At 44.4% G+C, this 57,671-nt stretch carries 51 protein-coding genes and 2 tRNA genes (1 of these 53 running past the window's edge); 37 read left to right on the forward strand and 16 right to left on the reverse strand.

The annotated features are described in order from the left end of the window. Positions 1-807, forward strand: partial view of a carboxylesterase gene (locus BK026_RS01265; protein ID WP_071814165.1) — the 3' portion only. 450 nt of this gene lie to the left of the window's left edge; the window shows 807 of its 1,257 coding nt (coding positions 451-1,257); its start codon lies off the left edge, out of view; the stop codon is at positions 805-807. A gap of 231 nt (positions 808-1,038) precedes the next feature. Here BK026_RS01265 and BK026_RS01270 read toward each other — a convergent pair whose 3' ends face one another. From BK026_RS01270 to BK026_RS01280, 3 genes are all read right to left on the reverse strand, one after another. Further along, positions 1,039-4,155 carry an efflux RND transporter permease subunit gene (locus BK026_RS01270; protein WP_071814166.1) on the reverse strand — a complete coding sequence of 1,039 codons (3,117 nt, stop codon included), beginning with the start codon at positions 4,153-4,155 and terminating at the stop codon, positions 1,039-1,041. Further along, the gene (locus BK026_RS01275) at positions 4,148-5,203 is read right to left on the reverse strand and encodes an efflux RND transporter periplasmic adaptor subunit (RefSeq protein WP_071814167.1); all 1,056 of its coding nucleotides are present in this window, start codon (positions 5,201-5,203) and stop codon (positions 4,148-4,150) included. The genes BK026_RS01270 and BK026_RS01275 overlap by 8 nt, the downstream gene beginning before the upstream one ends. A 262-nt stretch (positions 5,204-5,465) precedes the next feature. Then, the gene (locus BK026_RS01280; RefSeq protein ID WP_071817426.1) at positions 5,466-7,247 is read right to left on the reverse strand and encodes an ABC transporter transmembrane domain-containing protein; all 1,782 of its coding nucleotides are present in this window, start codon (positions 7,245-7,247) and stop codon (positions 5,466-5,468) included. Between the two features lie 382 nt (positions 7,248-7,629). Between BK026_RS01280 and rpsP the strand changes: the two genes are divergently transcribed. From rpsP to rplS, 4 genes are read left to right on the forward strand one after another with little or no spacing between them, the layout of a single operon-like run. Further along, positions 7,630-7,881 carry a 30S ribosomal protein S16 gene (gene rpsP, locus BK026_RS01285; protein WP_014948832.1) on the forward strand — a complete coding sequence of 84 codons (252 nt, stop codon included), beginning with the start codon at positions 7,630-7,632 and terminating at the stop codon, positions 7,879-7,881. A gap of 23 nt (positions 7,882-7,904) precedes the next feature. After that, positions 7,905-8,426, forward strand: coding sequence for a ribosome maturation factor RimM (rimM, locus tag BK026_RS01290; protein WP_039233395.1), 522 nt, complete (start codon positions 7,905-7,907; stop codon positions 8,424-8,426). Continuing rightward, a complete protein-coding gene (trmD, locus tag BK026_RS01295; RefSeq protein ID WP_014948834.1) occupies positions 8,427-9,188 on the forward strand; it encodes a tRNA (guanosine(37)-N1)-methyltransferase TrmD in 762 nt (253 codons plus the stop codon). Positions 9,189-9,206: 18 nt separating this feature from the next. Further along, the gene (gene rplS, locus BK026_RS01300) at positions 9,207-9,566 is read left to right on the forward strand and encodes a 50S ribosomal protein L19 (RefSeq protein WP_024015986.1); all 360 of its coding nucleotides are present in this window, start codon (positions 9,207-9,209) and stop codon (positions 9,564-9,566) included. 75 nt (positions 9,567-9,641) lie between these two features. Here rplS and BK026_RS01305 read toward each other — a convergent pair whose 3' ends face one another. Next, positions 9,642-11,702 carry a S8 family serine peptidase gene (locus tag BK026_RS01305; protein ID WP_071814168.1) on the reverse strand — a complete coding sequence of 687 codons (2,061 nt, stop codon included), beginning with the start codon at positions 11,700-11,702 and terminating at the stop codon, positions 9,642-9,644. 179 nt (positions 11,703-11,881) lie between these two features. Between BK026_RS01305 and BK026_RS01310 the strand changes: the two genes are divergently transcribed. Next, complete coding sequence (locus tag BK026_RS01310; RefSeq protein WP_071814169.1) at positions 11,882-12,532, forward strand: trimeric intracellular cation channel family protein; 651 nt, start codon at positions 11,882-11,884, stop codon at positions 12,530-12,532. A gap of 122 nt (positions 12,533-12,654) precedes the next feature. Here BK026_RS01310 and BK026_RS01315 read toward each other — a convergent pair whose 3' ends face one another. Further along, entirely contained in the window at positions 12,655-13,371 is a 717-nt protein-coding gene (locus BK026_RS01315) for an enoyl-CoA hydratase/isomerase family protein (protein ID WP_071817427.1), read from the reverse strand. Between the two features lie 415 nt (positions 13,372-13,786). Between BK026_RS01315 and BK026_RS01320 the strand changes: the two genes are divergently transcribed. Continuing rightward, the gene (locus BK026_RS01320) at positions 13,787-14,875 is read left to right on the forward strand and encodes a 3-deoxy-7-phosphoheptulonate synthase (RefSeq protein WP_071814170.1); all 1,089 of its coding nucleotides are present in this window, start codon (positions 13,787-13,789) and stop codon (positions 14,873-14,875) included. 39 nt (positions 14,876-14,914) lie between these two features. Then, a complete protein-coding gene (tyrA, locus tag BK026_RS01325) occupies positions 14,915-16,060 on the forward strand; it encodes a bifunctional chorismate mutase/prephenate dehydrogenase (protein WP_071814171.1) in 1,146 nt (381 codons plus the stop codon). Positions 16,061-16,096: 36 nt separating this feature from the next. Here the strand turns inward: tyrA and pheA are convergent, their stop codons facing one another. The 3 genes from pheA to yciH form a co-directional block, all read right to left on the reverse strand. After that, positions 16,097-17,278 carry a prephenate dehydratase gene (gene pheA / locus BK026_RS01330; protein WP_071814172.1) on the reverse strand — a complete coding sequence of 394 codons (1,182 nt, stop codon included), beginning with the start codon at positions 17,276-17,278 and terminating at the stop codon, positions 16,097-16,099. Between the two features lie 284 nt (positions 17,279-17,562). Beyond that, positions 17,563-18,363 (reverse strand): response regulator, encoded by an 801-nt coding sequence (locus BK026_RS01335; RefSeq protein ID WP_071814173.1) that lies wholly within the window; start codon positions 18,361-18,363, stop codon positions 17,563-17,565. A gap of 46 nt (positions 18,364-18,409) precedes the next feature. Next, on the reverse strand, positions 18,410-18,742 hold the full coding sequence (yciH, locus tag BK026_RS01340) for a stress response translation initiation inhibitor YciH (RefSeq protein ID WP_071814174.1): 333 nt from the start codon (positions 18,740-18,742) through the stop codon (positions 18,410-18,412). A gap of 233 nt (positions 18,743-18,975) precedes the next feature. Here yciH and BK026_RS01345 point away from each other — a divergent pair, with 233 nt between their 5' ends. The 8 genes from BK026_RS01345 to BK026_RS01380 all read left to right on the forward strand — a co-directional run bounded on the left by BK026_RS01345 (position 18,976) and on the right by BK026_RS01380 (position 27,720). After that, positions 18,976-19,281: an STAS domain-containing protein gene (locus BK026_RS01345; RefSeq protein ID WP_083574957.1), complete on the forward strand. Its 306-nt coding sequence runs from the start codon at positions 18,976-18,978 to the stop codon at positions 19,279-19,281. 12 nt (positions 19,282-19,293) lie between these two features. Further along, positions 19,294-20,958 carry a fused response regulator/phosphatase gene (locus tag BK026_RS01350; protein WP_071814176.1) on the forward strand — a complete coding sequence of 555 codons (1,665 nt, stop codon included), beginning with the start codon at positions 19,294-19,296 and terminating at the stop codon, positions 20,956-20,958. Between the two features lie 114 nt (positions 20,959-21,072). Beyond that, positions 21,073-21,528, forward strand: a complete 456-nt coding sequence (locus BK026_RS01355) for a TerB family tellurite resistance protein (RefSeq protein ID WP_071814177.1) — start codon at positions 21,073-21,075, stop codon at positions 21,526-21,528. Between the two features lie 114 nt (positions 21,529-21,642). Then, positions 21,643-23,700 carry a bifunctional diguanylate cyclase/phosphodiesterase gene (locus tag BK026_RS01360; protein WP_071814178.1) on the forward strand — a complete coding sequence of 686 codons (2,058 nt, stop codon included), beginning with the start codon at positions 21,643-21,645 and terminating at the stop codon, positions 23,698-23,700. A 355-nt stretch (positions 23,701-24,055) separates the two neighbouring features. Then, a complete protein-coding gene (locus BK026_RS01365; protein ID WP_256253589.1) occupies positions 24,056-24,346 on the forward strand; it encodes a calcium-binding protein in 291 nt (96 codons plus the stop codon). Between the two features lie 52 nt (positions 24,347-24,398). After that, a complete protein-coding gene (locus BK026_RS01370) occupies positions 24,399-25,787 on the forward strand; it encodes a sensor histidine kinase KdpD (RefSeq protein ID WP_083574959.1) in 1,389 nt (462 codons plus the stop codon). Between the two features lie 11 nt (positions 25,788-25,798). Continuing rightward, positions 25,799-26,383, forward strand: coding sequence for a hypothetical protein (locus BK026_RS01375; RefSeq protein ID WP_071814180.1), 585 nt, complete (start codon positions 25,799-25,801; stop codon positions 26,381-26,383). Beyond that, positions 26,380-27,720, forward strand: a complete 1,341-nt coding sequence (locus BK026_RS01380) for a sigma 54-interacting transcriptional regulator (protein ID WP_071814181.1) — start codon at positions 26,380-26,382, stop codon at positions 27,718-27,720. The genes BK026_RS01375 and BK026_RS01380 overlap by 4 nt, the downstream gene beginning before the upstream one ends. 86 nt (positions 27,721-27,806) lie before the next feature. On the opposite strand, the gene BK026_RS01385 is transcribed toward BK026_RS01380, so the two are convergent. Together BK026_RS01385 and BK026_RS01390 are read right to left on the reverse strand one after the other, a co-directional pair. Further along, the gene (locus BK026_RS01385; protein ID WP_071814182.1) at positions 27,807-28,292 is read right to left on the reverse strand and encodes a GAF domain-containing protein; all 486 of its coding nucleotides are present in this window, start codon (positions 28,290-28,292) and stop codon (positions 27,807-27,809) included. 143 nt (positions 28,293-28,435) lie between these two features. Then, complete coding sequence (locus tag BK026_RS01390) at positions 28,436-29,287, reverse strand: DUF72 domain-containing protein (protein ID WP_071817429.1); 852 nt, start codon at positions 29,285-29,287, stop codon at positions 28,436-28,438. 247 nt (positions 29,288-29,534) lie between these two features. Between BK026_RS01390 and aspS the strand changes: the two genes are divergently transcribed. The 17 genes from aspS (at position 29,535) to BK026_RS01470 (ending at position 43,205) form a co-directional block, all read left to right on the forward strand. After that, positions 29,535-31,295, forward strand: a complete 1,761-nt coding sequence (gene aspS / locus BK026_RS01395) for an aspartate--tRNA ligase (RefSeq protein ID WP_071814183.1) — start codon at positions 29,535-29,537, stop codon at positions 31,293-31,295. A gap of 3 nt (positions 31,296-31,298) precedes the next feature. Further along, entirely contained in the window at positions 31,299-31,739 is a 441-nt protein-coding gene (gene nudB / locus BK026_RS01400; protein WP_071814184.1) for a dihydroneopterin triphosphate diphosphatase, read from the forward strand. Beyond that, a complete protein-coding gene (ruvC, locus tag BK026_RS01405; RefSeq protein ID WP_061485246.1) occupies positions 31,739-32,257 on the forward strand; it encodes a crossover junction endodeoxyribonuclease RuvC in 519 nt (172 codons plus the stop codon). Before nudB ends, ruvC begins: the two co-directional genes overlap by 1 nt. Before the next feature lie 36 nt (positions 32,258-32,293). Continuing rightward, positions 32,294-32,914 (forward strand): Holliday junction branch migration protein RuvA, encoded by a 621-nt coding sequence (gene ruvA, locus BK026_RS01410; protein WP_071814185.1) that lies wholly within the window; start codon positions 32,294-32,296, stop codon positions 32,912-32,914. Positions 32,915-32,982: 68 nt separating this feature from the next. Continuing rightward, positions 32,983-33,987 carry a Holliday junction branch migration DNA helicase RuvB gene (gene ruvB, locus BK026_RS01415; RefSeq protein ID WP_071814186.1) on the forward strand — a complete coding sequence of 335 codons (1,005 nt, stop codon included), beginning with the start codon at positions 32,983-32,985 and terminating at the stop codon, positions 33,985-33,987. A gap of 558 nt (positions 33,988-34,545) precedes the next feature. Next, positions 34,546-34,944 carry a tol-pal system-associated acyl-CoA thioesterase gene (gene ybgC, locus BK026_RS01420; protein ID WP_071814187.1) on the forward strand — a complete coding sequence of 133 codons (399 nt, stop codon included), beginning with the start codon at positions 34,546-34,548 and terminating at the stop codon, positions 34,942-34,944. Beyond that, positions 34,934-35,623 carry a protein TolQ gene (gene tolQ, locus BK026_RS01425; RefSeq protein ID WP_025254600.1) on the forward strand — a complete coding sequence of 230 codons (690 nt, stop codon included), beginning with the start codon at positions 34,934-34,936 and terminating at the stop codon, positions 35,621-35,623. Before ybgC ends, tolQ begins: the two co-directional genes overlap by 11 nt. A gap of 29 nt (positions 35,624-35,652) precedes the next feature. Beyond that, positions 35,653-36,072, forward strand: a complete 420-nt coding sequence (tolR, locus tag BK026_RS01430; protein ID WP_071814188.1) for a protein TolR — start codon at positions 35,653-35,655, stop codon at positions 36,070-36,072. Positions 36,073-36,079: 7 nt separating this feature from the next. Beyond that, positions 36,080-36,973, forward strand: a complete 894-nt coding sequence (gene tolA, locus BK026_RS01435) for a cell envelope integrity protein TolA (protein ID WP_083574961.1) — start codon at positions 36,080-36,082, stop codon at positions 36,971-36,973. Between the two features lie 4 nt (positions 36,974-36,977). Then, on the forward strand, positions 36,978-38,333 hold the full coding sequence (tolB, locus tag BK026_RS01440; RefSeq protein ID WP_071814189.1) for a Tol-Pal system beta propeller repeat protein TolB: 1,356 nt from the start codon (positions 36,978-36,980) through the stop codon (positions 38,331-38,333). A 40-nt stretch (positions 38,334-38,373) separates the two neighbouring features. Beyond that, complete coding sequence (pal, locus tag BK026_RS01445; protein WP_071814190.1) at positions 38,374-38,940, forward strand: peptidoglycan-associated lipoprotein Pal; 567 nt, start codon at positions 38,374-38,376, stop codon at positions 38,938-38,940. Further along, entirely contained in the window at positions 38,940-39,734 is a 795-nt protein-coding gene (gene ybgF, locus BK026_RS01450; protein WP_071814191.1) for a tol-pal system protein YbgF, read from the forward strand. The genes pal and ybgF overlap by 1 nt, the downstream gene beginning before the upstream one ends. A 357-nt stretch (positions 39,735-40,091) precedes the next feature. After that, a tRNA-Lys gene (locus BK026_RS01455) sits at positions 40,092-40,167 on the forward strand. A 214-nt stretch (positions 40,168-40,381) separates the two neighbouring features. Continuing rightward, positions 40,382-41,437 (forward strand): quinolinate synthase NadA, encoded by a 1,056-nt coding sequence (gene nadA / locus BK026_RS01460; RefSeq protein WP_071814192.1) that lies wholly within the window; start codon positions 40,382-40,384, stop codon positions 41,435-41,437. 107 nt (positions 41,438-41,544) lie between these two features. Further along, positions 41,545-41,635, forward strand: a tRNA-Ser gene (locus BK026_RS01465). Between the two features lie 94 nt (positions 41,636-41,729). Continuing rightward, a complete protein-coding gene (locus BK026_RS19590; RefSeq protein WP_177247867.1) occupies positions 41,730-41,873 on the forward strand; it encodes a DUF6538 domain-containing protein in 144 nt (47 codons plus the stop codon). Positions 41,874-41,918: 45 nt separating this feature from the next. Next, positions 41,919-43,205, forward strand: a complete 1,287-nt coding sequence (locus tag BK026_RS01470; protein ID WP_143142068.1) for an integrase — start codon at positions 41,919-41,921, stop codon at positions 43,203-43,205. A gap of 292 nt (positions 43,206-43,497) precedes the next feature. Here BK026_RS01470 and BK026_RS01475 read toward each other — a convergent pair whose 3' ends face one another. Beyond that, positions 43,498-44,418, reverse strand: coding sequence for a BRCT domain-containing protein (locus BK026_RS01475; RefSeq protein WP_256253590.1), 921 nt, complete (start codon positions 44,416-44,418; stop codon positions 43,498-43,500). Positions 44,419-44,585: 167 nt separating this feature from the next. Between BK026_RS01475 and BK026_RS01480 the strand changes: the two genes are divergently transcribed. Then, positions 44,586-45,458, forward strand: a complete 873-nt coding sequence (locus BK026_RS01480) for a hypothetical protein (RefSeq protein ID WP_071814193.1) — start codon at positions 44,586-44,588, stop codon at positions 45,456-45,458. Positions 45,459-45,746: 288 nt separating this feature from the next. Here BK026_RS01480 and BK026_RS01485 read toward each other — a convergent pair whose 3' ends face one another. After that, a complete protein-coding gene (locus BK026_RS01485; RefSeq protein WP_071814194.1) occupies positions 45,747-46,181 on the reverse strand; it encodes a hypothetical protein in 435 nt (144 codons plus the stop codon). Between the two features lie 410 nt (positions 46,182-46,591). Between BK026_RS01485 and BK026_RS01490 the strand changes: the two genes are divergently transcribed. After that, on the forward strand, positions 46,592-49,105 hold the full coding sequence (locus BK026_RS01490; protein WP_071814195.1) for a TonB-dependent receptor: 2,514 nt from the start codon (positions 46,592-46,594) through the stop codon (positions 49,103-49,105). 58 nt (positions 49,106-49,163) lie between these two features. Here the strand turns inward: BK026_RS01490 and BK026_RS01495 are convergent, their stop codons facing one another. Together BK026_RS01495 and BK026_RS01500 are read right to left on the reverse strand one after the other, a co-directional pair. Further along, entirely contained in the window at positions 49,164-50,729 is a 1,566-nt protein-coding gene (locus tag BK026_RS01495) for a hypothetical protein (protein WP_071814196.1), read from the reverse strand. A 343-nt stretch (positions 50,730-51,072) separates the two neighbouring features. Next, positions 51,073-52,128: a patatin family protein gene (locus BK026_RS01500; protein ID WP_083574963.1), complete on the reverse strand. Its 1,056-nt coding sequence runs from the start codon at positions 52,126-52,128 to the stop codon at positions 51,073-51,075. A gap of 198 nt (positions 52,129-52,326) precedes the next feature. Between BK026_RS01500 and BK026_RS01505 the strand changes: the two genes are divergently transcribed. Then, positions 52,327-53,334: a 2-dehydropantoate 2-reductase gene (locus BK026_RS01505; protein WP_071817432.1), complete on the forward strand. Its 1,008-nt coding sequence runs from the start codon at positions 52,327-52,329 to the stop codon at positions 53,332-53,334. A gap of 14 nt (positions 53,335-53,348) precedes the next feature. Here BK026_RS01505 and BK026_RS01510 read toward each other — a convergent pair whose 3' ends face one another. Beyond that, complete coding sequence (locus BK026_RS01510) at positions 53,349-55,880, reverse strand: response regulator (RefSeq protein ID WP_256253591.1); 2,532 nt, start codon at positions 55,878-55,880, stop codon at positions 53,349-53,351. A gap of 122 nt (positions 55,881-56,002) precedes the next feature. Here BK026_RS01510 and BK026_RS01515 point away from each other — a divergent pair, with 122 nt between their 5' ends. Beyond that, positions 56,003-56,362, forward strand: coding sequence for a VOC family protein (locus tag BK026_RS01515; protein ID WP_071817434.1), 360 nt, complete (start codon positions 56,003-56,005; stop codon positions 56,360-56,362). Between the two features lie 124 nt (positions 56,363-56,486). Here the strand turns inward: BK026_RS01515 and asd are convergent, their stop codons facing one another. Beyond that, positions 56,487-57,611: an aspartate-semialdehyde dehydrogenase gene (gene asd, locus BK026_RS01520; RefSeq protein WP_071814197.1), complete on the reverse strand. Its 1,125-nt coding sequence runs from the start codon at positions 57,609-57,611 to the stop codon at positions 56,487-56,489. Between the last annotated feature and the right edge of the window lie 60 nt (positions 57,612-57,671).

Genomic DNA, 57,671 nt, shown 5'->3' on the forward strand with positions numbered 1-57,671 from the left:
TCCAAAGAAGTAGACAATCTCTACATTGGTGGCTTTTCTACGGGCGCTAATTTGACCACAATAGCAAGCTTTTCAATGACTGAAGAACTCGATATTAAAGGGCTCATGCATTTTTCACCAGCCTTTAAATCACGCTTCTTTGTGTCCCGTTTAGCGCCCTATATCGATTCATTATTTCCTTGGCCTAATGTCGAAGAAGAAGATAACCCAAGCCGCTATAACTCCACCGCAATGCCTGGCTTCGCTGCTTATCAGGAAAGCGTAAATGTGCTTCAAGATTTGTTTACGCGCTCTGATAAAGAAGAGCGAACGTTGAATCTACCTGTACTCATGGTGGTGGCAGAAAAAGACAGCGTGGTAGATACCGCCATAATCGCTGAGCAATTTAGAGACAATTTTACTCATCCACACAAGTGTTTATTATGGCAGGGTGAGAAAGCCCCTGAGGTGCCTGAGAATACGCTCATCATGCAAACCATGAATGTCCCCGAACAGCGAATTAGTGCTGCGTCACACATGAGTACACTTTTTTCTGACGAGAACCCACTATATGGCATAGAGAGTGACTTTCGCATATGTGATAACGGCCAGGGTAGTGACGCTGAAGCGCGCTGCAAAGCGGGCGAGGAAGTGTGGTACGGGCCGTGGGGATTTAAGCCCGACAACGCTGATGAAGCGTTAGCAAGTAATAAGCAAGACCGAGTGTATGCTAGGCTAACCTACAACCCATACTTTGATAGGATGGTCGATCAACTTCTCGCTTTTACCGGCAAGGCGAAAGTCAAAGCGTTCTGTAAAACCTATTAGGGCAATTATCTATGCGGATTGATATTATAATGTAGTCCATTTAGAAGCGCTAACCACAGCCGTATTCTAATAAAAACGCCCAAGCTTTAACGCGAGACGTAACACCTATTGTTGTTACAATACACCTAGCTTGGGCGTCTCAAAGATTTCTCTCACTGAATTAAGCAGCATCATAAAAAAACGATTAGATGCCGCTTAAAAAGGCATGGCACCTACCGAAGAGGGACTGCCTTACAATTGCTGTGCATTGGCTTCTTCCATTTCCCTTTCAAGCTTAGTGCTTTCATCGGCACGAGGCTTGGTAAAGCGAGCAAGTGCGAGATACAACACTGGAGTCAGGTAAAGGGTGAATACAACAGCGATACCTAAACCACCAAAAACAACCCAACCAATAGCATTGCGAGCTTCGGCACCAGCGCCTGTGGAAAGGATTAATGGTAGACCGCCCAGTATTGTTGAAACCAGCGTCATCATAATAGGGCGTAAACGCACTTTACCAGCTTCAACAATGGCGTCATAAATCTCGTAGCCTTTATCGCGAAGTTGATCGGCAAATTCAATGAGTAATATGGCATTCTTAGCAAGAAGACCAATTAACATGACAAGTCCAATTTGCGAGTAAACATTAATGCTCGTGCCGGTTAAAAAGAGTGCATACACAGCAGCAGCAATACCAAACGGAACGGTAAGCATAACCACAACCGCACTATTCACACTTTCAAATTGTGCAGCTAATACCAGTAGGACGATAACAAACGCTAAGATGTAGGTGAGAGCAACTTGCTTTGACGTTTCTTCAAAAGTCTGAGCTTCACCTAAGAATACCAACCCAATGCCATCAGGCAGAGTCTCGAGTGCTAAAGTCCGAATTTCTTCCACCACATCGCTAAGCGCCACATCTTCAGGCAATTCCATTTCTACCTTAATGGCACGCCGCTGCGCTTGGCGCTCTAGTTCGGCAGCAACGCCTTCCTCACTAATAAAGGCTACACTTGATAGAGGCACTAGGTTTCCATCGGTGCTTTTTACGAAAAGACTGGTAAGGTCAGACGGGTCTAAAGTGCTACGATTATTGGTTTGTAGCATAATTGGAATCGCTTGATCGCCCACGTTTAAGTCGGCGATATCATCACCATTAACCGCAGCGCGAAGCGTGCTGGCAATATCAGTTAGCGGTACGCCTAATTCTTCAGCACGGCGACGGTCAATGTTTACACGCATTTGTGGTTGAGTTGGATCGTAGCTAATTCTCGGTCTACCGAGTTCGGGTAAGTTTTCCTCTAGTTGGCGAGAAAAATTCTGTGCTGCTAGAAAGATATTCTCATAGGTGTCGCCAGTGAGAGCAATTTCTAAGCCGCCACCTTGGCCTCGCAAGTTAAGACTGTTGCCGCCAAAAGCATTGCCGGGCGCGCCAGGTATTTGCTGTAATTTAGGGCGGATTTCGTTTACTACATCTTGCAGTGACTTATCTCGTTCATCCCAGTGTTTTAGTGGGGCAGTGATAAATACGATATTTGGGTCCCACGAGCCTACGACGGTATAAATCGAATCAATCGTGCCGTTCTCTACATAAGGAAGCAGTAGCTCTTCCATTTTTTCTGCTTGCCTATCCATAAAATTAAGACCAGCGCCGTCAGGGCCGCGGGCGAAGATGCGTATTGTGCCTCTGTCTTCACTTGGCAAAAGCTCATTATCGATATTTTGCGACAAAATATAAGCGCCACCGCCTGCTGCTAAACTTAACACTCCCACTATCCAGCCGTGTTTTAGTGCCTTTAATAATGACGCTTGATACACCCGTAAGCAGGCGTTACCAAATCGGCCAAAGGTCTTGCTAAACAATCCATTTTCTTTTGTCTTTTTTACTTTAAGACGAGCGGTGAGCGCGGGAACTAGCGAAAGCGCAACAAAAGAAGAGATAACCACTGCGCCAGCTAATACGCCGCCGAACTCCCTAAATAAACGACCAGCGGTCGACGGGAGGAAAGCGATAGGAATAAATACAGATGCGAGCACTGCTGTTGTTGCTACGACAGCAAAAAAAACTTCCCGAGTGCCGATTACAGCAGCGGCGCGAGCACCTAAACCCATGCTTCTGCGACGTTGGATGTTTTCAGAAACAACGATTGCGTCGTCGACGATCATACCCGTAGCCAACACGAGAGCAAGCAGGGTAAGAATGTTGATTGAAAACCCCATACCCCAAATAATCGCTAGCGCGCCGGCGAGTGAAACGGGAATGGAAAGTGCAGGGACGATGGTAGCGCGCCACGAACCAATAAATACTAATAACGTGACGACAACCAGAGCAATAGTTAGGCTTAGCGATATGACAACTTCTTTCACTGAATCACGAATGAACTCTGCATCGTCTGCAGTCACGACAATATTCATGTCAGTGAACCGTTTATCAAGGTCGCTAACCATTTCCAACACTTCATCAGAAATTTCAATGGTGTTAGAACTCGCTTGACGGATTACGCCGACTCCGATTACTGGCGTTCCGTCTAGGCGCACAACGCTTGACGTATCGGCAGGTCCAAAATAAACACTTGCCACGTCGTTTATTCTGATATCTCCGGTCACAACAATACTGCCGACATCTTCAGCTGAGACCGAAGTTGCGTCAGCGCGTACGATCAACGCTTGGTCTGCTGATTGAATACTACCGGCAGGAACATCGAAAGGGGCGAGTGCCAATGCATTAGCCACGTCACTCATTGACAAACCAAAGCTAGTGAGACGAAGCGGATCAACAGAAACACGTAAAACGCGCGCTCTGTCGCCGTTAAGTGTAACGTCTGCAACCCCAGGAATACTTAAAAAGAGAGGCGCTACGTCAGTATCGACCCTTTCAGTCAGCGTTTCCATATCGAGGGTGTCACTGGATATAGCAAGACTTACTACTGCTTGAGCATCGCTGTCGGCACGTATAATAGCGACTTGCTCAACGTCTTCTGGAAGTTGACGCTGCACGCGGCTTACTGATTCCCTTACTTCATTAGCGGCGTCTTCTAAATTTACGCCAGGTCGAAATTCGACGCGCACTCTTGCTGAGTTTTCCTCACTTTGCGCGTAAATATTCTTAACACCGCTTACTCGCGCTACCGCACCTTCTAAACGTCCAGTCACTTCCGCATCAACAGTTTCAGGTGAAGCACCGGGAAATTGCGCAGTAACGGTAACACGTGGAGTATCGACATCGGGAAGTTCGCGTACTTCTAAGCCACTTAACGCTGCAAAGCCCGCAATCGCAATAAGAAGGTTAAGTACCACGATTAAAACAGGACGTCTTATCGCGACAGAGGGTAAGTCATTGGTCGGTGTTGAAAGCTGTTGTTCACTCACCCGCTGGTCCTCCAGCCAATTCAGTTGTTATAGCTTGTCCATTGCGTAGGCGTTGTACACCCTCTGCAATTAGCGAGTCGCCTTCGTTTAGATCACCTGAAACAAGAATTATGCCTCTTAACCGCTGGTGAACGCTAACATCAACCTTTTTCGCTTTTCCATTCTCGGCAAGCCAAATATAAGCTCCTGTTGCTCCCCACAACAGCGCCGCTTCAGGAATAGCTGCGTAGCGGTCACCTTCAATGCTCAACGCAACTCGAAAACTCATGCCGGGTCGAAATTTATCTGCGGAGTTGTCTAAAAGAGCGCGAGCGCGTAATGTACGATCCGTCTCATTAATGCGAGAATCGATTTGCGCTATTTCGGCACTCACAGATGTACCTTTGTCACTCCATGGCTCCAAAGTTACGCTGGGCGCGTTTAGCAGTACCGGGAGTGCTGATTCAGGAGCCTTAAAGTTGACAAAAAGCTTATTTCGCTTGTCGAGTGTTGTGATGATGGTTTGCTCATTTATTCGATCGCCTACCTCTACGTCCGTAATTCCTACAACGCCGTCAAAGGGGGCGACAATATGTCTGTCTTCGTAGTCTGCCTGCGCTTCTTCTAACGCTACCTCAGCAAGATCTCTTTGTGTTTTTGCAAGGTCCAGCTCGCTGACGGGGACTGCGCCTTGTTGATAGCTTGACGTTAGACGTTCTACGGTGCGTTGTGCATCTTCTAGTGTCAGCTTAGCTCTTTTCAGTGCAGTTTTTTGACGTCTGTCGTCTAAACGTAGCAACACTTTACCTTTTTCAACGTATTGACCAGGCGTGAAATTTATTTCAACTACTTCATCTGCAACCGGAGAGAATAAAACAATTGAGCGAAGTGCTTCTGCACTGCCAACCGCCTCGACTTTTCGCGTTTCATTTATGAATTCAATAGGCTTGGTAACCACAAGCTTTGCTTGCCTGTCGCCCATAAATTGCGCATTGACATGTGTGGTGACCAATAAAAATACGAACAGCCATGTTCGTGAAACCGGTACACTAAAAAAAGACTTTTTCATTTTTAACCCGCAGCGTAATTAGGCTTTTGACCGATGTTGTCCAATTCCTTTATCGCTTAGCATTAACAGCGAACGCTTTTTATACAGCGAAAAACGGTAAGCGACGTCTATAAAAAACAGTATTTGAAGAGACAAATCGCTATACGGATTGAAAATTGTACAAACAGTGTCTAGGGAGCCTTTAATTTTTGTTTTACCAAAGCGTTCATAAAACGCTCAATTGGTTGACCTTTATTTTGTACCGTATAGCAACACAGGCAGTTCAGCTAAGCAATTGCAGTTCAGCGTATTCCCTGTACAAGGTATCGCTTTTCATCAAAGATGCATGATCGCCAACAGCGACAACCCGACCTTTATCCATTACCAGTATTCGATCTGCATGTTGAACTGTCGCAAGTCGATGGGCGATCACGATACTTGTTTTACCAATCATCAGTCGGTCTATGGCTTGTTGAACCATTCGCTCACTCATAGCATCGAGTGCACTAGTGGCTTCATCAAGGAGCAAGATAGGGCGGTCAGCAAGAATGGCGCGAGCGATGGCAATGCGCTGCCGTTGTCCCCCGGATAATTTTACGCCGCGTTCCCCCAATTGCGTTTTATAGCGATCATCTAAGCTGTCTATAAACTCATGAGCAAACGCTTGTTTTGCAGCTAAAATAACATCGTCATCTGAAGCAGATGGATTTCCATAGCGAATGTTTTCGAGTACGGTGTCTGCAAACACAACAGGCTCTTGTGTGACAACCGCAATCTGTCTGCGGAGGTCTTTAACGGGCAATTCATGTATTGGTTGACCGTTAACTGCGATATAACCCGAATCAGGATCGTAAAAACGCATTAATAGCTGAAAAAGTGTCGTTTTACCGGCACCACTTGCTCCAACTAATGCAAGTCGTTCACCCGGGCTAACTTGAATGGTCAATTCGTTAAATAATTGCTTTGAGCCCGGGTAAGCAAAGTTTACATTGTGAACGAGGATAGAGGGAGCAGAAGTCACGCTGACATTTTGATGATTGGTGCGACCAGTGCTGAGATCACTGCTACCCGAAGACACAATTGCTGGGATAGTTTGATAGAGCTCGTAGAGGCGCTCACTTGCGCCAACGCCTCGCTGTACTTCACCAATCACTTCACTGATGGTAGCAATGCTGCCGCCTGCCATTACCGCATAAAACAAAAATGCAGAGAGCTCGCCAACAGAAATTGCCCCATCTAACACCTGGCGGGCGCCTACCCACGCGATAAAAATAATGGCAGTCATACTGATGCACATAATGCAACCAATTAGCAATGAACGATAGTGAATACGCTTTTTAGCGGTATCCATAGCGAGCTCGACCTTCTTTGCAAAGTGCTGTCGTTCAGTATGCTCAGCAGTGTACGCTTGTACAGTCATGATTTCATGAAGGCTTTCGTCTATTCGTGCTCCTAAGTCTGCTACTTTGTCCTGACTTTCTTTTGCGTATCGACGTACTTGAGGCGCCAATACTTTTATTGGCACCAGTACAGCGGGGACTGCAACGATCACGCAAAAAGTGAGGAGAGGACTGGAAATGGCCATTAGTACAAGCGCCCCAGAGAAGGTGACAAGCGAACGTAGTGTCATCGAAAGGCTCATGCCTACAACCGTTTGAATAATAGTGGTATCACTTGTAAAACGGGAAATCACCTCTCCAGTTCTTAGCTCTGCAAAAAAAGAAGGGGGAAGTGAAAGTAAGTGCGAATATACTTGGTTTCTTATGTCGGCACTCACGCGCTCACCTAACCATGTCATCAAGTAAAAGCGAGCGTACGTTGCTATACATGCCACAATCGTAATGGCTAATACGATTACTGTTGCTTTATTTAATGTATCAGAGGCATTTTCTACAAAACCATTATCAATCGCATATTTAATACCTTGCCCAAGTAATAGCCATGCAATTGCTGCTGTGAATAGGGCAATAACTGCACCAATTACCTGTGCTTTATACTTAATTAGGTGTGAACCGACCCAACTCAACACTTGTTTGGTTGATACTTTTGCTAGCGGTGTTGTCAAGTTTACCTCTTTTCGTGCGTTCTCGTTTAATGTGTTGGTATTGACCGGTATGGCAAAAGAGATACGTTTGCCGCAACGTTTACGATTATAACAACGGTATTTAACACTGAGATAAGGCAAATTCACAAGCCCATTTATCGCTGCTAATGCGTTGATGCCCGACTCCCACACGAGCCCGTAGAGTGTTTATTGATTATCTTAAATATCAAGCGGAGGACTTAGTTCGTTTTAACACGCCTTGATTTATGTTTATTCCTAGACTTTTACTTGCATTGAGCAGTGAGATCCGTATAATTCGGCGGCCTTCTAATTGGCGTCTAATTTTTAGTCGTTGAATGAAGGCTTAAGTTAACGGTAACGCTACAACGAGTTTGAGGCATTTATGGTTACTATTCGTTTACAGCGTGGTGGCGCGAAAAAGCGTCCATTTTATCAACTAGTGGTGGCTGATAGCCGTCGTGCAAGAAACGGTCGTTTCATTGAAAACATCGGTTTCTTCAACCCAACTGCACAAGGTCAAGCGGAACGTCTTCGCGTAGATCTAGAGCGTGTTGAATACTGGGTTGGCGTAGGCGCGAGCTTATCAGATCGCGTTTCTAGTTTGGTAAAAGAAGCGAAAAAATCTGCAGCGTAAGCTGTTATTAACTGGTGGTATAGATGAGTCTAGCGTCTGACAAAGTGATTGTTGGCAAAATTGGCGCACCGTACGGTGTTAAAGGTTGGGTCAAAATCAACAGCTATACAGAAACGCCAGAAGGTATTTTTGAGTACGCGCCATGGTTTCTTGGCGATGAAAAAGAATACCAAATTGACCAGTGGCGACCGCACGGTAAAAGCCTCGTTGCAAAAATTGTGGGCGTTGATAGTCGAGATGATGCCGAGCGCATCAAAAACTTGGATATCAACATAAATGCTTCACAGCTGCCTGATTTAGGCGACGAAGGGGTTTATTGGCGTGAGCTCACCGGCATGAAAGTAGTAACAACGCAAGGTTACGACTTGGGTGTGGTGAAAGAAGTGTTTAATACAGGTGCTAACGACGTGATTCACGTTAAAGCGAATGTAGGCGATGCTTTTGGTCAAAAAGAAAGACTATTACCTTTTGTATTTGACGAAGTCGTACAAGAGGTGGATAAGGAAGCGAAGGTCATTAAAGTTGACTGGGACCCGGGGTTTTAAGTGACACCGGAAAAGTGGTTCGGCGTTGTTAGCCTGTTTCCAGATATGTTCGCCCCTTTTACCCAACAGGGTGTTATAGGTCGAGCAGTTAAGTCTGGAACGTTATCGGTTGACACCTTCAACCCCCGTGACTTTACACATGATCGCCATCGTACAGTAGACGATCGCCCCTACGGAGGCGGACCCGGTATGCTGATGATGGTAAAACCGCTAACCGACGCAATACAAGCTGCCAAGAAAGTGGGTGGCGAAAAAAGTAAGGTGATCTACTTATCACCACAAGGGAAACCCCTTGACCAAGCAGGCGTTCAGCGCCTTGCTAACATTGACCGCACAATTTTAATTTGCGGCCGATATGAAGGCATCGACGAGCGAGTGATCGAAAGCCATGTAGATGAAGAAGTCTCTATTGGTGATTACGTGTTAAGCGGCGGTGAACTACCAGCAATGGTCCTTATGGACGCGGTTGCTCGATTAGTTCCTGGCGTGTTGGGGCATAAAGCCTCAGCAGTTGAAGATTCCTTCACTGACGGTCTTTTGGATTGTCCGCACTATACGCGGCCCGAAATACTCGATGGTCAAAAGGTACCTGATGTGTTGTTAAGTGGGGACCATGAAAAAATTAGGCAGTGGCGATTGATGCAATCATTAGGTAGAACCTGGCAGCGTCGCCCTGAATTGTTAAATCACCTAGCTCTGACTGAGGAGCAGCAGCGTTTGCTTGAATTATTCCAAGCGCAACTGCAGCAAGATGACAGTTAACTAGGACGAGAGGATATGATGAGCAAAGTCAGTCAAGATATCATCAAAAAAATCGAAGAAGCACAGCTAAAGACTGATGTTCCTGCGTTTGGTCCAGGTGACACAGTAGTTGTTAAAGTTCGCGTTACCGAAGGTGACAAAGAGCGTCTTCAGGCTTATGAAGGTGTTGTTATCGCTAAACGTAACCGTGGTCTGCACTCGTCTTTTACCGTGCGTAAAATTTCTAGCGGCGAAGGCGTTGAGCGTGTGTTCCAAACACACAGCCCGGCAGTTTCTTCAATTGAAGTGAAACGTCGCGGTGCGGTTCGTCGTGCTAAGCTTTACTATCTACGTGAGCGTTCAGGTAAATCTGCACGTATCAAAGAGAAGCTTAACTAAGATTACTAATCCTTGCGTTATTGTTAACTTCGAAAAAGCCCGCGTTAAGCGGGCTTTTTTGTTTCTCATCAGCAGTTAATTCGACGCGCTTGTAATATCGGTTTTGATATTGTACGCCGTTGCAAGACTTATAAACCCTGTCACTCTAAGAAAGTAAGTGCCTGCTTCTTTGGGTGAAAAAGTGATTACTTCTGGGTTGTCAAGAGATGCACTAAAGGCAATTTCGCTGCCATCTGGAGCAACTAAATAGAAGTCCAAATCAGCAATACCGTCCCAAGAAAGGGAAGAGACAACTTCAATGTCATTGGCTGATATTTCTAAAGGTATATTTTGAACCGTTAGGTTTTCAACAGAGGGCCCCATCAAACCGGTGTCATTCTGCGTTCTACTTGAAAAGGTAGCGTCGCTATTTAATACAGTGCCGTCTACGTCAATATGGTCAAGTGCGAGAAACCCTTTGTCTAATTTCAGCTCAATTTTATGCGTACCATCACCAAAATCATCGAAGGCGATACTGACAAGTTTAGGATCATTAGATGACGCATTTTTATCGTAAACAGTCGCAGTTTCAAAATATTCGCCGTCTACATAAAGTTCTACGGCTGCTGCTTGTGCGCGACTTGTTGCAATAGAGAAGCGTACTCGATCACCATTAATGGTTGCGCTGACTGATTTTGATACCGTGTCCATTTGCGTGTTACCGAACGACATTTTTTGCCAATCGCCTGAATAGGATAAACGCGGGTCATTGCTATCTACACGCGTCCAATTACCCTGGCTTGACCATAGCGTATCGCCGGTAAGAAATGTACCCATTTTGCCTTCAACCTGTCCTGCCAGTTCTACGGCTTTTTTTACATCCACATAACCTGTGCCAACTTGGTGGGGTTTAAAGCCTGGCATTGGTTCTGCAGTTTCTTTAATGATAGCTTCTACTTGGTCTGGCGATAGCGATGGGTTCTTCTCAAGCAATAATGCTGCAACCCCTGCTATGAAAGGCGTCGCCATAGATGTGCCGCTGATAGTGTGATAGTGGAGCGCGTAAGTAGGGTTGCTTAAATCTAATACTGGCCCCATTGCGCCAATTGCGGTATTTGGTGCCCTAGTAGACGTAATACCTTGTCCCGGTGCAGTTATATCTGGAAGTTTAAGTTCGTCCCCCTCCACACCTCGGCTAGAAAAATCTGCGAGAAGTTTATCACTCGTTCCTGCTGCAACGTTTATCACCCAAGGGGCAATTGCATATTGGTTCAATGTGTTGTCATCAGGACCGGAGTTTGATGCGGCAAAGCTGACTACCATCCCTTTGCGGTAAGCTTCGAAGGATGCAACGTTAATCGGGTTGTTCGGATCGAATGCGCCACCATCGCCACCACCCCAGCTGTTGGTGATAATGTCAATGTCGAGGCGTTCTTGATTCGCGATAGCATAATCAAAGCCTAGTAAGCCATAAAGAATAGAGATCCCTTCTCCTGCACCTAAACCAACGATTTTCGCGTCAGGCGCGATGCCGTCGTGGTAGTAAGGGCGGCGAGGATCGCCTGCTGAGGCTTGCCCTGTACCTGCAACTGTTCCTGCAACATGGGTGCCGTGTCCTGAACTTGTATCGGAATTCGGTACACCTTCAATAAACGTATTTATACCGCCTGCCAGATCCAAGTCTCCGACTATTTTTACATTTTCACTTGTTTTGTCGCGCAAAGGTAAGTCCGGGTGTGTGGCATCAACACCTGAATCGAGTACCGCAACGGTAACGCCGCGGCCCGTTACGTTAAGAAAGTCCTGTACGAAATGGCCGCCCGTGATTTCGCCTGACGTGTAGTTGCTATATTCAAGAGGCAAGTTTTGATAGAGGCTTTTTACATTAGGGTTTTTTTCTAGCGCCTCTATTTGTGTTTTTGTAAGCGATGCTGCAACCATTGGCAGGGTTTTCAGAGATAAGTAGGGTATGGCTAACGCTTGTATTGATGAATTTAGCGTTTCGCTCTCTGTTCCTGTAATGATTACTTCATAGGGCCCTGCTTGGTTTGAAAGTGCGGTAGCTAGATTAGGGCCGATTAAAGCATCTGCGTTAACTGCGTTTGAAGCTAGTATACTTGTCGTTAGTAATGATAGTGAAAGGATTGGATGTTTCATCCGTATACTCCAGTATTGTTATTTTTTGTGCATCATTTGCCACTATTAACTTGCCAAAGCTTGCAAGAGTTACCTATGAGGATTTACCCCTAGCTAAGCTGGTGAAGCACGTATAGACAACTGGTCAGCGCTTTCGACTCAAAGAAGCACGCCGTAAAAAGGAGGAGAGATAACAGAAAATGACTTCAAACTATTTTATGTTTTTGAATATTATTGGCGTCGCGTTTTTTGCTGTTTCTGGTGCATTAATGGGGCACAAGAAGCAAATTAATGGGTTTGGTATTGTTGTTGTCGGCGTAATGACAGCCCTTGGCGGGGGAACAATTCGAGATCTCTTATTAGGTAAACCTATTTTTTGGGTGACAGTGTCTGACTATCTTTTTGTCACGTACTTAGCTATTTTGTGTACTGTTTTGTTTGTAAGATATATGCCATCGCCTTCAAACTTTTTCTTCATATTAATGGATGCAATCGGTTTAGCCATTTTTAATATTGTCGGCATAGAAAAAGCGCTCATAGAAGGTACGGGAATGACCGTTGCCCTGACAATGGGAATGACGACAGGCATTTTCGGTGGATTAATGCGTGATGTCGTTTGCAGAGAGATTCCTCTTGTTATGAGAGGAGACCTGTATGCTAGCGCTTGTCTCGCTGGAGGCCTTGCTTACGCACTGCTTTTCTCATTAGATGTAGCTTATGTATGGTGCATTGTGGGTGCGCTACATGTTACGGTATTGCTGCGTATTGGCTCTGTTTACTGGAATTGGCGGGTTGACCTCTTTCACAAACGCACACACAAGGATCGTGGATTCAAAATACGCAAGCAGTGATTTGATAAGGTTGCTTTATTTACCATGACGTTGGAACAACCACATATTGCACCTCGCTTGTTGACTTTAATCCGCTAAAGCCAAATAAAATGTGTACTGAAATGGTCAACACGCTTTGCTAATTACACCATAAGTGAAAGCGACGCTATCAAGGGCTTATTCTGTGTATCAATAGTCTCAATGATATGTTTGTGCAAACGCTTTTTATGCTCGCCAAATATTGCCCTTTTTTTGTCAAACGTTTGCGCGTAATTTAGTGCCCCTTCCATTAGCAGTTCTTTTGAATCGTACGCTTTTTCAATGACATTATCGTTTTCTAGCTCCCTACCAGATACTCGTCTACCAGACAGCTTCATTTCGTTAAATCTATGATACGGAATAGCTTTTTTAACAAATTCGATCATGCCCGGTAAAAAAGGAATAGAAAGATCTACTTCAGGGAAACAGAAAAAGCCTTTATCAGCCAGCATAAAGCGAAAATCGCATGCACAAGTAAGAATGGCACCGTTTCCAAAGGCATGACCGTTGATAGCTGCAATTACGGGCATAGGGAAAAGAAGAAGCCTTTTAAACACGTCATCCATATTTCGCATAAAGCCTTTAATTTCGTCAAACTTTTGCGTTTTCATGGCGGGCATCAGCCAGTCAGTGTCTATTCCTAAGCTAAAAGATTTTTCGTCATCTGAAGTGATGATGAGGGCTTTGCTTTCACTGTTTAGCTCAACTTTCTTTAAGGCTTCTAGCATTGCTTTCGCGAATGCGGGGTTGTGCCGATTTTCACCATTTTTCATGGTAATAATTGCGACGCTTCCCTGGTAGGTTGTTTCCACTGGATTCATAAATTTCTCATTTAAAAATTGTACAGTCGTCGGTCTTTGATTGAAATTGTGCACTATTGAAGTTACGAATAGAAATAGAACATATTTATTGTTGATAATCGGCATTGTCATAGCGCTGGCGCTCGCGACATATTTTTCAATCGCCGACCTTTTACTGGTGGCCAAAATATAACCTATGGAAGTCGGGTGAAAAGTTTTGTTGACAATTTTTTTTACTATGGCAGCTAAAAACAATATCATATTGAAGTATTCGATGTAATAACTTGCGTTGTTATTCTTGGCTTGTTAAAAAGTCAATGGCAATTTAAAAAATGTATAATTTCTATATGTAAACCTTTGTTTACGCTTTGAGCTCTGCTCTTTTAGCGTTTGAGTTTACCTTTATAATTTGTAGTTAAGAGAGTAATGAAGCCCCATGATTAAGGACACTGTTAATAATGTTCACGTAAGCACTGAAGATGTGCTTATAACCCCTGATGACTTAAGTGCAGAGCTTCCTGTGTCAGATAAAGCGCTGGAAGCAATATCAGAATCGAGGAAAATCGTTTCAGATATTATCCACCGCCGAGATCACAGATTGCTTGTTGTATGTGGGCCATGCTCTATCCACGACATTGACGCAGCGAAAGAGTACGCGTTAAAGCTAAAAGAGCTGCATGAGTCGTGTAAAGATACATTGTTCATCGTCATGCGTGTTTACTTTGAGAAGCCGCGCACAACAACAGGGTGGAAAGGACTGATTAACGACCCGCATATCGACGGTACATTTGATATCGAAACAGGCCTTCGCAAAGCACGAGAATTGTTAATTTGGTTGGCAGAACTAGAATTACCCGTGGCCACGGAAGCGTTAGACCCGATCAGTCCCCAGTATTTGGCTGAGTTATTCAGTTGGGCTGCAATTGGAGCGAGAACCTCAGAATCACAAACGCATCGTGAAATGGCAAGCGGTTTGTCGATGCCAGTAGGTTTTAAAAACGGTACTGACGGAAGTCTCGATATTGCAATCAATGCATTGAAATCAGCGGCGTCTGGACATCGTTTTATGGGGATCAATAAGCAAGGCCAAGTAAGTATAATTGGCACAAGTGGTAACCCAGACGGCCATATAATCCTTCGTGGAGGCAAGCAACCGAATTATGACTCGGTATGCGTGTCTGAATGCGAAGTAGAATTAGAGGGAGCCGGGCTTACGGCAGGTCTAGTTGTTGATTGCAGCCATGCGAACTCGGCAAAAGACTACCGTCGACAGCCATTGGTTGCGCAAAATGTTGTGAATCAAATTCTAGAAGGTAACCAGTCAATCATTGGTGTAATGTTAGAAAGTCACCTTAAACCTGGTAACCAAAAGGCGGAAGGTAAAAAGCCAGAAGAGTTAGAGTATGGCGTGTCTATTACTGACGGATGTATTGACTGGGAAAGTACGGAAAACTTAATTGCTCAAACCAGAGATAAATTGATAACTGTGTTACCCTTACGCCAAAACAAGCGCACGGTGGCATAAATCTTAGCACCGTGCCTTTTGCCCAAAGGATAAGACGATATGGCCGATTTTTCGCAGCAGCTTGAAGAGCTGCGCGAAGGTATAGACGAGTTGGATACTCAGCTCGTCGAACTACTAGCAAAGCGCAACCACATTACGACCCAAGTTGGCAAGCTGAAAGCTGAGGCAGGCATGCCCGTTTATGTCCCTGCTCGTGAAAAGGCGCTTATCGCTTCACGACGCGCTCAGGCTGAACTGTTAGGGGTGTCACCAGATTTGACGGAAGATCTCCTACGTCGAGTCATGCGCGAGTCATATCATACGCAAAACAACCAATACCGATGTGTAAACGAAAGTGTTGGAAACGTCGTTGTTATTGGCGGCGAGGGTGCCTTAGGGCGGGTGTTCGTTAGCTTGTTTGAGCGCAGTCGGTACAAGGTTTCCGTTGTTGAAAAAGACGACTGGCAGAGCGGCCGTGCAGCCGACGTGCTAAGCCAAGCTGCGCTTGTCGTGGTTGCAGTGCCAATAAATGTAACTGAAAAAACCATTGCTAAACTTACGATGCTGCCTAAAAGTTGTGTTTTGGCAGATATTACCAGTATCAAAGTAAAGCCTCTCGAAGCAATGCTTAAAGTGCACGATGGGCCTGTTGTTGGTCTACATCCTATGTTTGGTCCCGATGCGCCAGGGATGATAAAACAGGTAGTTGTTGTGTGTGAAGGCAGAGAAAGTAGCAAGTACGATTGGCTTATCGAGCAAATGCGTATTTGGGGGGCCACTATCCACGCAAGCAGTGCGCACGAACATGACCAGGCAATGGCGTATATTCAGGTTATGCGGCACTTCAATACCTTTGTTTATGGACAGCATTTAAAAGGCGAAGATCCTAATCTTGAATCTTTGACAATGTTCAGTTCACCTATTTATCGTTTAGAGCTTGCAATGGTTGGTCGTTTATTTGCTCAGTCACCACAGCTATATGCGGATATTATATTCAACAACCCCGATAACTTCGCGTTGTTGCGCCGTTTTTATGAGCGCTTCGGCTTAGCTCTCTCGCTATTGGAAAATGGGAATAAAAACGAATTTATAGCGCAGTTTGCGAGCGTGGGTGATTGGTTTGGCGACTATGCTAAAAAGTGTTTGGCAGACAGTAAACAAATGCTTTTAAAGGCCGATGACGGACAGCTATTAAGAGATAAGTAGAGTGCAGCTTGTTAGCTGCACTCTTTTCCGATGACGTTATTGGGCCAGTGCACTGGCCGCGGCAACCTTTGTCGGGCTTATTTCTTCGCTTGGGTAGCAGCCAAGCACTTTAATATATCGTGTTATGCCTCTTAGCGCGTCTAATGCAGTTTGAACAGGACCGTCCTCGACATTACCTTCCACGTCGATGTAGAACATTTCCTCCCAAGGGTTTCCTGGAATTGGTCGAGATTCAAGTTTTGTCATATTGATGTTGTTTTCTCTTAAAACGAGCAATGCCTCAACAAGCGCGCCGGGCTTTTGAACGGTAGACATTACTAGCGTTGTTTTAGCTGGCACTTGAAGGGGAACGACAACTGGGTTTCGCGCTACAACAATAAAGCGACTGTGGTTTTCTTTCTGATTTGCCAAATTACTCTTTATGGCGATGAGGCCATACAGGTTACCACCAGCTTCACTGCCAATTGCGGCAACATCGTCTCGTTGTAATTCACTTACCGTGAGCATTGCTGAGGAAGTGCTGTCCATGGTCTTTACCTCAACGTTACCTAGTTCCGCTAGAAAGTGGCTACACTGGGTAAACACTTGAGGATGTGCATAGAGAGTTTTTATCTTGTCTACGGTTGTGTTTTGGCTCACCAGAAGCGTATGGCGAATAGGGTGAGTAAGCTCGCCGATAATGCTAAGTTGTGTATGCTGCAACTGGTCATAAACTTCATTTATACTGCCAGACGTTGTATTTTCAATGGGTAAAACGGCATAGTCTGCTTCGGCGTTTTCTACCTTGTGAATAATTTCTGCAAAACTTTGACAGCCCATTTCTAGAAGCTCGCCGGGGCGCCTAGAAAAATATTTTTGTGTGGCCAAGTATGAGTACGAACCTTTATCACCAAGAAACGCGACTCTGTTGAGCGGTAGCGCGCTTCCAGGGTTTGCGCGTTCAGCCAACATAGCTTGCTGATTTAGAACCGAGTCTTCGATAACAACGTGAAATACTTGCGTTACGTAATGTGGATCCAGCCCTATACTTTGCCCTTCTTTGATAAGGCGCACGAGTAGTTGTTCTTCGCGTTTATGATCTCTTACTGGAATATGGTGTTTTATTTTTGTTTCGGCTACTTCGTTAGTGAGTTTCCGGCGTTCGGCTAGCAAGCTAAGTAATTCACTGTCCAGCGCAGTAATACGCTGTCTAACAGTATCTAGTGCATTGTTTGGCATAGTTGTTCCGTATATTGGTTTCGCAAAAATTTCAAAATCTTAAGCTAAAAAAAAACCTCCCACATGGGAGGTTTTTAGCATGCAGATGCGCCTCCCTAATGAAAGGTTATAAACGCAAAGAAAGGGCAAACTGCATGTTGTGTAATCTTTTTCATAATTTTGAATGTATGACTAATGCGCAATGGTGTCAATGAATTTTTACAATCGCCGATGCTTTTTTTTGTTATATGTCTTGTAAATTTTCTCTAGATAAAGCAGGCGTCAGTGCATCGGCTAGCCTACACTCAATTGCCTAGTAGTGCTGACAACATCTGTCTTACTTCGTTCGGCTCAAAAGGTTTATCACACAATGCATTTACACCGGTCTGCTGAATGTTCGCCATGTGTGCGCTATCCGCTGATTCAGACGTCACCATAATGATAGGAATATGCGCAGTTTCAGGGTTAAAGCGGATAAATTCTGATAATTCTCGTCCATCCATTTCTGGCATATTATAGTCAGTAACGACAAGGTCGAATGATTCATCTTTTATAAACGTCAGTGCCATTGCGCCATTTTCAGCTTCTTTGATACGCTGAAGACCCATTCCTTCAAGAACGCGCCTTATATGATTACGTGCAAGTTTACTGTCATCAACCAATAATACGCGCACGTCGTGTACATCAAAAAGCTCTAAATCTAACTCATCGTGATTGATCAAATCTAAACTTGCATTTAATGCTCGCGATAAATGCAGCGGCTCAAAGGGCTTAGGGAGAATAGCCGCAACGCCCGCTTGTTTGAATTCTTCGAGTTTTGTCATTCTGTTTTCGCTCGATACAAGCATGAAAGGAATAGACTTAAATTGGTCATCTTCTTTTATAAATTTGAGCAGTTCTAGGGCTGTACCGTCTTCGAAGTACATGGCACTAACGACGAGATCTGCCCCATGGGCTTTTATCGCTGAGCGCGCTTCAGAAAGTGTGCTGACGGGGTCAATCTCCCTCACGTTTTCTTTTAGCAGTAAGGTCGTAATAATCTTCCTCTGTGTATCAGAAGGTTCAACCAGAATTATGTGTAAATCAGAAATTGACAGCTTTTCCATTTCAGACTCTTTTTGTTATAGGTTTATGAAAAAGTAGAGGCGAAAATTAGCCCCCTGCAAGCTTTACTTTAAAGCCTTTTTCGGTTAGCAGCATACGAAGTTTATCTCTGTCGTCAGTTTGCACTTCGATTATCCCTTCTTTCACTGCGCCACCACACCCGCACTTTTTTTTCAAATCTGAGCCGAGTTTCTTTAAATCGGACGCGGGCAGATCTAATCCCTTTATCAATGAGACTCCTTTGCCTTTTCTTCCTTTCGTTTCTCTATGTATTCTCACGATACCGTCGGAAGATATGGAGCGAAGCTCGTCTTTTGGCTCAGACTTTATTCTGCCCCCATCGGTACTGTAAACCAAAAGGGCGTCTTTCCAGTCTTGCATACTTACCTCTACAATAATTGCTCTTGCGCTAAGTGTGTATCGAATACAGCGCTAAAGTAAATACTCTTTACTATCTATTATTGCGTAATTTGAATTCTCATACCAAAGTTTAGGTCGCGCTAATGGCAATGTAAGAAAGTTAGACTACGCTAACAATAGCATAAGCCAGTGATTTATGCGGGTCAGTGGCTCAATAATTTATCTGATTATTGTTACAATGACACGGAGAGATGATGGAAATAAAAACGAGCTATATAAATGGACAAAGCACGCTTCTTATCGACGTGGGTGAAAAGTTCGACTTCAGTAAAGTAGAGGGTTTCAGGCAAGCTTATTTAGGGGTAAAGACGGGAGTTCGACATATAACGGTAGATTTGTCGAGAACAGAGTACATGGACAGCTCAGCCCTAGGCATGCTGCTTAATATGCAAAAAGCACTCGCAGATAGAGGGTTTTCATACAGCATAGAAAATGCCAAGCCTCAAGTGGCTAAAATCTTAAAAATATCTCGCTTTGATAAGAAGTTTGAAATCAGATAATAAGGGTATCTTGTGAAAATCCTCATTGTCGATGATGAATTTATAAACAGAGCACTGCTGGCCAATATTCTTTTTAATGCAGGGTATAAAGACTGTATTGAAGCAAAAAATGGTAGGGAAGCCATCGCGTTGTTCAATGAAGAGCGCCCCGATCTCGTTTTATTAGATGTGGTGATGCCAAATATGTCTGGTTATGACGTTGCAGCTAAAATACGTCACATCACCGATGACGGATATCTTCCTATCTTGTTCATTACCGCGTTAGAGGATAACGAGAGCTTAGTCAGGTGTATTGAGGTTGGCGGAAACGACTTTGCCACAAAGCCATTCGACAAACATATTCTCATTGCAAAAATAAGGGCGCATTTAAAGATTCGTTCTCTCAGCCAGCATGTTGAAAGTCAAAACCAAAGATTGAGTATTTTCAACCAGCGCGTTGCAAGAGAGCATGCCATTGTTGAGCATATATTTAGCCACGCCATTGTTAATGATTCAAACGTACTGGCATATTTTGACACGCTTTTGCAGCCTGCAGAGACGTTTAACGGCGATTTATTTTTGTGTTCAGCGAGTCCTTCGGGGGGGATCTATTTTATCGTTGGTGATTTTACCGGGCATGGCTTAGCGTCTGCAATTGGCGCTCTGCCGGTTACGCGCGCGTTTCAAGAACTCAGTCGCTTGGGAGTGTCGATACCAGAAATTGTATCTGAATTAAATACTATCTTAATCGATTTCCTGCCTAGTGACATGTTTATGGCTGCGGTTATCGGTGAAATTAATGCAGCTGGCACTAGCATTAATCTGTGGCAAGGCGGTATGCCCGCAGTTATTGTGCCTGCGAATACCGATAGAAACCTGAGAATGTATACATCTCAACATATGGCACTTGGTATTTTAGAAGAGCATGAACTAAATACCGATTGCAACACTGTACGATTGATGCCGAATGAGCAGCTTCTGATTTGCAGTGATGGATTGATTGAAGGACAAAATGACTCGGGCGAAATCTTATTAGAAGAAGGGTTGGCACAAATCGTTAGGATGCAAATGCAACAAGATGGCGCAGTATCAGCAAACGCGCTATACAATCGAGTCGCTCAATATTCCGATAACACTAAATTCACCGACGACGTTACTATCGTGGTCTTTACCTCGCGTCCCATTGCGTTGCAAAGTGCTATTCAAACTGAATTGGGATTGTTTGCTGTGCATGAAGTAACGCTAAACGCTGAACACCTTAAACAGCCAGGCATCTTGCAACGCGTACTAAATCTTATAGGTCAGGGAGAAAGCGTGCAAAGCGTTAGGTCAATCTTTTACACAGTGCTTTCAGAATTGTTCAACAACGCATTGGAACACGGCATTCTCAACCTGAACTCAACGTTAAAGGCAACTGAAAGTGGATTTAGTCAATATTACCAAGAAAGAGAAGAAAAACTTGCGTCCTTACACAAGGGGCAAATTAGTATTCGCATAGAGGCTTTACCGACCCAAAACCAAGTTAAGCTGACAGTAGAAGACAGTGGAGAGGGGTTTCAGTGGAATCCGGCCGCTTCATCTCGGCCAGATCTGAGCTATGGTAGAGGTTTATCTCTAATCAACGCTCTGTGTGACAAAATATGGTTTGAGCATGGAGGTAGCAAAATAACCTGTTTGTTAAGCACGAAAGCACATTAGTGAAAAAGTGTTATATTGTTTGTTTCATCTTTTGAGCTGTTCTATTTACCTTATCAATATGGCAATAAATCGCGCAATCGCTCATGCTGAAGTTTTTACAGATTGTGAATTGCTATGTTGAAATCTTTATTGGCATTATTTGAGGACAGTCGGACGCAACAAAAGCCTGCGTACACACTAGAACTTGCTACTGCTGCTTTGTTTTGCGAAGTGATTAATGCAGATTATGAAGTAACTCAGACAGAACGTGCTGAGTATGAAAAGCAACTTCGTAAACACGTGAGCATTGATGAGGAAACGCTAAAAACCTTGCTAAAGCAAGGAGAGGAAAAAGCGGAGTCTGCTGTTGACCTGGTTCAATTTACCCAAGTTATTGTCAGGCAATGTAGCGCCGAGGAGCGTATACAAATCATCAAAAGTTTGTGGGCTATTGCGTACGCAGATCGATCACTCGCCCCATTAGAAGAAAGTACCGTCCGACAGATTGCTGAACTCCTATACGTCCCTCACAGTCAATTTATCAAAACTAAGCTTGAAGTCCTCGATAATACTGTGTCAGAAGAAAAATAAATTTTTGTTTTTTTTCACGCTACTTTATCATTCCGATAAGTTGTCCCCAGCGAGGTGACGTTCCCATCGTATGTGATTAAAAATGAACGTGCGATATTCGGTTAAGGTGAGTGAGTGTTTAGAACGTTAAGGTTTCCAATAGGACTGTGTATTGCCATCTTAATGGCTGTCTTAGCTATAGCGGTTGTTGCAGTGACGAGGATAAACCACAACCAAGCAGTGACTGAAATTGCCAAGCAAAATACATTAACTGAAAGTAACATGCTTGCATCGCTTCTTGCTAACGCTATGTTGCGCAATCCGAATGACACCAGTCTTTTTTCTGAAATTTTTCAAGTGGTGCGAGAAAATAGGCATATCGGGTTTGCGGCACTGTACAATACCAATGACCAGATAATTGCCCAGTACAAGAGAGAAGGTTGGCTTTCGAAGGAGAACCGCCTATTTTTGCCGTCATCACCACAGGAAACGCCGTTCGGTGTTAGCCAATACCAAACGATAATCGTATCGCACAAAACAATCGGTAATAGTCTCGACCCCTCGGGCCATCTTATTCTGTATGTTGATGCCGCAGAGACAGGTTATGTCAGTTTATCGCGCTACTTACTGGAACAAGTTTCTGTCATTCTGTTAATTTGGTTAGCGTGTACAACCCTTTGTTTCTTTGTTTTGAACCGCTTCATCACTTCACTAGCTTCTTTGAGGCAATTCACTCAAGATGTCTTTGAGTCTAAGGATTATGCATTGAGGAGTTCGCTCAGTGCAGAAAATGAAATTGGGCAACTCGCTCAGAACATCAACAACCTTTTAGAAACAATCGAAGTAGAGCTTCTTATCAACTTCGAACAGAATCAAACGTTGATTGATCAGCAAGAAACTATGTCTCGGTTGGCCAACTTTGACAGCTTGACAGGTCTTCCTAACCGACAGTTTGTACTAGATAACCTTCGATTGGAGCTTGCGAGAGCGAAAAGAAATGAAGAAGACTTGCTGTTGTTATTTTTCGATTTAGATGGCTTCAAGGGTATTAATGATTCGCTTGGACATGAAACCGGAGATTTAATTCTCATAGAGGTGGCAGATAGAACACAGAAACTGCTGAGAGATGGGGATTTGTTTGCTCGACTCGGCGGTGATGAGTTTTTAGTTTTGCCGGATAGAGATGTGACGCCTGAATCAGCGCAACGGTTAGCAAATAGACTCATAAATGCTTTTGAGGAACCATTTGAACTAAGAGGTTTGTCGTTAACTGTTGGATTGAGTGTTGGAATAGCCAAAGCGTCTGATGCGCGATACGATTTGTCAGAGCTCATGAGTAATGCAGACCTTGCGATGTATCGCTCAAAAGCAAAAGGGCGAGGTAGTTTTACTTTATTTACGCCTGATATGGTCGAATCTCACAAGCGAAAGTTACACCTTGCTAATGGCATTGAGAAAGGGATAACTGAAAATGAATTTGTTGTTTATTATCAAGTAAAGGTCAACAGTAGTGGCGTCGTCATCGGCGTAGAGGCATTAATCCGATGGCAACACCCTGAGTTAGGGTTAGTAATGCCTAATGAATTTATTCCAATAGCGGAAAAAGGCGGCAAGATAACGGCAATTACGCGTTGGATGATAAAGCGTGTTTGTATTGACATGCCTGCGCTCAAGCAATGGGGGGGACGTCATTTAAGAGCTTCTGTGAATCTGTCTGGGCATGACTTGCGAAATGCGGCGCTTTTTGATTACATTTATTCTACCTTTCAAGCCTTTGACACCAACCCAGAAAATGTCGAGTTCGAAGTGACAGAAAGTGCATATTTGGAGAACTTCGCCCTTTCAAATAAGTTCTTTAAAAGGGTGGGTAATATGGGCTGCGCAATTGCACTTGATGACTTTGGAACCGGCTATTCTTCGCTTAGTTACTTGACGCAAATTAATATCGACACACTCAAAATAGACAGGCAATTCGTCATGGAAATACAGACATCCGAGCGCAGCCGCTTGGTAACTGGCGCTATCATCGACTTGGCCAAACGGTTGTCTTTGTTGGTATGTGCAGAAGGAATAGAAAACAAAGAACAATGGCACTATCTCATGGAACACGGTTGCGACCACGTTCAAGGGTTCTTCTTCAGTAAGCCGGTACCGTTGGAGGACCTTCTAACAACGCCGACGACCATCTCATAGCAGCAAACCAGTATCAAAAAAAGTGCGATGGCAATGTCTTCGTTATTGCTTCACAGCTGCTCGTCGATTGTGTGCTTTTTACAAGTCCTCCGTTACAAAAGAGTGTGTCTTTTTTGCAACACATTTAGGAGGTTTCCGAACTTCTGTAGGCTGAAATCTTGTTTAACTATTGATAATTAAATGTTTTTATTAAGTGGCCTGATTCTAGCATCGCGATGTAAACATATAGCGCTTTTGAAGGCATCACGGGCTTTTTAACCTAGAGTGCGAAGGTACTGAGGGGGTAGCAATTGTTCGTATGGCTTCGAGCTTGTGGGTAGTAATAAGGATTTTTACAGCACATAGCGGAGGACCTATGATGAAACGTCTCGAAAAAATATTTTTGATTCTTTGCACGATTGCAGCCGTTCAGGCGGTATCCGTTGCAGATGCACATGCTGACGCAGCGAAAACTTTGATGGGACAATTAGATACCAACAATGATGGTGTTATTTCCCTCAAAGAAGCAGTAAGGCACACAGCATTACTCAGAAACTTTGGTTTAATAGACGACAATGAAGATGGGCAGTTATCGGAGGACGAGTTAGCAAAGAGTGACCTCACGCCAGGTAACGAAAAGCTGACTGCCAATAAATCATTGCGGTAAAAAATAAAACGAGGAAACAACTCTGATAAACAAAGCTTCATTCAGTGAACGGCTGCTGCAGTTAGGTTCATTAAGGCAATTGACGCTGGGTAGTTTTTTACTTGCCCTTATTCCTCTCATTGCGCTGCTGTGGCAAAGCCAAAGTGATTTGGCTAAAGTTGGTCAGATGACGATGCTAGAAACCCGATTCGTCGTTGATGTTGTGGGCGATATGCAGCGTCTTGACAACGCGGTGGTCGATGTTGAGCGAAGTATTAGACAGTACACTGTGTTGCGCAATGAGAAGGTCGCGCTTTTGTCAGATAGCGCGATAGAACAGTTTGCCGTTGCAGCTGAAAATCTTTGCCAGGCATTATCGGTACCTGCGGTATGTGCAAAGCTTTCCGAGCAGCTGTCACAACTTTCAGAATACCGCACAATAGAAGACCAACTTTTACTAAATGCATATCTTGCTTCTGTTAACGACAGCGTGGAGCTTCTTAGAGAAGACGTCGAGCAAGCCATTGTGAACCGCGTAAAAGTACAACAGAATGATCTCAGCGCAATGCAAGCTAAGCAAGCATGGTCAACGGCGATGCTTGTTAGCGTTTCTCTCTTACTTATCTTGCTCGGTAGCCAATTAATCGTTAATCCGGTAAACAATCTCAAAAAAATAATTAGAATAATGGCTCGTGAGGATGGCGAACTGCCGCCGTTGTCTCGCCAAGCGCCAAAAGAATTAATAGACGTAGAGAAAGACCTTCATTGGCTATACGAACGCCTGCAACAGCTTGAACACATACGCACCGCCCTTCTTAGACACGCGGCGCACGAGCTCAAAACGCCTCTGGCAAGTATTAAAGAAGGGTGCAGCTTATTGTCTGAGAATGTTGTAGGCGATTTAAACAAGGCGCAGCGCGAAGTGTTATCTCTTTTGTCCGCTAGTACGCAACGATTAAATACATTGGTAGAGAAACTTTTAGATTACAATCTGCTACTCCAACAAGCTAAACCTAAGTTTCAGGAATGTGATCCCAAACGGCTTGTTGCAGCTTGCCTTGAAGACTATGCATTAGCCATTCAAGATAGAGAAGTCGCGGTGAATATCAATGTTGAAACCGTGAGAGTTGATGAAGAGCTTTTTAGACGCATACTCGATAACTTGGTGTCAAACGCTGTCGCACATGGCGCCATTGGCAGGCCGATAAACATAAGCCTCTATAGCGAATCAAGTCGCATTGTTCTTGACGTTGCCAATAGGGGAAAGCGCATAGCGCCAGAGTCGGTGAAGACACTTTTTGAACCTTTTATTAGGGGCACTGAGCCGAGAAACGATAACGTAATAGGTACGGGGCTTGGGCTATCCATCGTTGCTGATTGTGCACGTTTGATGCACGGCGATGTTCAAGTAGTGGATATAGACTACGCAGACGTTTGTTTTAGAGTAACGATCCCTCAATAGGAAAAATAAAAATGAGAAGTAGTTTTTTAGTTGCAGCCTTGTTCTTTCTTGCAGGATGCCAGAATTGGAACGTAGATAGCAACACCGCAAAGAGGCTTGATAACCAGGCCAATAAACTGGTGAGTAATAAAGATATTTGTCTTTTTAATGAGCCTCCAGCAGACTTTACCCATAACTGCGATAGCGCTTATTGGCTAAACCAATGGATTGCTGCATCGGAAAAGACGTGGCAGGAGCGTAAAAGCACCATTCAATCATTCGATGAGTCGCCTTTTCATATCCTGCTTACTTACATTTACACGTTGCCAAATGACACACCTTATCAAGATAGACTGAGAGCCCAGCTGGCACTTGATAAACTCGCTGCTAGCTTTACACCAATTGCTGCCAAAGTCATAGCGACTGTCGCGGGTACTCAGAACACCCATATGATGGAACTAGAGTCAGCATTAGTTGTATTGGAAAAAGAAAATACAGCCCGTGGTGAAAAGATTAATGTTCTTGAAAAAGAGGCGGTAACGCTTCGAACAAAAATAGAAGAACTGTTGCGGATTGAAGCAACGTTGATGGATAAAAGTAGGAGTACACAACAGTGAGCGATAAGCCGAGCAGTAGCCCTAACTTATTGTTGGTTGATGACGACAAAAGTCTTTTGAGATTATTAACGATTCGTCTTGAGGGCGAGGGGTATGAAGTTACCGCCGTAGAAGACGGTCAATCAGCGCTTAAGAAGCTGCAAAATGAAAGCTATGACGTTGTGTTAAGTGACCTTCGCATGCCCGGTCTCGATGGTCTTAGTTTATTCGAAGAGATTATGGGAATTCGAAAAGACATTCCCGTTATATTGATGACAGCTCACGGTACTATTGCAGATGCAATCGCTGCTACGCAGCGCGGGGTATTTGGCTTTTTACCAAAGCCTGTCGATCACGATGAACTACGCACATTGCTTCAAAAAGCATTAAGCCAGTCCCAAGCAGCACAGCCCGGAGAGTGGGCAAAAGATATCATCACACGTTCACCTCAAATGCTAAATGTGCTAGACCAAGCGTTTAGAATTGCCAAGCGTGAAGTGTCTGTTCTCATAAGTGGTGCAAGTGGAACAGGTAAAGAACTGCTCGCCAATGCCATTCACAAAGCAAGTAACCGCAGCGGTAAGCCATTTGTAGCCATTAACTGTGGTGCGTTGCCTGAAAACTTACTTGAGTCGGAGTTGTTTGGTCATGCTAAAGGTGCGTTCACTGGTGCCGTAGCAGCACACCCAGGCTTGTTCAGAGAAGCTGACGGCGGAACGTTATTTCTAGACGAGATTGGCGATATGCCAATGACGCTGCAGGTAAAGCTATTGCGCGCGCTGCAAGAGAGACAAATTCGTCCAGTAGGTAGCAGCAAGCACGTCGACATCGATGTGCGTATCATTTCTGCAACGCACAAAGATCTGCATAAAGAAATGGAAGAGGGCACCTTCCGTGAAGACTTGTATTATCGACTAAATGTAGTCAATCTCAAGCTTCCTTCACTGAAATCGCGTAGCGAGGACATCCCTTTACTTGCGCGATCATTGCTGCAGCAAAGCGCGCAACGCCACGGTGTCAACGCAAGCCAATTTTCCGATGACGCTATGCAACAGCTCGTCACTTCATCATGGCCCGGTAACGTACGTCAGCTTGTGAACGTGGTTGAGCAGTGCGTGGCACTAACGCAAACGCCGGTTATTCCTCTTCACTTAGTAGAGCAAGCCTTGTCTGCCACTAAACAAAGCTGGCCAACACTTACAGAAGCGCGCGATGCCTTTGAACAGCAATACTTGCACAAGCTTCTTAAAATGACCGATGGCAATGTAACGCGTGCGGCGGAACTTGCCGGTAGAAACCGCACTGACATGCACAAGCTCATGAAAAAGCACGAGTTAGATGCGGCTGATTTTAGATAGAATTAAACGGGTTGAGAGCGTTATCGAGCGCATCACTTTTTAGTGATGCGTTTTTGTTTTGCGATGTGAAAAGTCTAGCGCTGGGGTTACGCTGGAAGATGTTCTGAAAAAATAATGGCTTCCGCAGTGCGCGCGTGGCTTGTTAAGCTCTGAATCTCTGCTTCCGAGAAATCTCTCGGCTCATCAAACAGAAGGCATAACGTACCCAACTCATAACCGTCTTTATTACGCAAAATGGCACCTGCATACGCTCTAATGAAGGGGTTGCCAGTAACTAGCGGGTTATTGGCAAATAGCTTATCGGCTTTAGCGTCGGGAACAATTAGATATTCTTCTTCGGCTATCGCGTAGGTGCAAAATGAGATATTACGCGGTGTTTCGGTAGCATCCATACACTGGCGAGACTTGAACCATTGACGATCTTCTGCAACAAGGCTCACCAAGCAGGTTTTAGCATTAAATTCTTGTTGTACGGTTTTGGTAAGTTCATCAAGCTGTTCGCTTGGCGAAGTATCTAAAATATCTAACGACTCCAGCGCAGCAATTCGCGCTTTTTCATATTCGTGGTTCATTGAGGTTATTTCACGTTAATAATGGTGTAGTACCAAAATAGATAAGGGCAGTAGTTTACCGTTGAATTAGAAAAACGCTATCTATAAAAAAGCGAAATATTAGGTCAACAGGCCTTAAACTGCGCAACGCCAGTGGCTTGTCATTAAAACAGTGCATTCTGTTCGGCCTGGCTTTTAATAGACAGGTTATTTAGCACGAGTGATGGATCATCATTGTTATATAAATCGATAAATTGCTGAGCTAACCAAGGGGCGTCTTTGTTGTCGGGGCGGTGACAAAAAAAATACACGTCTTTTCCTTCACTTTGCCACTGTTTTACTTTTCTTACCCAAGGCAATAAACAGCGTTGGTTATCGTCATCCACATCGTTACCGACAAAACGGACAATGGGAGTATTGCCTGTAGCGATAACGTTTACTGGTACACGTGGCTTTTTCTCTCGTACTTCCTCTAGCATCGCACGCTTATCTGCCCCGCCTGCATCTAAAGACCCACTAAATAAAGCTCGGGTGTCCATAATGATTCTATTCACACCGTGGCGGATCAAAAGTTGGTTAAGCGCCTTTTCCTCATTACCTTTAGCGAAAAACGCCAGGTGGCGTACTTCAACCGCAATGTTTAACTCTTGAGGTAACGCCGCTAAAAAAGTATCCAAAACGGATAGCTTTTCTGGCCCGAAAGAAGCGGGCAGTTGCAGCATCATTACTCCTAGTTTTTCTTTTAGCGGGCTTAATAAAGCAAGCTGTTGGGCAACCTCTTCATCACAATGCTGTAATTGATGTACATGCGTGATGTTTTGGTGAAACTTGAAAGTAAATCTGAAGTGGTCGGGTGTTGAATCGCACCATCTCGCTACAGCGTCTTGGTGGGGAAGAGAGTAAAATGTGGTATTCCCTTCAACCGTATTACACTCCCTAGCATACAGCGACAGTCCATTATCAGACTTGGGATAATTGGCAAACCACGTGCTTGGCCAATGGCTGTGTTGCCACATTGGCAATCCAATATAGAGATTTCCTTGGGATATGGCTGATTTGTGCATATTTGTCATTGGGCTTTATCAAGCATTTGTTTATACTATGCGGCCTTTAAATCATTACATTATGCATGTTGTGGGCGGGCCAGTTAATTGGCCAGCAAGTTTACGCGATTTTTGGCAAACTCTTAAGCCCAAAAGTAAGCGGTTTTGAACGCCAATTCACAGCCTGCGAAGCAAGAAAAAACATCAGGGGTCAAGGACCATGCGCACAGATTACTGTGGGAATATCGATTCATCATACATTGGACAAGAAGTTACCCTTTGCGGGTGGGTTAATAAGCGTCGCGATTTAGGCGGTGTAATTTTCATCGACTTACGCGACCGCGAAGGTATCGTACAAGTGGTGTTCGACCCAGATTTACCAGACGTGCTATCGGTAGCTAACACGTTGCGTAGCGAATTCTGTGTAAAGCTAACGGGTAAAGTACGTGCGCGCCCTGAAGGTCAAGTTAACAAAGACATGCGCACAGGTGAGATCGAGATCCTAGGCACAGGCCTTGAAGTGATCAACAAGTCTGACGTGCTTCCACTAGACTGGAACCAAGAAAACTCAGAAGAACAGCGCCTTCGTTACCGTTACCTAGACCTTCGCCGTCCTGTAATGAGCCAGCGCTTACAGTTCCGTGCAAAAGTAACCGGTGCTGTACGTCGTTTCCTAGAAGAAGAAGGTTTCTTAGATATTGAAACACCTATTCTTACTAAGGCAACGCCAGAAGGTGCACGTGACTACCTAGTGCCAAGCCGAACACACAAAGGCGAGTTCTTTGCACTTCCGCAGTCACCACAGCTTTTCAAACAGCTTCTGATGATGTCGGGCATGGACCGTTACTATCAAATCGTTAAGTGCTTCCGCGACGAAGACTTACGTGCCGATCGCCAGCCAGAATTTACCCAAATCGATATTGAGACCACGTTCTTAGATGCCGATGGCGTAATGTCTATTACCGAGCGTATGATCCGCGACTTGTTCAACAAAATGCTAAACGTTGACCTTGGTGACTTCCCGCGCATGACGTATAAAGAAGCTATGACGCGCTTTGGTAGCGACAAGCCAGACTTACGTAACCCGCTAGAGTTAACAGACGTTGCAGACCTGCTTGCTAACGTTGACTTTAAAGTATTCAGCGGCCCGGCGAACGACCCTAAAGGTCGCGTAGCAGCTATTCGCGTGCCGGGTGGGGCGTCGCTTTCGCGCAAGCAAATTGACGAATACACTAAATTTGTAGGTATTTACGGCGCGAAAGGCCTAGCTTGGATCAAAGTTAACGATGCAGGTGCTGGTCTTGAAGGTCTACAGTCGCCAATCCTTAAATTCCTAACTGAAGACATCACTAACGCTATGCTAGAGCGCACTGGCGCACAAAATGGCGATATTCTATTGTTCGGTGCAGACAGCTACACTGTGGTTACCGAAGCGATGGGCGCACTTCGTCTTAAGCTTGGTGAAGATTTTGAACTTCTTGAAGGCGAGTGGAAGCCACTTTGGGTTGTTGACTTCCCAATGTTTGAAGAATTTGACGGTCAGCTTCACGCTATTCACCACCCGTTTACCGCGCCACGTGGTTTAACGCCAGAAGAACTTAAAGCTAACCCAGCTGAAGCCTTATCTGACGCTTACGACATGGTATTGAACGGTGTTGAATTAGGCGGTGGTTCTGTACGTATTCACAATGAAGACATGCAGTCTACGGTATTCAACATTCTTGGCATTGACGATGAAGAAGCGAAGAACAAGTTTGGCTTCTTGCTTGACGCGCTGCGCTTTGGTGCGCCGCCGCATGCAGGTCTTGCGTTTGGTCTAGACCGTCTGGTAATGCTTATGACTGGCGCGACGTCCATTCGTGATGTGATGGCATTCCCTAAAACAACCACAGCGGCATGTCCATTAACATCGGCGCCTAGCCCTGCAAATCCACAGCAGCTTGAAGAGCTCGCTATTGCAACGGTGAAAAAGCAATCGTAATTTATGGCGTATAAGAAGCCTGAATCTGCACTGGTAGTGTTGTACGACCAACACTACCGAGTGCTGCTTTTGCAACGACAAGACGATCCCACCTTTTGGCAGTCGGTAACCGGCGCGTTAGAAGAAGGGGAGTTACCCTTAGAAACGGCATATCGTGAAGTGTGTGAAGAAATTGGCATCGATGCCAAAGCGCACGGCTTTGTGGTTAACGACCACGGTAAGCAAAACCAATATGAAATTCGTAGCCGTTGGCTACATCGCTATCCACCTGGTACTGTGCACAACACAGAACACGTATTTTCCCTTCAAATAAACAGCGATTTACCTATTGTCTTAACAGAGCACTTGCAGTACGAATGGGTGTCGAAAGATGAAGCGCTCGCGCGTTTATGGTCTCCCTCTAATAAAGAAGCGGTATCTTTGTTTGTACCGAGTGTGCCTTAATGGTTATACTGGGTATAGATCCAGGTTCTCGGATCACAGGCTACGGTTTAATTGCACGCAAGCAAGGTAAACTGGTGTATGTAGCAAGCGGATGCATTCGCGTTGGAACGGCCGATTTGCCTTCTCGTCTTGCTAATATTTTTACCGGGGTTGGTGATATTATTCGTCAATATAAACCCGACCAGTTTGCTATTGAGCAAGTATTTATGGCGAAAAACCCTGATTCAGCGTTAAAGCTTGGTCAGGCCAGAGGTGCCGCCATTGTGGCAGCCACCCAAGCACAACTTCCTGTTGCTGAATACAGCGCAAGGCAAATTAAGCAGTCGGTAGTTGGAAAAGGTGGCGCAGATAAAACGCAAGTTCAGCACATGGTAAAACACCTGCTTAGCTTAAGCGGCACGCCACAGGCCGATGCTGCCGATGCATTAGCCGTTGCCTTGTGTCACGCACACACCGAACAGAGCCTGATAAACATGGCAGGGCAAGCCCGAAAAACCGTTCGTGGTCGTTTGCGCTAGTACTGCTTAAAGCTCACGCTTTTACAGAGATAATTCATGATTGGACGAATTCGCGGTACGTTGGCTGAGAAACAGCCACCAGAAATTCTTGTAGATGTAGCCGGCGTTGGCTACGAAATTCACATGCCTATGACCAGTTTCTACCAGCTTCCCGCGGTGGGTGAAGAAGTGGTGGTGTACACACACTTTGTGGTTCGTGAAGACGCCCAGTTGCTGTTTGGTTTTGCTGATAAAATGGAAAGAGGGCTTTTTAGAGAATTGATCAAAGCCAATGGTGTAGGTCCAAAGTTAGGCCTTGCTATTTTATCTGGTATGTCGGCAAGCCAGTTTTTGGCAAGCGTACAAAATGAAGACGTTTCTGCGCTCGTGAGCTTACCGGGTATCGGTAAGAAAACCGCAGAGCGTTTAGTGGTAGAGCTTAAAGACCGCTTAGCAAAATTTGGCAAGGCGCAGAGTATTGCTGTACCGCCCCCAAGTGGCGACTTGTTATCCACCAACACTATTGTTGCTGTGAACGACGCCCGGGAAGAAGCGCAAAGCGCGCTTATTGCACTAGGCTATAAACCTGCTCAAGCGAGCAAGCTAGTCGACACGGTATATAAAGAGGGCATGGAAAGTGAAGCCCTTATTCGCGAATCATTAAAAGCGGCCATATAATGGCGCTCAACGAAGACAGCGGTTCTTAGTCTGCCTGTCTTCACATTACCGTTTAAAGTAGAACTATCATGATTGAAGCCGACAGACTGATTACGCCTGAAGCAAGTACCGAAGACGAGGTCATCGACCGCGCCATTCGCCCTAAAATGCTCGAAGACTATACGGGGCAGCCTCACGTATGTGAGCAAATGGAAATTTTTATTCAAGCTGCGCGTAATCGCGACGACGCGCTAGACCATCTACTTATTTTCGGTCCGCCAGGACTGGGTAAAACCACGCTTGCGAACATTGTGGCAAATGAAATGGGCGTGAACATTAAAACCACGTCAGGCCCTGTGCTTGAGAAAGCGGGCGACTTGGCTGCACTGCTTACCAACCTTGAGCGCAACGATGTATTGTTCATCGACGAAATACATCGCTTAAGCCCAGTGGTAGAAGAAATTCTTTATCCTGCCATGGAAGACTATCAGCTTGATATCATGATAGGCGAGGGACCTGCCGCCCGTTCAATTAAGCTAGACCTTCCTCCTTTTACGCTGGTAGGCGCTACCACCCGCGCAGGCTCGCTAACGTCGCCATTACGCGACCGTTTCGGTATTGTTCAACGCCTTGAGTTTTACAACGTAAAAGATCTCACCAGTATTGTAGCAAGAAGCGCCAGTTACCTTAATTTAGACATGAACGAAGAAGGTGCGAAAGAAGTGGCACGTCGCTCGCGGGGCACGCCGCGTATTGCCAATCGTTTGTTACGCCGTGTTCGGGATTATGCTGAAATTAAATCTGACGGTACTGTGGGCGCCGACGTTGCGGCCAAAGCTTTAGATATGCTCGATGTAGACAAAGAAGGCTTTGACTACATGGACCGCAAATTGCTTACTGCTATTATCGAAAAGTTTGATGGTGGGCCAGTAGGCTTAGACAATTTGGCAGCAGCTATTGGTGAAGAGAAAGAAACCATAGAAGACGTGATTGAACCGTTTCTTATTCAACAGGGCTTTTTACAGCGCACGCCTAGAGGCCGTATTGTGTCTCAGAGAGCCTATCTTCACTTTGGCTTCACCCCGTCTGAATAATTTGCCGTCCCTTTCTAAGAAGATTTAAATTCGTTTTAAAGGCCTAGCAGGATTGCTGGGCTTTTTAAATTTTACCAGTAAGTGCATAGATAATAGCGTTGTGAGTTCTTTGCCCCTTTAACAGCAATGTCGAGTTATATCGCTACGCTAGACGAGAAAGAATGACGGATATTTTGTGCTTTGCATAGGTGCTAAATTTTAGGTAAAAAAAAGCCCGCTCATTGAGCGGGCTAAAACAACAAGTGTTGAAGGAAATAAATCCAGGGAACTCATGTCTAACAGGAGAAAAACTCTTGCATGACCGTGCTTGGCACCATCACGCTCTGTACGACTGATGCTGAGCATTATAGGGAGAGCAGAAAAAACTACAATTGAGTAAAATTGTTGTTTTAGATTAGAAAAACTAATGTGTTAACAGAGTGTTTAATATTGGTTTTAAATTGATTAAAATGCAGCAGTGTCAGCTGTTTCGAGCGATTTTGGTTCTGTATTTGGTCGCAATAATTAGGCGGTTTGACGTTGCTTTGGATTATAATATTTTTGGGTTAAGGAATAGTTATGCATTTACATCAGGTAAGAGTGTATTACGAAGATACTGACGCAGGCGGTATTGTGTATTATGCGAATTATCTTAAGTTTATGGAGCGAGCCCGTACAGAGTGGCTACGCGAATTAGGCTTTGAACAAGATACCCTGATGGAACAATCTGTCGCTTTTGTCGTCAAACACGTTGAAATGCATAACTATGCGCCAGCGCGGTTCAATCAACTGTTGAGTATTGAAACTCGCGTTGTAGAATTGAAAGGCGCTAGTATGACGTTTCAACAAATTATTAAAAATGAACAAGGCGTTATCTTAGTCACTGGAAATATTAAGGTTGCCTGTGTCGATTTGGCAGTTATGAAGCCAAAAAGACTACCACGTATATTGTTAGGGGAAATTTCGCGTGTCATCTGATCTCACTTTTATTGGCTTGTTCCTTCAAGCGAGCTTTATTGTCCAGCTTGTTATGCTATTGCTATTGAGCGTTTCTGTTGCGTCGTGGACTTTTATATTTCAAAGAAGCAAGGCGCTTTCTGCAGCACGTAACGAAATGCGTCAATTTGAAGATAAATTCTGGTCTGGTGCAGATCTTAATCGCTTGTATCAAGAACTTTCTGCGAGAACCAACCTAACAGGCATGGGCAGCATCTTTTGCTCAGGCTTTAAAGAGTTTGTCCGCCTGCGCAAATCTAACACAGCCACCAACGGTATTGTTGACGGCACATACCGCGCTATGCGTGTTTCTATGTCTCGCCAAGTTGAAGAGCTAGAAAGTCGTTTACCCTTTTTGGCCACAGCAGGCTCTATCAGTCCGTACATCGGTTTATTCGGCACAGTTTGGGGAATAATGAATGCCTTTATTGCGTTAGGTGAAGTTCAGCAGGCTACTCTTGCGATGGTGGCGCCGGGAATTGCGGAAGCACTTATTGCAACTGCTATTGGTTTGTTTGCCGCTATTCCAGCGGTCATTGCCTACAACCGTTTCAGCCATCAGGTTGAGAAGCTAGAGAATAGCTACGGCAACTTCATGGAAGAGTTCTCTGCAATCCTTCATCGACAAGCCGTTGCTGCGCAAGCACAACAACAAGCCTAAGCGTTTACATTCCAAACGGAGGACTTGTTATGTATGTAAGAAAACGCCGTAGGCCGGTATCTGAGATAAACGTAGTTCCCTACATCGACGTGATGTTGGTGTTGCTTATTATCTTTATGGTAACCGCGCCACTTATTTCTCAGGGGGTGAAAGTAGACTTGCCCAAAGCAAGTGCTAATCCTATAGAACAGGAAGATTCGCCGCCGATCATTGCTTCAGTAGATGTCAAAGGTCGCTATTTCATTAATGTAGGTGAAGATCAGGAGTCGCCGGTTAGTAAGGAAGAGTTAGGTGCTATTGTAAAAGCGCAGTTAGTAAAAGCACCCGAAACACCCGTAGTTGTTAAGGGGGACGGACAGGTAGCATATAACGAAGTGATACAGCTAATGGTGTTATTGCAACAGGCAGGTGTGCCTTCAGTAGGGTTAATGACGGATCCGGTTGAGTAATAAAGATATGTCGAAACCCGAAGTATCGAGAAGTACATCAAACGCAAGCAACCCAAACATTGGGAGTAACGGTGCAAGTGTTCGTACGAAGAACGATAAAAGTGCTAAGCAAGCCAACCGCATAAGCCCAGAACAAGCAGGCTTATACAAATCCATTGGTTTGCATTTTATTATTGCTGCACTGTTGCTAATTAGCGTCAGTTTCTCTCCTGAGCCCTTGCCGAATATGCCTTCAAATGCGCCGGTGATAGAGGCGACATTTATTGATGCGCAAGCAATCGCAGTTAAAAAAAGGGAGCTGGCACAGGCTGAAGCACAAGCAAGAGCCGAAGAGCAGGAAAGGCAAAGAAAAGCAGAAGCAGCCGCAAAGAAAAAGCGCCAGCAGCAGTTAGCAGCCAAGCGTGCAAGAGAGAAGCGTGAAGCAGAAGCTGCTGAAGCTAAACGCCAAAAGGACTTGGAGCGCTTAGCGGCGCAAAAGGAACAAGAGCGCAAAGAACGTGAAGCAAAAGCGAAAGCTGAAGCTGAGCGAAAGAAAAAAGAAGCGGCTGAGCGCGCCGAAATGGAAAGGATAATGCAAGAGCAGCTTGCAAAAGAACAAGCCGCTCAACAAGAACGTAGGCGAAAACAGGTACTGACTGAAGTAGAGCGCTATACCGCACTTATTCAGCAAACCATAAAACGCAACTTGTATTCTGACGACAGCTATAGTGGAAAGACCTGTCGCCTGAATATTCGTCTGGCGACTACAGGCTTTGTAACCAGTATTCGTGTGTTAGGTGGCAACGACGCACTTTGCCGCGCAGCTGAGAGCGCCGTGCGTCGTGCAGAAAAGCTACCGGTTTCAGATGCCCCCGACGTTTACGAGCAGTTAAAAGACATTACTTTAAAAGTGGAATTATAGTGGTATGAAAAAACTAGGTTTATGGATAGCGCTTACTGCAATGGCCTTTAGTGCCAACGTATTTGCATCCTTAGAAATTGTGATAACCGAGGGCGTAGATAGTGCACGTCCCGTCGGAGTTGTGCCATTTAAGTGGAAAGGTCAGGGCAGTATGCCTGGTGATATCTCTAAGGTGGTGATGGCCGATTTGATGCGTAGTGGTAAGTTCAACCCGGTATCTGTCGACAAAATGCCACAGTACCCGGAAACAGCTGAGCAGGTTTCATTTACTGCGTGGGCGACCCTTGGGGTCGATACGGTTTTAGTGGGAAGTATCGAACCACAGGATGGGGATCGTTTCCTTGTATCCTATGAGTTAATTGATGTCCTTAAGGGGCAGGCTGGGAATGGCCAAGCTAAGGTATTGAAAGACGGTAGTCTTGTTTCGAGCAATAGTCATGTCCTGGTTGCCCGTCAAGCCGTAATTAACGGGCGAGACTTTCGCCAGTATGCGCATCGAATTAGCGACATTGTATATGAAAAACTGACCGGCGTTCGCGGTGCGTTTTTAACGAAAATCGCTTATGTTATCGTGCGCGACCGCGATACCGTTGAGAAACCTTATCAGTTAGTGATTGCCGACTACGACGGTGAGAACGAAACGCGTTTATTGTCATCGCCAGAGCCGCTAATGTCGCCAGTTTGGTCGCCCGATGGTGAAACGTTAGCCTACGTGAGTTTCGAAAATCGCAGACCGCAGATATTCATTCAGAACATCTATACCAGCGAGCGCACGCGTATAACTGACTTCCCTGGGATAAATAGTAGTCCGGTGTTTTCACCAGATGGCAAGCAACTTGCTATGGTATTGTCCAAAGATGGCAACCCTGAACTTTACGTGATGGACTTGGCAACGAAAAATCTTCGCCGAGTTACGCGCAATAGAGCGATAGATACTGAGCCAGCGTGGCTGCCCGATGGGAGTGGTTTAATTTTTAGCTCGGAACGGGGTGGTAAACCCCAGATATATAGCGTAAATTTAAATTCTGGGAAAGTAAGGCGAGTGACCTTTGTAGGGGAACAGAACCTGGGCGGCACGCTGACCCCTGACGGTAAGCAAATGATCATGGTTAACCAAACTAACGGGAACTATCATATTGCGAAGCAGTCTTTGGATGGAGGTTCACCTCAAGTACTGACAAGGACGTACTTAGATGAATCACCAAGCGTTGCGCCGAACGGAAGCATGATTATATACAGCACCCTTCACGAAGGAACCCAAGTGTTGTCACTGGTTTCTTTAGATGGGCGTTTTAAAGCTAGGTTACCAGCAGCCAATGGGCAAGTTAAATCGCCAAGTTGGTCACCATTTTTGTTCTAACAATTTAACGACTAAACAATAAAATTTAAGGACTAGTAGGATGCAAATGAATAAAGTGATGAAGAGCTTCGTTATCGCATTGCCAGTAGTGACAATGATGGCATGTTCTTCAGGCCCTAGCGAAGAAGAATTGGCAGCAGAGCGTAATCGTCTTGCACAAGAGCAAGCGGCTGCAGAAGCAGAAGCACGTGAAGCAGAAGCACAGCGCGTTAAAGCCGAAGCTGCACAGCGTATGAAGCGTCAAGAGGAAATGGTTCAGCAAGAAATGGAAGCGCTGAAAAATGAACAAACCGTTTACTTTGACTTTGACCGCTCAAGCATCAAGCCAGAGTTTCAGCGTATTCTAGACAAGCACGCGGCCTTCTTGGTGAAAAACCCAAGTACTAAAGTGACTATTGAAGGTCACACTGACAGCCGTGGTACGCCAGAGTACAACATTGCGCTGGGTGAGCGTCGTGCACAGTCTGTTGAAACTTACCTACTTAATGCTGGCGTAAGCAGCAGCCAAGTAACCGTGGTTTCATACGGTGAAGAAAAACCAGCAGTGATGGGTTCTACTGAGTATGCATTTGCTCAAAACCGTCGCGGAGTGGTTGTTTACCGCTAATGACTATTCTAACGAATAAGACATTAAAAATGGGCGTCACGTTATGTGCCGCCCTTGCTGCATCTGCCGCACTTGCACAAGCGCCTGTAGTAGACGCCAATGGGGGCAGTGAATTAGAACAGCGCATTGTAGTGCTTGAGCGTATTGTAAAGAGTCGAACTGAAATGCAGCACAGGCTTCAAACGCAGTTAGACAATATGCAAATGGAAGTCGATCAGCTGCGCGGTGCGGTTGAAGTGAATACCAATGAACTTCAAAAAGTACTTGAGCGTCAGCGTGAGCTTTACCTTGAGATAGATAAACGCGTGGAAGCACTTAAGCAAAGCGGCGCGCTACAAGGCAGTGCCATGCCTAGTGCAGGTGTTGATTCGGGCTCTGTGAGCTCTCCAATAGCATCTACGCCTACGCAAGCACCGCAAGCAGGTGAGGACGAAGCCTACGAAAATGCGGTGAATTTGATCCTTAAGTCTCGAGAGTACGATAAAGCCATTCCTGCGTTCCAATCGTTTATTTCACGCTTTCCAAACAGTGGTTACGCGCCAAATGCGCACTACTGGTTGGGACAACTGTTGTTTAATAAGCAGCAGTGGAGCGAAGCAAGTGAGCAATTTAATATTGTAGCTAATCGCTTTACCGATTCTGCCAAGCGTCCAGATGCCTTATTAAAACTAGGTGTCATTGCGGAGCGCACAGGGGACAGTACTTCTGCAAGGCAATTGCTGCAGCAAGTTATTAGTGAATATCCAGATTCCTCGGCCAAACGCCTCGCTGAATCTCGCTTAAATAACTTGTAATGAAAAAAGCCTCTTCTAAAGAGGCTTTTTTAATAGATTCTAAACATTTGGCTCGGTAAAAAATCCACAAAGACTGCACAAATCATATGCACCATATTGCACATTGTTTCGTAAAAAATAATGTAGGCACAAATAACGAGGGGTCAAATACCCAACGATTTGTTTTCATTTTGACCGTTTAGTCGTGAAATGACAGAAAAATGAAAATAAAAGGACGTTTTGGGTTGCGTCGAATAAAAATCTGAGTATTATATGCCGCCGTTGCCAAGACACAGGCAACAACAGGAAAGAAAGGGTCGTTAGCTCAGTTGGTAGAGCAGTTGACTTTTAATCCTTTCTCTCCTAACATCAAATGATGGGTCGTTAGCTCAGTTGGTAGAGCAGTTGACTTTTAATCAATTGGTCGCTGGTTCGAATCCAGCACGACCCACCATCAAGCCTAAAACTAAAAAAATTCTATATAATCTTCCCAATACAAAACGCTACTCGTCTCATTTGTACTTTGATCTGGTTCACCTAACCCCATGTACTAGAACAGGTAAGCATAACTACGACTATTTAATTAGCCTTATGTTGATTAGGTAGTGTGTAATTTTTATGACAGTTGGGTATAATCCGCACCCTTGTCGCAACAGAGATGTAGGTTAATGTCAGTAGCATTTCGAGTGGATCAGGTAGAGTACCCGTTCCCAGCAAAACCACAACCATTGTCAGAAGCACGTAAAGCTGAATTAAAGGCTGAGATCAAAGCTTTACTTAAGGCCCGTAACGCTGTGCTTGTCGCACACTATTATACTGATCATGAAATTCAGGCACTCGCTGAAGAAACGGGTGGCTGCGTGGCAGACTCATTGGAAATGGCGCGCTTCGGTAGAGATGCACAAGAACAAACCTTAATTGTTGCTGGCGTTCGCTTTATGGGCGAAACGGCAAAAATTCTTAGCCCTGAAAAAACCGTACTAATGCCAACACTTGAAGCAACGTGTTCGCTTGATATTGGTTGCCCAGTTAAAGAGTTTAGCGAGTTCTGTGATCAGCACCCCGACCATACGGTAGTGGTTTACGCGAATACTTCAGCTGCGGTAAAAGCGCGCGCTGACTGGGTAGTAACGTCAAGTATTGCCCTTGAAATCGTTGAGCATTTAGACAGCCAAGGCAAAAAGATCATCTGGGGGCCAGATAGACACTTAGGTTCGTACATTGCCAAGCAAACGGGTGCCGACATGTTAATGTGGCAGGGCGAGTGTATTGTTCATGACGAGTTTTCTGCACAGAAACTAGCAGACATGAAAGCACTGTATCCAAATGCCGCGGTACTGGTTCACCCTGAATCACCCGCAAGCGTGGTAGAGATGGCCGATGCGGTGGGCTCAACCAGTCAGTTAATAAAAGCATCGCAAACGATGGATAATGACACCTTTATCGTTGCTACCGATAAAGGCATCTTTTATAAGATGCAACAACTAACCCCTGAGAAGACGTTTATAGAGGCTCCAACAGGCGGTAACGGCGCTACGTGTAAAAGCTGTGCTCACTGTCCCTGGATGGCAATGAACGGCCTGGAAGCGATTAAGGCGTCTTTAACAGGCGAAAGCGACGGCCACGAAATCTTTGTTGATGATGCGTTGCGTAAGGGGGCCCTTATCCCACTTGATCGCATGCTTGATTTTTCCGCCGAATTAAAGGCGAAAGGTGGACTATAAGCGCACGTTTTATAAGCACTTGATGAATATTTTCCAGCAAGTTCTTGATTAAGCGCGCGGCTTTACCTACTATACGCGCGCTCAGGGGAAACCTTGACACAAAATTTGGAGAGATGGCTGAGTGGCTGAAGGCGCACGCCTGGAAAGTGTGTATACGTTAATAGCGTATCGAGGGTTCGAATCCCTCTCTCTCCGCCAAATACCTACAAGCCCCTAATTCTCTAGGGGCTTTGTTCTATCTGGGCTACAGAGAAACGGCATAACCACCTACTTGTACAAAAAGGTGGTACAAATGGGCATCATGGCTTCTTCTTATATTCCTTCATATTCCAAGTATTACTACATCAGAATCGTAGTCCCTCAAGACCTTCGTCCCATCATTGGCAAGCGAGAGTTTAAGTCCTCACTTACGACCACAGATAAGGTTGAAGCTTAACTGCGAGCCACATCGTGGTTGAAGGAAGCCTACGAACAATTGGCTATGGCTAGACGTAAACTGTCTGGTGAGTCTGATGTAGAGTTGTCCTTCAGGGAATGCGTCATCATTGCTGAGCGTTGGTATGTTCGTATGCGTGATGAAGTGGAGTCTCAGGGGAATATGCTCTCTCATGTTTCTCGTGATGAGTATGAGCTCCCTAATGTTAGTAAGGGTCATCAAACCTTTGGTCTGTCTGACACTCTGAGTCTTCAGGGGAGTGAGGTCGAAAGAGCTAGTGAACAGCAACTTGACATACTTGGTGATGAGCTGGAGTCTAACATAGCTAGCCAGCTGGATATTGAGGGAATTACCGTACCCAAGCGCAGTAAATCCTATCGTCAGTTGGCTGTTCAGTTCTATCACTATCTGCACAAGTTTGAACGGCTTTGCATTGCTAGAGCTCAGAACGATTGGGAGAGTGAGCCTAGCCCCATGAAAATGGTTGAATCACCTCTCAAACCAAAGCCTCTGAGGAGTACGTCAGGAGTCTCTGAAAACGGTCTGTCTGAGGTATATAAGAAGTTCAGAGTGTCGCGCGAAGTCAACTCAGAAGGCGGTGAGAAGGTCTCAAAGACACTAAATGAGACTTACAACAACATTCAGCGATTTATCTCGCTACATGGTGACAAGGACTTAGTGGAAGTGACTTCTGCTGACTTCGTAGTGTTCAGAGATACACTGCTACAGCTACCTAAAAAGAAGAGTCAGGATGTGCGTTCGCTGCCAGTTGCTAAGCAAGTCGAGAAGGCCAAAAAGGAACGCTTGCCAACTTTGTCTAGAGCAGTCGCTAAGAAAAACTTCAACCTCGTTTCCAGTGTATTTACCTTTGCAGTGGAGTTGGGGTTAATAGATGAAAATCCAGCCTTGAAGGTGAAGCCTCCTAAGATTGCTAAACGCATAGAGGCTGAAGAAGACAGGGGATATACGTCTGAGGAGGTCACTAAGCTATTTAGTTTGCCATTGTTCACTGACCCCAATGCTCCAAAGAAATACGGTATGGCGTGTTACTGGGTGCCTCTCCTTTGTCGCTACACTGGAGCTCGAAGCGGAGAGATTCTTCAATTGAGGCAGTCTGATATTGATACTGACCATGAAGGTATCCACTACATTAACGTAAGACGCGGAGAAGGTCAGTCAGTGAAGAATAACGCCTCTCTCCGTCACATCCCATTACATGACCACTCGATTGAGCTTGGCTTCTTAGAGTTCGTTAATGGCTGTACTGATTGGCTATTCCCTGATGTGCCTGCTGACAAGTATGGAGCTAAATCCACTAAGTTTGCTTCGTAGTGGGGACAGGTCGTTAGAGAGCAGGGCATTGATATTCACCAACCTACTCATGCCTTCAGGCATACATTCAAGACCATGCTACGCACGCTAGGGGCGCGTGACAGGGTTAATGGTGCCATTACAGGGCATACGTCAGGCTCAGTAGGTGATAAGTATGGGACTGTTTATCTGAAGACTAAGAAGGACGTTATAGAACAGATAGAGAGGTTAGATTTGTAGTAGCGATGAGGGTAGAACTCTTATTACTTGGTTCATACCCTCGTATTGGTTATTGCTTTAGTCAAATTGTAGCTTAGACAAGGTGAACTAACTCATTCCATGTGTCTTCATTTATGATTTCAGTCTGAGACCCTGTAAGGCGATTACTCAGAACAGCCTCTAGTTTTTTACCATAGCTACTAAATTTCCAGTCCCTACTAGCTACAGAGCCTAAGACGAGTAGATCAAGCTTTTTAGTAACTCTAGGGACTACTGTCGCGCCTAGCTGCTCAGCTTTCTGCTGTTGTGCCTTTCGAGTACCGCTTAAAAACTCCCCAGTGAAACAAACGCTTAACCCTTCCAATGTCACTTTCGTTTCAGTGCTAGTTGAAAAGTCCGCTGACATCCCATAAGCAAGCCCAGTTTCAAGCATGCGTTGACCTGAGACTGCCTTTATAAGGTTTAGAAGGTCTGCTCTTTCTTCCTCAGTTACCACATCATCACTCAAAATATCATCAACTCTACTTTTGAGGGCGTTGCTGGGCCAAGTGTCAGCAAGTTCAGGATTTGAGGCTATCAGGTCTTGGAGACTACGTATTTCAGCGTCATTGAGGTCATCATCAGCGCTTATCCCGTTTAAAAAGCCTAGTAACTGATTGACAAGGGCATCGTAATCATTGCTCACGGTATCACCAAACTTGATGATGTCATCAAGCATTGCTTGTAGGTCTGACTTTTCTTCCGCAGTGATTACTGAGTCTTCAAGGATGTCTTCGATTTGTTCATGAATATCGATAAAGTCACCATCATTGAGGTTGAAGATGTCGTTATCTTTCCATGCTCTCAAGAATACCTCTTCAGTAGGATTAAGGTGCTCATCGCAATGGATACCATCGATAATCCCCTTAAGCGTCAAAACTGCCTTAGCTTTGTTTCGTTTGTAGTTTATAGCTACGCTATTAGGTTGCCCTTGAGAGTTCAAAGTATTGCTGGTGGTCATTGATTGCTCTTCCATGTTTATTCACTTGCATAGAATACCATTACCCATTGTTTCAGTTAAACTTTAGTTTAATACCTTAGAGAGTTACGCTGTAGTCGATAGGTATACCTAAGGACTATAGTTTACTATTATTCGAGCACTGAGTTCTCGTGAATGAAAATAGTATCAAGGAACGTAACTATATGAGCAAGCAAAAGACATTTGAGTTTAACCCTTTTGTAGTAGATGAAAAACTACCCCTTCATAAGCTTTCAGCTTTCTGGTTACCAATCATTATTTTTCTTACCCCAGCTATTGCCTTAGCTCTACCTTATTTCTGTTTGTGCTGGCCTGAAACATCAAATTATGACCTATTGCTAAAACAACTAGGGTTTCCCACTTTTATCGCTTCACTTTGCTTGCCATTAACTGTAGCTGTTGGGAGGTTTCATGGAAGTAAACAAAGAGCGAAAGCGAACAATCTGACAGAATCAAATAACACTTTTAACCATTATTATAGTCATAGGCAGCACTTCGTTGACTACCTGAAGACGAAGGAAAGCTCACTATTTAACGATATTATTGTGTTAAATGACGCTTATTTACTTTACTCATTTATCTTTGACAAGAACAGCGAGACTGAAGTTACTTTCAATCTTAACTTTAATAACGTCAAAGAAAGACTCAAAAGCTACTACATTGGGCAGTTGAGTGTAAGGAGACTGGAAGTCTTCACTCGATTAGTTGAAACATCTCAAATGAATGGAGTACTTGATAATGTCCTTGCTCCACTTGGACTGTCCCTTGATTGGAGTAGATGGTATATCCTTGTGAATGAGAGGTTAGATCAAGACAAGTTCGAAGCTATCTTAGTTGAAAGAGTAGTTGACTTGTTTGTTGCTATTACATCATTTTCTTCAACAACGGACACACATATAGACGATCCATTTAAGCTGCGCTCAGACACCACAGAGGAGTTGAGAAGAATTGTAAGGTCTACCAACTTCCACGAGGAATATGTAAATAAGTTTAACGAGCTGCTGAGATTGGACCCCAATTTGCAAGAAAAACAGTGACAAAGATACAAAGAAGTTGTACAAAGGATGAATTGGCTAATTTTCTAACTGTTTGAATTAGAACAACTAAAATCTTATTGGTTACATTCGAGGGTTCGAATCCCTCTCTCTCCGCCAAATTCAAAAAACCGGCTTTTTGAAGCCGGTTTTTTAGTATCTGTTGATGAGCGCCAGCGCGTCAACACTGTTCTTTTTCGCAAAAATAAACCCGCAATGCCGCGGGTTTATTTACATTTTCATCTATACACTTCACAAGCCAGCACCATAAGTGCATTGGGCAGTTATGCGCTATTTCGCAACTTGTTGGTACAGTTTGATTAGTTCAGGAAGTTTTTGCGCGTAAATCGCTTTCTTTGTTCCTGGGTGAAGTAATTGGCTTACGAATGTGCGTAGGAAGCCAAGTACATAGGTTTGAACGCGGTCAGCGTCTGCTTCACTTGGGTTAGCAATAAGCTGTTCTGTTTCCGCTTGTACTTTATGTACGATGGGATCCATGGTGTCTTTACCAGCAACAAGATCGTTACCCGTTTTTACCCCTTTACCGAGAAGGTCACGTACAGCGTCGTAAAGATCTGCAGAAACAGCGTTAGATTGCCCCCAATTTGCAATATTGTATTCATCTGCAATACGGTCAAGTTCCGCTTTTGGCGCGTCCGATAAAAGAAGGTTTTCGATAAGCTTGTGCGCTTCACTTTGTGACGCGGGAGTAGAAATATCTGACATAGTTTACTTCACATTTATTAAAAAGCGGCTTTTATAATTTCTCTCGCTAATCATGTCAAGACGAATGACGGTTTAACCCTTTTTCCTTTGCGGGCTAGGTCAATGGACACACTCTTAGCGAAGCTGCGTTAGGCCATAAAAGCATCGATAGAACTAATCTCAATCTATTAGTATTAAAAATAACTGCAAAATAAAGTACCTTAATTCCCGCTTACGCCACCAGTACTGTGCTTCATGGCAACATGATTGACTTCATCTTTGATTTTTTAGTTTACATATATAAAACAAATTATTTACATAATTAATCTTACTTCGTTATTGTAGGAGTTAACACATATCGAGCCATGCCTAACGTTGTTTTTGTGGGTAAGGGCTTAAGAAAACAACAATAACAAGGAAGAAAGCTAAAGATGAAAACACGCTTACCTGCACGTTTAAACAAAACCCAAATTGCGTCACTCGTCGCTTTGTGTCTTGGCTTGTCAAGTCATAGTGGCATGGCTCAAGAAAACGAGCAAGACACAACAGATGAGCTCTACGAGCAAATTCTAATTACTGCGTCAAAACGAAGCACAGGCTTACAAGAAACGCCTATAGCTGTTTCTGTTACTAGTGGTGAAGCTATTGAGCAAACTCAAGTGCTTGATATTCAGGATATGCAGGCGTTAGTACCAACCTTGAGAGTAAATCCTTTACAGCGCTCAGCGAACACAAATTTTTCAATTCGAGGTTTTGGGAATGGCGCAAACAATACGGGAATAGAACCATCTGTCGGCGTCTTTATTGATGGGGTTTATCGTTCTAGAGCGGCTGCACAGATTGGCGACCTACCCAGGGTTCAACAAGTCGAGGTGTTGAGCGGGCCGCAAAGTACACTGTTTGGTAAAAACGCATCGGCGGGCGTTATTAGTATCCGAACCAATGCGCCTTCGTTTATACAGGAAGGTAAGGTCACAGTTGGAGTCGGTAATTATAACCAGCGCCTACTAAAAGGGTACTATACCAACGGAATTAGCGACGAATTTGCCTTTAGTGTTTCTGGTGGATTAAACAAACGGGACGGGTACACAGAAAGTGTGGTTGAAGGCATAGACGACTTGAATAATAGAGATAGATGGAATGTCAGAGGCCAAGCGCTTTATGAACCGAGCGCAGATGTAAAGATTCGCTTAATCGCTGATTACAGCGAAATTGATGAGCAATGTTGCACTGTTGCCGACGTTATTAATGGCCCAACAACGGCAATAGTGAGAGCATTAGGTGGCGTAGTATTGGACACAGATGACCCTTTTGCATTTGAGTCAGCGTTAAACTCTACTCCCGAAAATGCAGTGGAAGACGGCGGCGTATCACTGCAGGTAGATGTCGATTTTGACACGTTTGCCCTAACGTCGATCAGTGCATTTCGAAACAATAAATCTAACTACATGGCAGATGTTGACTATACCACATTGGATATTTTAACTGAGGAAGGCCACACAGATATTGACACATTCACCCAAGAGTTTCGTCTTACCTCAACCGGTGACAATACGTTAGATTGGATGGTCGGCATGTTCTACTTCTCAGAAGAAGTAGACACCGGTGATACATTGTTCTACGGACAGAATATTCGCTCTTATTTTGATGTGCTGCTTAACGCCGGCGTAGCACAAGCATTAGCTTCATTACCAACGCCCCTTCCATTTGATGCCGTTTTTCCAGATGGTTTCTTAGGAACCTTTGAACCGTTATACGGACAAACTCCTGGTACTTTTTTTAATGCCAACCAGTTCGTGAACAGTGAGTTTTTACAAAAAAATGACGCGTTGTCTATCTTTCTCAACTTGGATTATCACATTTCTGATAAGTTAACGGCCACACTTGGGGTAAGTTATACCGAAGATGAAAAAGATGTTTCAATTGAACAAGTTAACAATGAAGCGCTTTCTTCTATCGACTTAGTAAACGACCCTACGGTTTTTGGAGTACCGCTTGCCACAGCTGTACCAGCGCTAGCTGGGTTCATTCCAACGCTTCAGGGGGTGCAATTTCTTCCGCCGCAGCTTACGTTCCCTAATGCGGTAGAAAGTGGTAACACTAATGACGATAAGGTAACGTGGAGTGCACGATTTGCGTACGAGATAAATCAAAACTTCAACGTATTTGCTACTGCAGCTACCGGATTTAAGGCGTCATCGTGGAACTTATCAAGAGATACGCGTCCTTTTGCCTTTGACGAGTCAGCATTGGTATCGAATAACCTCACGCGGGCAAATCAATCGTACGGCACCCGATATGCAGGTCCAGAAGAATCAACGGTATATGAATTAGGATTAAAGGCTAGATTTAAACGCGGTGCTTTCAACGTTACCTTATTTGATCAAACGATAGAGGGCTTTCAGTCAAGTACATTTGTGGGAACAGGCTATGTTCTTGCGAACGCAGGTGAGCAGTCTACTCAGGGCGTGGAATTCGATTCGACGTTCGATATAACCGACAACTTAGTCTTTAACTTTGCGGGCACAATACTTGACCCGGTGTATGATTCTTTCCTTGGAGCAAATGGTGTAAATGGTCCGGTTGATTTGTCCGGAGAGAAACCGTCTGGCATCCACGAGCGTAGTTATGTGCTAGGCCTTACATACCACCTAGAATTTGATAATGGTACAACAGGGTTTATCAGAAGTGATTATTTACATGAAAGTGAAACGGATCTTGTTGAAAACGTGCCGCCAGAGCTTACACGTGAAGTGAATATGTTAAATGCAAGTGCAGGACTGACATTTAACAACGGCGTGAGTGTGCAGCTATGGGTTAGAAATCTTACTAATGATGAATACTACCTGTCGGCATTCCCTCCGCCAATTCAAGCGGGAAGCTTCAATGCGTATCCAAATCAGCCTCGCACGTTTGGCGCGACGGTGTCATACATGTTTGATTAACGGTAGCTAGACCAAAAAAAACTCCGCTTAAAAGCGGAGTTTTTTATTTTAACGTTTCTTATCGTGTCCCTGGGACTGCAGACACACCATTGCCTTTACGACCGTTGGTGATGTACATGCTCACCTCATAGTTACCTGTTCTCAATGCACCATTTCCTGTGGCGTCAAGCGATATTACGCCGACCCCTGAGAGAAGTAATTCGTCTGGAGACGATACTTGAAGAACATAGTTTCCATCTTGTTCTAGAGGGGCATCTACCATGTACGCATCAAAACCTTCGAAGTTCTGGAAGTTCTGTTGCACAAGGCTCAATGAACCATCTGCTTCTTCATAGTAAAGCGCTACAGCACCGATGACCGAGTCACCTGTCGCTTGAAGTGCAGCAGATGGTGTATCAAATCCAAAGAACTCGGCACTTAAAAACTGACCTTTCTTTGCTTTGAATCTATAGCTATCTACCTCACCTGCCACATCGATACGGCCGGAGACACGTGCCTCTAGTAATTCCAGTCTGCCATCAGAATTGTCGCCTGATTGAAGCGTATTTGGCGCGAGAATTCTTCGTAGTTTTACGGTTTTGTTCCCACCGGTTACACTTTCTTCTTGGATAAGCCTTCCTCGCTGATTTGCAGCCAGTTTCAATGCAGAACGCTCAGAGAAAAAGCGTAAATCTACTGTGCTGTCGGCAAAACCGGTTCCAACACTGGCGCCAGATGCCATAGTATGATCAAAAGATTCTAGCGCGGCGAGCGGGCCATCGAAAATAGGAAAGAAGTCGCCGGTTCCAGGAGTAACGCCATCGCCAGGCGCACCAAAGCTATCGTGGTGACGTAAGCCCAAGTTGTGTCCAAGTTCATGTGCACCAGTATTTGAAGCTTGATTCACGATGGCAGTTGATAGGGCGCCAGCTACATCGCCGTCAACGACGGGGATCCCTGATAATCTTGAGAAAAAGCCGCCAGATGGGTCAAGCGATACGGCAACTTGCCACAAGCCTGCATCAACAAAGGCGACGTCATCTCGTATTACGTTACCAACATCGATTGACTGAGCGCGTCCGAAAAGAATACCCCCACCAAAATCAATACAGATACCGTCTTCATCTTGACACTCAAACTTTAACGTAGAGTATTCGCCACTTGAAGGCTCGGTTTGCGTGAAAGCGATATTAAAACCTTCATACCTGCTTTCAATGTTTGCCTGTATAAGGTCTCTCTCTTCTTGTGAATATTGGTAACTCGTAAATGTTTGAGGAACGCCCGGTGTAAAAGTGATTGCTTGAAACGTAGGTGAGCTCTGTTCAAAGTCCAAGAATACAACTTGAGTTGTTGAATTCTTAGCGCCCATTTTAACGCCTTGAGATTTAGATTTTTTGTTTTTTGAATTTGCCGCTTTACCTGATTGTGCTCCTTGTGCTTCTGCTTCTGTCGCGTCAGATAGGATAGCTAGCGTTTGCTCTAAAGTGAGTGTCCTGCGATCTTGGCACGTTGTATCGCCGCAGTCGTCTGTAATTACCGGTAGTGATGTAACCGTCGTTAAGTCTGTCGCATTGGCAGTTTGAAAGCAGCAAACTACACTCGCAGCAATAACACTTAATCGTAGTAGATTTTTATTTTTTATCATTATTTTTCCCTTCAACGAAATGTAGAACCAGATACACGAGCACCTGGTCTTTCTAAGCCGTTGGACGCGCGAAAAACGGCGCGCTCAACGCGTTGAAAAGAGTATTTTGTAAAGCGCCGCGGTGTCAACGCAATCGCTGTCTGTGAGCAAAGATTTAACCTTGTTCTTTGTAAGGAAGTGTTTCAATAGTGACGAAGTTTTAAAGAATCAGCTGTAGTAAAAAAGTTCCACTTTTAGCTTTTTCATGCTTTGGAACATAACGTCATGAAACTCTTGTTATTTCACTTCACTTCATGCTTTCTACATGTTTGTATTACTACCCGTATATTGTTGAACGCGATAATTACGCTGATTTCGCGTTGTCTGTAAAGTGGATGTCTGATGGCGCCATTTCGTTAAACATTGTTGCGTCGAAACGTGTTGTCGAGACGTTTGAATAAGCAGGTTTAGATGGCGCATCGTAGCCATTGTCTTTTAAAAAAGTAATACCAGCTTGTTGACCTAATTTATAGTCATGCTTTAGCTGTGCGTCTGCACTGCCTAACAATTTGCTCTGTAGTTTTTCAGAGGCAAATATCTGAATAATTTCCACATCGTCAGGCGGACATTCAATAAACGTTAAGGCTTGTTGATAAGCTTTTTCATGTTGAAGTAAAAAGTCGATAGTTTTAGGGCATTGGCCAGATGCACACATCACAGCGCTAACTTTCTGTAGCCATGGAGACTGTGCTTGATAACTGTCTTCTACGGTTCTAATCACTACAATCTTAGTTGCGCCGCGCTTGTATGCTTCCATCACTGGTAACGGCGCTGCAAGGCCGCCATCAAAATAGAAATCTGTGTTGGCTGACTCATCGTTATTGATTGGAGTGGTTAGCGGAACTCCTTGCTTGTAAAGCAAAGGAAGCGCGCTTGACGCTTTTATCAGGTCGACCCATGAGTTGTGACTTTTCAACGGGTTTAAATAGGCCACTTCTCGTGTTCTAGCATTGGTTGCTGTAAAGAGAATTTCTCTCGCTTTCACATTTTTTTTTGCGGTATTAAAATCAAGCAAGCGATTTGGTTCGATGGTTTTATCAAAATACCAATCTAAGTCGACAAAGTGTTTTCCAAGCAATCCGCGACCTACGTGGAAAAACCGTTTGTGTCTTGTAAGGCCTCGAATAAGGCGTTTCGCATAACCTTTTTGACGTGCGACAAAACTTGTCAGGTTTTGCGAGCCTGCTGACGTACCAATAAGAATGTCAAAAGGGTCGTGATGAGCATCTAACCAGGCATCTAAAACACCTGCTGTAAATATGCCGCGCTGCCCGCCACCTTCTGCGACTAGCGCCATTTTTCCTTTGACGGATCCTGAGCGAGCCTTTGACAAAAAAGATGAAGAACGTTGAACAGACATACTGACCCTCTTTTTTCGAACACATGTTTGTTGACTATTTGGTCATATTTTAAGCCCGTTCGGTTTAAGTGGAAAATATAAAGAATCAATCAGCGTAATAGAAAATAGCTGACAGCTTTCGATTTCACGTAAAAGGCGTGTATTGTACTAGGTGGGTTGTACAGGTTATTCCAAACGACTTTTTGGGGGGAATGGATGTTGAAAGTTACTGTGCTAGGCGCTGGTAGCATTGGCTGCTATGTTGCTGGATGTTTACTGGCCAATCAAACAAGGCGTTGTAAGCTCACGTTAATCGGACGTCAGCGGATCAAACATGCTATCGAGCAACACGGGCTAAGAGTAACCGATTGGCAAGGTCGCAATCAATTGGTCACGGCTACCAACATATCCATTTCCACACAGCCTGACGCTATGTCTGAGGCTGACGTTATTCTACTGTGCGTAAAAAGCCAAGACACTGAAACTGCCGCTGATTTAATTAAGCAATGGGCTAAACCATCGTCTATTGTTGTGAGTCTGCAAAATGGGGTGAGCAATGTAGGCTTACTCAGGCAACTACTGTCAAACCACATTGTTCCAGGTATGGTGCCTTTCAATGTATTTTATAAAGGCGAAGGGCACTTTCATTGCGGAACAGAGGGTAACATTGCCGTTGAAGATCCATCCGGTTTGTGCAACCCCTTAATACAGATATTTGAGGAGGCGTCACTGCCGGTAGCCGTTTACGATAATTTACTGCCGGTCCAATATGGAAAATTGATAATGAATCTAAATAACGCAGTAAATGCGCTATCAGGTATACCGCTTAAACAGCAACTCAGTGCGCGCGACTACAGATTGGTAACGGCAAAGGTGCTGGCTGAAGCTCTATCAGTCTTGAACGCAGAAGGAATAAAGCCAGCTCGAACGGGAAAAGTGATTCCAAAACTGATGCCTACAATCATGAAGCTGCCCAACGCAGTCTTTCAATTAGTCGCAGCGTCCACATTAAAAATCGACCCTGAAGCACGCTCATCAATGTTCGAGGACTTGGCCTTAGGGAGAAAAACAGAAATTGATTTTCTCAATGGAGAAATCGTACGTTTAGGTAGGAAAAATAACATCTCAACGCCGGTAAATGATCATATCGTTTTGTTAATAAAACAATGTGAATCACACAAAAAGGGTAGTCCGTGTTTTCCTGCTGAGCATTTGCTACCCGCTTAAATGGCTCTGTGTTGTTATGCTATGGATGGCGCATTAACTTGTTCTATTAATACGCTTACCAAATTTGCTCTATCAACGGGCTTACCTACATGTGCATTCATTCCAGCATCAAAGCATGCGTCAATGTCTTGTTTCATGGCGTTAGCGGTTAGCGCAATAATTGGCGTCTGGAGCTTGAGTATTTCACGTATCTGTTTTGTCGCTTGTAACCCATCTACCTCAGGCATTTGAATATCCATTAATATCAAGTCAAATGTCTTTTCTTTCAAAATATTGACAGCCTGCTGACCATTTTCAACGTGTGTTAAATTAAAAGAAAATTCTGCAAGCATGGCGGTAATAACTTCAACGTTTATGTCGTTATCTTCAGCAAGTAGTACGCGCAGCCCGTGTAATGTTTCATCAGGCAGACGTGTCACAGAAGGCGGTTTTGTGACCTCTGCGGCTTTGGCGAATACGACATCGAAAGAAAATGTCGAGCCTTTTTCAAGCTCACTCTCAAGCGATAACGAAGTCCCCATTAATTTTAGTAAATTATTACTAATGTTAAGGCCTAGCCCGGTACCGCCATAACTTCTCGCAATAGAACTTTCCGCTTGGGTGAATGGGGTAAAGAGTTTGGCCTGATTTTCTTTTGAAATTCCTATGCCTTGGTCTTTTACCCAGCAATGCAACTTATAGTAGCTGTCGGTTTTGTCGTCAGCTGAAATGCCGACCTCAATTGTACCGTTATGCGAAAATTTGATCGCATTGCCTACAAGGTTAGCAAACACTTGCCTAAGTCTAAGTTCGTCAAACATTAATTCATCAGTGATGTTGCTCCCTATGCACAGCTTTAGCTGTAACCCCTTAGCTTCGGCTTGGTCCGCAAAAATTTCAATTATCGAGGTGATACTTGCTCTCACATCATGGGGTTTTATGGAAAGCGTTAGCTTACCCGCTTCTATTTTTGAAAAATCGAGTAAATCATTGATAAGTTGTAATAACATCTCTGACGCTGTAATTATTTTCGTCGTCAGATTACGGGTATTTAGGCCATGAGGATGTTTAGCGAGCATTTGACCAAAGCCAATTATCGCGTTCAGAGGTGTGCGAATTTCATGACTTACATTTGAGATAAACTCTGATTTAAGACGGTTATGTAATTCAGCTTTATTTTTTGCCGTTAAATATAGGGCATTGGCCTGCCTTGACTTACTCAGTAATTTTAAAATTATTAAGATAGTGACTAGTGTCAGTGTTATTAAAACGACAAGTAACGTTGAAAAAAGGTTTTGCGTTCGCTGTGCTTCATTTTTTAAATGAAGCGCTTCTTCAAAGGCTTTATTTTCACTTTCTAACTGATTCGATCTTTCTTTCTCTTTCGTTATCTGTTGTATAAGGTTCGCACTTTTAATCAGTTCCAAATCTTCGTATTTTTTGGCATTTAAATACGCGTCATGAAATGTTTCAAACTGTTGAAATGCCAATTCATAATTACCCTTTGCCGCTGTTATATAAGCTTCTGTTTTTTCAAGTTGTGCACGCCAGGTCGTTTGTTCGTCCTCACGGCTATCATCATAGAGTTTTCTTGCGTTATTCAGTGCACTCGCTGCTTCATTTAATTCTTTTAAACTAAGATGCGCCTCGGCCTTCAAGCGATAGATTTCACTATTGTAAAATGATGACGAAAGCGGGTGGGCTAAAACAGTGTCAAACAATACCAATGCCTTTTGGATGTTACCGAGTCGATATTGTGTGGTGGCAATACCATAGGTAGCTAGGAACTCTGAGTAATTAATATCGATTTGTTTATCAAAGGCGATAGCACGTTCAAAATACTCTATTGCTTTACCGTAGTTTTCTAAATTTCTGTGTAAAATGCCAATCGCATAAAGGTTGTCGCTGACAAGGATAAGTTGGTTGGCGTCTTGGGCATCATTAAGCGACTTTTCATAGTAGGTAAGTGCAATATCATAAGCGCTCACCGATTGATAATAATCCGCTACTATTGCGTCAAATAATGGTTTCAGTTGAGTTAGTTTGTACGTTGTTAGTAATTCACTTATCTCATTGATAAGTTCTGCGTTAGGCGCGAATACCTGAGCCTCACTATGCGTCAATACTTGATAAATAAGTGCATACGCTCTAATTTCTGCAGAGATGTTCGGTGTAGTTAAAATAGAATTAAAACGTGTTTGGGCAAGTTCATAGTCTGCAGAAATACCGTATATTCTTGCTATACCAACCGCAACAAAGAGGCCATTTCGCGAGTTGTCTTGTAATGCTTCTAATACATTCAAAATAGCCGCTTCAGGACGTTGGTGTATCAAAAGTTGGTATTGAACATAGAGCGCTGCTACTTCTCTTTTTTCGTTCTGCGTTAATGCTTCAGATAACAACCAAGTTTCTAACTTTTCTATCGCGGCGCCTATGGGCATGGGCACAGAGGTTTCAACATTTCTTTTTATTTCGCTGACTTCTTCGGCAATGGATGCCTGGGCTTGCGCTGTTCCCATATACCAAGTTAGGGTTAGCAAAACAGCCAAATTGATAAAATACTGCAAACTAAGTGACCTGAATAAATGCCAATTCCTTTATATTAAACGATTAAGCTCGTTTGTAATTTAGGCAATAAGTCTAAAGTTGGTGATAGTATGTGATGGTCAACATTAAACAAGAGGTAGGCATGCAAGAAAGTATAAAACTCAACTATGTCGAATTTGCATCTTTAGATCTTGGTCTTTCAAAAGCTTTTTTTGAAAGCGCGTTCGGCTGGCGTTTTACCGACTATGGAAGCGAATACAGTGCATTTAGTCATGCAGGTGTAGATGGTGGCATATTTAAGTCCGAACGAGTATTGAAAGCTGAAAGTGGTGCGCCTTTATTGGTGCTTTATGCCTCTAATATTTCTGAAGTGCAACATCGGGTAGAAAACGCGGGTGGAACAATTACGAAGCCGCTGTTTGATTTTCCTGGTGGCTGCCGATTTCATTTTGTTGAGCCTGGCGGAAATGAGCTTGCAGTTTGGTCTGAGTCGGTAAAGTAACGGTTAAGTACGAATTTTACCACTCGGCGGTGTCGCTGTTGGTCGCTCAGCAAACAAAAACGCCTTGCGAAAGTATCCCCGCAAGGCGTTTTAACGTTTAATTTAATTAGCTAAAAACTATCCGTTAGTTTTGTTCTAGCACAATACGCAACATTCTGCGAAGCGGCTCTGCGGCACCCCACAAGAGCTGATCGCCAACGGTGAAAGCCGAAATATATTCTGGGCCCATGCTTAGCTTGCGAATACGGCCAACGGGTATAGATAGCGTACCGGTAACTTTTGCAGGCGTAAGTTCTTGCATGGTTGCGTCGCGATCGTTTGGAATAACTTTAACCCAATCGTTGTGGTTAGCCAAAATCGTTTCAATTTCGGCTAGTGGCAAATCTTTTTTGAGTTTAAGCGTAATGGCTTGACTGTGACAGCGCATTGCACCAACGCGCACACAGATACCGTCGATAGGTATTTCGCTGCCTTTGATGCCTAGAATTTTGTTTGCTTCGGCTTGTGCTTTCCACTCTTCACGGCTTTGACCTGAAGCTAACTGTGAATCAATATACGGAATTAGGCTGCCCGCAAGCGGCACTCCAAACTGTTCACTAGGGTAGTCTGAACTTCTAATAAACTCCGACACCTGCTGATCAATGTCTAAAATTGCGGTAGCCGGATCTTCAACCTTTTCTTTCACATTGCCGTGAATAGCGCCCATTTGACTAATAAGTTCGCGCATGTGCTTTGCACCTGAACCCGACGCGGCTTGATAGGTCATCGGAGAGGCCCATTCGACGAGATCATTTTCGAACAGACCACCTAGCGCCAGCAACATCAGTGAAACTGTGCAGTTTCCACCCACGTAAGTGCGAATGCCTTTCTCAATGCCACTATCAATTTCTTTGCGGTTTACAGGGTCTAAAATAATTACAGCGTCGTCTTTCATACGAAGCGCAGACGCAGCATCAATCCAATAACCGTTCCAGCCAGTGGCTCTTAAGTCGTTGTACACAGCTTTTGTGTAGTCGCCGCCCTGACAGGTAATAATAATATCTTGTTTAGCTAGCGCCTCGATGTCGTGCGCATCTTCTAGAACACCAGCATCTTTACCAGCAAAATCTGGTGCTGCACTACCTTTTTGTGAGGTAGTGAAAAAGGTGGGTTCAATGTGCGCGAAATCTTGCTCTTCTTGCATGCGCTGCATTAATACTGAGCCAACCATACCGCGCCAGCCCACTAAACCTACTTTTTGTTGTGACATTAAATTGAGAACCCTTGTTGCTAAAATGAAAAGTACCTCATCATATGCGCGTTAATACAC

Origin of the sequence: Alteromonas sp. V450, assembly GCF_001885075.1 — a bacterium.
Lineage (GTDB): Bacteria > Pseudomonadota > Gammaproteobacteria > Enterobacterales > Alteromonadaceae > Alteromonas.

What these genes read in the sequence shown, in the direction of transcription:
- BK026_RS01365 (WP_256253589.1), top strand. Translation starts at nt 24,056, where the DNA reads ATGATGAAACGTCTCGAAAAAATATTTTTGATTCTTTGCACGATTGCA.
- BK026_RS01320 (WP_071814170.1), top strand. Translation starts at nt 13,787, where the DNA reads ATGATTAAGGACACTGTTAATAATGTTCACGTAAGCACTGAAGATGTG.
- aspS (WP_071814183.1), top strand. Translation starts at nt 29,535, where the DNA reads ATGCGCACAGATTACTGTGGGAATATCGATTCATCATACATTGGACAA.
- nadA (WP_071814192.1), top strand. Translation starts at nt 40,382, where the DNA reads ATGTCAGTAGCATTTCGAGTGGATCAGGTAGAGTACCCGTTCCCAGCA.
- ruvB (WP_071814186.1), top strand. Translation starts at nt 32,983, where the DNA reads ATGATTGAAGCCGACAGACTGATTACGCCTGAAGCAAGTACCGAAGAC.
- BK026_RS01495 (WP_071814196.1), bottom strand. Translation starts at nt 50,729, where the DNA reads ATGATAAAAAATAAAAATCTACTACGATTAAGTGTTATTGCTGCGAGT.
- ybgC (WP_071814187.1), top strand. Translation starts at nt 34,546, where the DNA reads ATGCATTTACATCAGGTAAGAGTGTATTACGAAGATACTGACGCAGGC.
- asd (WP_071814197.1), bottom strand. Translation starts at nt 57,611, where the DNA reads ATGTCACAACAAAAAGTAGGTTTAGTGGGCTGGCGCGGTATGGTTGGC.
- BK026_RS01275 (WP_071814167.1), bottom strand. Translation starts at nt 5,203, where the DNA reads ATGAAAAAGTCTTTTTTTAGTGTACCGGTTTCACGAACATGGCTGTTC.
- ybgF (WP_071814191.1), top strand. Translation starts at nt 38,940, where the DNA reads ATGACTATTCTAACGAATAAGACATTAAAAATGGGCGTCACGTTATGT.
- BK026_RS01310 (WP_071814169.1), top strand. Translation starts at nt 11,882, where the DNA reads ATGACTTCAAACTATTTTATGTTTTTGAATATTATTGGCGTCGCGTTT.
- yciH (WP_071814174.1), bottom strand. Translation starts at nt 18,742, where the DNA reads ATGCAAGACTGGAAAGACGCCCTTTTGGTTTACAGTACCGATGGGGGC.
- BK026_RS01475 (WP_256253590.1), bottom strand. Translation starts at nt 44,418, where the DNA reads ATGGAAGAGCAATCAATGACCACCAGCAATACTTTGAACTCTCAAGGG.
- BK026_RS01390 (WP_071817429.1), bottom strand. Translation starts at nt 29,287, where the DNA reads ATGTGGCAACACAGCCATTGGCCAAGCACGTGGTTTGCCAATTATCCC.
- rplS (WP_024015986.1), top strand. Translation starts at nt 9,207, where the DNA reads ATGAGCAAAGTCAGTCAAGATATCATCAAAAAAATCGAAGAAGCACAG.
- pheA (WP_071814172.1), bottom strand. Translation starts at nt 17,278, where the DNA reads ATGCCAAACAATGCACTAGATACTGTTAGACAGCGTATTACTGCGCTG.
- nudB (WP_071814184.1), top strand. Translation starts at nt 31,299, where the DNA reads ATGGCGTATAAGAAGCCTGAATCTGCACTGGTAGTGTTGTACGACCAA.
- ruvC (WP_061485246.1), top strand. Translation starts at nt 31,739, where the DNA reads ATGGTTATACTGGGTATAGATCCAGGTTCTCGGATCACAGGCTACGGT.
- BK026_RS01490 (WP_071814195.1), top strand. Translation starts at nt 46,592, where the DNA reads ATGAAAACACGCTTACCTGCACGTTTAAACAAAACCCAAATTGCGTCA.
- BK026_RS01305 (WP_071814168.1), bottom strand. Translation starts at nt 11,702, where the DNA reads ATGAAACATCCAATCCTTTCACTATCATTACTAACGACAAGTATACTA.
- BK026_RS01480 (WP_071814193.1), top strand. Translation starts at nt 44,586, where the DNA reads ATGAGCAAGCAAAAGACATTTGAGTTTAACCCTTTTGTAGTAGATGAA.
- rimM (WP_039233395.1), top strand. Translation starts at nt 7,905, where the DNA reads ATGAGTCTAGCGTCTGACAAAGTGATTGTTGGCAAAATTGGCGCACCG.
- BK026_RS01500 (WP_083574963.1), bottom strand. Translation starts at nt 52,128, where the DNA reads ATGTCTGTTCAACGTTCTTCATCTTTTTTGTCAAAGGCTCGCTCAGGA.
- tolR (WP_071814188.1), top strand. Translation starts at nt 35,653, where the DNA reads ATGTATGTAAGAAAACGCCGTAGGCCGGTATCTGAGATAAACGTAGTT.
- ruvA (WP_071814185.1), top strand. Translation starts at nt 32,294, where the DNA reads ATGATTGGACGAATTCGCGGTACGTTGGCTGAGAAACAGCCACCAGAA.
- BK026_RS01375 (WP_071814180.1), top strand. Translation starts at nt 25,799, where the DNA reads ATGAGAAGTAGTTTTTTAGTTGCAGCCTTGTTCTTTCTTGCAGGATGC.
- pal (WP_071814190.1), top strand. Translation starts at nt 38,374, where the DNA reads ATGCAAATGAATAAAGTGATGAAGAGCTTCGTTATCGCATTGCCAGTA.
- BK026_RS01385 (WP_071814182.1), bottom strand. Translation starts at nt 28,292, where the DNA reads ATGAACCACGAATATGAAAAAGCGCGAATTGCTGCGCTGGAGTCGTTA.
- BK026_RS01485 (WP_071814194.1), bottom strand. Translation starts at nt 46,181, where the DNA reads ATGTCAGATATTTCTACTCCCGCGTCACAAAGTGAAGCGCACAAGCTT.
- BK026_RS01345 (WP_083574957.1), top strand. Translation starts at nt 18,976, where the DNA reads ATGGAAATAAAAACGAGCTATATAAATGGACAAAGCACGCTTCTTATC.
- tolB (WP_071814189.1), top strand. Translation starts at nt 36,978, where the DNA reads ATGAAAAAACTAGGTTTATGGATAGCGCTTACTGCAATGGCCTTTAGT.
- BK026_RS01470 (WP_143142068.1), top strand. Translation starts at nt 41,919, where the DNA reads ATGGCTAGACGTAAACTGTCTGGTGAGTCTGATGTAGAGTTGTCCTTC.
- rpsP (WP_014948832.1), top strand. Translation starts at nt 7,630, where the DNA reads ATGGTTACTATTCGTTTACAGCGTGGTGGCGCGAAAAAGCGTCCATTT.
- BK026_RS01335 (WP_071814173.1), bottom strand. Translation starts at nt 18,363, where the DNA reads ATGGAAAAGCTGTCAATTTCTGATTTACACATAATTCTGGTTGAACCT.
- BK026_RS01515 (WP_071817434.1), top strand. Translation starts at nt 56,003, where the DNA reads ATGCAAGAAAGTATAAAACTCAACTATGTCGAATTTGCATCTTTAGAT.
- BK026_RS01315 (WP_071817427.1), bottom strand. Translation starts at nt 13,371, where the DNA reads ATGAATCCAGTGGAAACAACCTACCAGGGAAGCGTCGCAATTATTACC.
- BK026_RS19590 (WP_177247867.1), top strand. Translation starts at nt 41,730, where the DNA reads ATGGGCATCATGGCTTCTTCTTATATTCCTTCATATTCCAAGTATTAC.
- tolA (WP_083574961.1), top strand. Translation starts at nt 36,080, where the DNA reads ATGTCGAAACCCGAAGTATCGAGAAGTACATCAAACGCAAGCAACCCA.
- tyrA (WP_071814171.1), top strand. Translation starts at nt 14,915, where the DNA reads ATGGCCGATTTTTCGCAGCAGCTTGAAGAGCTGCGCGAAGGTATAGAC.
- BK026_RS01355 (WP_071814177.1), top strand. Translation starts at nt 21,073, where the DNA reads ATGTTGAAATCTTTATTGGCATTATTTGAGGACAGTCGGACGCAACAA.